A 57671-nucleotide genomic window follows, 5' to 3' on the forward strand; every position below is an offset into this window, starting at 1 on the left:
AACAATCTGGTCGATCTCGCCACCGAAGGCCTCGACTTCGCGATTCGTTTCGGCGACGGCACCTGGCCAGGCTCGCTCGCCACCCGGTTGCTCGACGCACCGCTCGCCATTCTGTGTGCGCCCGAGATCGCCGAGCGTCTGTCCGAGCCAACGGATCTCGCCAACGAAACGTTGCTGCGTTCCTATCGCGTCGACGACTGGATGAGCTGGTTCACGGCCGCCGGCATCCCGCCGCGGCCGATTCGCGGCCCGGTGTTCGATTCATCGCGACTGATGGTGGAAGCGGCCATGCAGGGTGCGGGTATCGCGCTGGCGCCGGCGCTGATGTTCGATCACGAGATCAACACGGGCCGGCTGGTGCGGCCGTTCGAAGTGGAAGTTCACGCCGGCAGCTACTGGCTGACGTGGTTGAAGGGCAAGCCGATGACGTCGGCGATGCTGCTGTTCAGTCAGTGGATCGTCAAGGAAGCGGCCGCGCACACACAAAGCTAGCAAACCGCCGCGCGTCGATGGCCGTTCATGGCGGGCCGTTCGGCTTGCGGCGGGAACACGTTCCACGAGCCGTCGTCATGACGGAAGAAGAAGATCGACAACAACCCGCTCGGCCGCAGAGCTTCCACACAAACGTAACGCTGATGCTGCGACGCGCGGTGGCAAAACTGCACGACACGTGCGGGCATCGAGGGGGTCGGTGCAAGCCATTTATCGACGGCCCAGTGCAAAGTCTTTTCTGCGGCAACCATGATGCTCTCCTCGATCCTTGAATCCCTGAATTGCTGATAACTCGTTACTGCCCGCTCACGCGAGTTGGGCGGCAACCTGACCATTCTTCGCGGTGCGTTCGACAAACGCCTTCACCAGACACACCAGCGTGAGAACGCCGGCACGGGGATGCGTCAGGCAGCAATGCACCTGTTCGCTGCGGCTTTCGCCAAGCAGGCACCACGCACAGAAGTGCTCGCAGTTATTCGTCAGCAGGCGGTAATGGTTTTCGCCAAGGCGGGAGCGCGCACGGCGCACGGCTTCATCTCCGACGTAGCGGGCGCTCGGGGTTGGGCGGATCGTCAAGGGATGACCGGCGGCGAAGTTGGTTAATTCCACTTCTTCCACCGGACCGCGATGTGCCGAGCTCGCAAAACCGGCGTAATGAACCACCCGGCCATTGCCGACATAAATGCCGTGGTGTTCGTAGCCGCGCCGTTGCGTAACGAGATGCGCGCCGATCGGCAGGTCGATGGTCGACGTTTCATTGCAGCGTTCGTCTTGATCTTCGCTGCTCGTCGGGAGGTGGTTCGTGTTCATGGCTGGTCTCGCTTCAATATCCAACACTGTTGCGAGATCTTTTGCATCATCCGGGCCATGTGGCGAAAAGCCTTTATTTAAAGGGCTGGCAGGAATTGGGAGGCATTTTGAGTGCCGTATGTGTGCGCCGGGAGCCGACACAAATCGAGCCGATCTGTTGGCAGACGTCGATCATTTGGCGTGTTGTTTGAGCCTTAGCGAGCAGGTTCGCCAAGGGCCGGGAGTCCGGCCAATGTGTTGGGTCCTGCACCGGTGTGAGCGCCCGGATGTTGGCTGCATCCCGACCTCCTCGGCGCCGCACGACAAGGCGCTGGCAACCAGCCGCGCGGAATCGCCCACCAATCAACGCGCTACGAGAAAGCGCCTGCTCGAGCCGCAAATTGGCATGGCACTTGCACCATCACGTTCAATTCCTTTTCAACCGCGCGCCCGACGCACGCGGCCAACCGGAGAACGATATGGCTTCCATCACAGTAAACGACCTCTCGCTGAACCTGGCGCTCGACCGTAAAGCAATGGCGGCGATCCGCGGCGGCGGCGGTGCGCCGTGGGTGTACGGCTGGATTCAGCCCTATGTGCGGGAAACGCCGAGCATCGGTCCGGTCGTGAACCTGTACGACATCTCGAACAACTTCTATGCTAACCAGATGATCAACACGTTCCAGTCGGTTGACGTACGCAACACCGGTGCGAACTCGAACATCAACGTCTCCCCCGACGCACGCAGTAGAAACGATATGGTGTAGCTCTTGTGACCTGTCCGAGCCAATTTCGATGGACGTCGTCCGCGCGGTCCGACGCGGGACGCGTCCGTGAAATCAACGAAGATGCCTGCCTCGCCCAGCCCGAACCCGGACGCTGGGCCGTCGCCGATGGCATGGGCGGGCACGCGGTCGGCGATCTGGCGAGCCGGCTGGTGATCGATGCATTGAGCCGCCTCGCGCCGCCGCTCGCCATGAAAACCTGTATCGCCGACGCGCGAGCACGGCTGCAAAAGGCCAACCGCCAACTGCGGGACGAAGCCGCGCGCCGCCAGGTGCAGCGGATCGGCAGCACCGTCATCGTGCTGCTCGCGTGCGACCGCTTCTGCGGCTACCTATGGGCCGGCGACAGTCGGCTCTATCTGTATCGCGAAGGGCAATTGCGGCAACTCACGCGCGATCATAGTCAGGTGGAAGAACTCAAGTCGCTCGGCGTGATTACCGACGAAGAGGCGCGGCATCATCCGGCGCAGCACATGATCACGCGCGCGGTGGGCGCAACGGACGTGCTCGAACTCGACGACGATGCGATCGAGGTCGCGGACGGTGACGTCTTCCTGCTTTGCAGCGACGGCTTGAGCAATGAAATCAGTGACGAAGAAATACTGGGCGTGCTGACCACGGTGACGTGCGAGCGCGCGTCTGATGAACTGGTCGACCTGGCCATTGCGCGCGGCGGACGCGATAATGTCACCGCCGTAGTCGTGCATGCTGAAGATCCGTATGCGTCCGACAAAACCTTGCTGAATCCGGCACCTTGAAAACACAGGTTTGATTGCCGGCGAGTCCACCGGATGGCCTGGTCCAATCGCAGATTCTTGGCTCTATCGACCAGGCCGTGCGCCAGGTATCGTGAGCGTCGTTCCCTATGGAGACGCCCATGCCTGCCCCGCTTCGCTTCGTTCACCTCGACACGCCCGAATCGCTACTGCCCGCATTCGACGTTATGCGTCAGTTGCGCCCGCATCTGACGGACGCGCACTCGTTCGCCGCGCAGGTGGCAAAACAGCATGCTGAAGGCTATCGCCTGCTCGCTGCGTCAGACGCGGGCAGCATCGTCGGCCTCGCCGGTTATCGCACGCTGACTAATCTGCTGTATGGCCGCTTCGTCTATGTCGACGATCTGGTTGTAGATGACAGGTTGCAGCGTGGCGGCATCGGCGCGCAACTGCTCGACGCGGTACGGCAGATCGCACGCGAAGCCGGCTGCGTGCATTTCGTGCTCGACACGGGCCTGCACATGCCGCTTGCGCAACGCTTCTATTTCCGCAATGGGTTGCTCGCTCGCGGCATGCACTTCGTCGAACCCCTTGCTCCCCTTGCCCATTCCGCGACGGTTACGTCATGAAAATTCTACTGATCAACGCCAGCCCACAAGGCGAGGAAAGCCACGGCTACCGTTTTGCCGACGAGATCGTCGGCGTACTGCGCGAGCACACCGCACCCGATGCAGCGGACATCGAAGTTATCGAACGCGATCTGGCAGCTGCGCCACTACCGCCCGTCGCCCGCGACTATGCGCGCGCCGTCACATCGCGCACGCCGGATAAGGCTCTGTTCGATGTCTCCGAACAACTGATCGATGAAATCGAAACGACGGATGCGCTCATTATCAACACGCCGATGCACAACTTCACGGTGCCGGCAGCGCTCAAGCTGTGGATCGATTACACGTTGCGCATTCATCGGACGTTTGCCTCAACACCGGAAGGCAAGGTTGGACTGATGCGCGACCGGCCGACCATCGTGATCGTCGGTTCCGGCGGTGTCCATAGCGGCGAACGCGCGCGGCAGCCGGACTTTCTGACGCCGTATCTGCGCTATGCACTCGGAACGATCGGCATCCACAGCGTGCAGTTTCTTCTCCTGCAGGGGCTTGTGATGGGCGAAGCGGCCGTAGCCGAGGCACTCGATGCGGCACGTGCCCAACTTACCGGCGATGCGGTGTTCGCCTCGCTTGCCGCGCAGGCAACCCGAAGCGCGAGCATGGCGGCGAGTGAGGCTCAGCGGAGCGCATAAAGCGCGTCAACCGTCCAGACACGCGCGCAACGTTCGCGCGAGACGGCCTGCCTCACGCGCATCGGCGACGTTCGCAAAGCCCATCACGAGGCCGCGCGGCGTGCGCCGCGCGCGGCCATTCGCGTACCAGATCGAAAGCGCCAGCACCCCGAGCCCCGCCTCGCGGGCGCGCGCGGCGACGGCGACGTCGTCGACCGGGCCATCGGGGCCTTCGGCGAACCGCACCGCGAACTGAATTCCACCTGGCGGCAAATCGACAATCAGCCGGTCGCCAAACGCCTGCTCCAGCGCGTTCACAATCAGCACGCGCCGCTCGCCGTACAACGCACGCATGCGCTTCAGATGCCGCGCAAAATGCCCCTGTCCAATGAAATCCGCCACGGCCGCCTGCAATAGCGTCGGCGATCCGGCGTTCATGCTGTGCGCCACCCGCTCGACACGCTCGACGGCCCGCTCGGGCATCACCGCATACGCGAGCCGCAACCCGGGAAACATCACCTTGCTGAACGTGCCGGAATAGATCACGCGATCGCGCCGGTCGAGGCTCTTTAAAGCAGGCAATGGCCGGCCCAGATAACGGAACTCGCTGTCGTAGTCGTCTTCGATGATCCAGCGGGACGCTTTCTCTGCCGAGTCCAGCAGCGCCATGCGTCGTGCGAGCGACAGCGTCTGCCCGAGCGGACTCTGATGCGACGGTGTGACCACGGCGAAGCGCGCCTCTGCATCCAGCACTGTGCCGCGCTCAACATCGATTCCTTCACTATCCACCGGCACCGGCACGAGCTGCACGCCGGTTTCGGCCAGATAACCTCGCGCGAGAAGATAGCCGGGATCCTCGAACCACATGCGATCGTTCGGGCGGGCGAGACTGCGCAACACGAGTTCGAGCGTCGCACGGTAGCCGCCGGTCACGAACACCTGTTCCGGCAGGCAGGTCACACCACGCGAGAGCCCGAGATACGTGGCGATATGTTCGCGCAGCGACCGGTACCCGGACGGATCCGGGTACGCGAGCATCGCGCGGTCGTCGCTGCGTGCGCGGCGCGATACGAGCCGGTTCCATAGCTTGTTCGGGAATGCGTCAAGCGCGGGCAGCCCTGGTTGCAACGGCCGCGGCGCGCCGCTCATGGCGACGGCGAGGGCCTGCTGGCGTGGCGCCGCTTGACCACTGCGCGATTCGCCCGACGTCTGCGGCGTGCCCGCTCCTCCGTTACTCTGCTTGCCGCGTGCGTCCTGAACGCCTGGCGCACGCGACGAGCGCGTCACCGATGCCGGCAGCGACGACGATACGAACGTGCCCGCCGCGCCGCGCATCTGCAGGTAGCCCTCGTCGACGAGGATCGTGTAGGCCAGCTCGACCGTGCCACGCGCCGTGCTTAACTGCGTGGCGAGGCCGCGCAGCGCTGGTACGCGATCGCCGGGACGCAAATGCCCCGCGGCGATCGCGGTCCTGAAGCGTTCGCAGATCTGCAGATAGATCGGCAACTGCTGCTGCCGATCGATTTCGATGGTTAATGTGGGCGTTGCTACGGTCATGACGGTCTCGCGGGCAAGGGGAGCGGCAACTGACATGGACTAGTCGGATCGACAATTCTTGTCACTTTTCGATAGAGCATGATTCTTCCACAATAGCCTCACGCGATGCGAACGCGGCGAACACTTTCACGCAATACAACGCCCGCCCGCCGCCACCCGCGTCCATTTACTCTCATCTGGAGAATCTGCCATGATAATCGTCGTAATCGGTGGTTCCGGCCTGATCGGATCGCGTCTCGTCACGCTGCTCAATAACGCGGGTCATGAGGCGCTTGCCGCGTCGCCGCGCACCGGCGTGAACGCCGTTACGGGTGAAGGCCTGAGCAACGCGCTCGTGGGCGCGGACGTCGTCGTGGATGTGACGAACGCGCCGTCCTGGGAGCCGCAGGCGGTGCTCGATTTTTTCCGCACCTCGGCGCGTAACCTCGGCAAAGCCGAAGTAGCCGCAGGCGTGCGCCATCACGTCGCGCTATCAATCGTCGGCTGTGATCGCACACCGGAGAACGCGTATTTCGTTGCCAAGGTCGCGCAGGAAGAGGTGATCGAAGCAGCGGGCGTGCCGTACACGATCGTGCGCGCGACTCAGTTCATGGAGTTCATCGGCGGGATCGCGGATTACGGCACGGTCGACGGCGCGGTGCGCATCAGCGACGGCCTGTTTCAGCCGATCGCCGCCGACGATGTCGCGGCGAGCCTCGCGCAGGTCGCGCTCGCAGCCCCACTGAACGGCACGGTCGATATCGCCGGGCCAGACCGCGCGCCCTTCGCGGAGATCGTTACCCGTTATCTGAAATCGGTAGGTGACGCACGCCCAGTGGTGACGGATCGCGATGCGCCGTACTACGGCGGCCGTGTCGAGGAACAATCGCTCGTGCCGCTCGGCGACGCGCGGATCGGGCGCATCGGTCTCGACCAGTGGCTGGCGGAGGCCAAAAAGGGTTGATTGCAGTACGAACGCGGCAAGCCTCAACTATCGCTGTCTTCTTCGTCGTGCTCGTCAGCGCCATTTCTGCCCGTCGATGGCGCATTGCGATTGCGAAAATCTTTCGAATGCAGGCCATGCTTCTTCAGGAGCATTTGCAGATGTGAGCGGTTCATATCGATGCGCCGCGCCAGTTCCGCAACGGTGCCGCTCACTTCGCGCAGGCCGCGCTCAAGGAAGGCTTTTTCCGCATCATCGCTCGCGGCGCGCTTCGCGTCGCTCAGCGACATCAGATTCGCCACGCTGATTGGCTCCTGTCCCGTCGCAGTGGCTACATTCGACGCTGCCGCGGCTGATCCAGGCGCGGCTGGCCGCATATCCACGGGCAGATGATCGACATCCGCCATATCGCCGGCCAGGCACGACACGCGATACATCACGTTGCGCAGTTCACGAATATTGCCCGGGTACGCATAGTTCAGCAGAAAGTCCCGCAGACGCGGCGTCAATCTGACGGGCCTGCGTTTTAGCGTTCCGGCGGCTTCATCGCCGAACCAGGCAATCAGCAGCGGTATCTCATCGCGTCGCTCGCGCAGCGGCGGCAACGTGACATGAATCACGCTGAGACGGTAGAACAGGTCCTCGCGAAACTTGCCCTCTTCGCTGAGTTGCCGCAGATTGCGATTAGTCGCCGCAACAATGCGTGTATCGACAGCAATCGTTTCATCGGAGCCCACGCGTTGAATTTCGTGTGCTTCCAGCACCCGCAACAGCTTCACCTGGCCGGCCAGGGGCAACTCGCCGATTTCGTCGAGAAAGATCGTGCCGGTATGTGCGCTTTCGAATTTTCCCTTGCGGTCATTCGAAGCGCCCGTGAACGCGCCTTTGCGATGGCCGAACAATTCCGACTCCAGCAGATTGTCCGGAATCGCGCCGCAATTCACGGAGATAAACGGCTTGTCCGAGCGCGAACCATTCGCGTGAATCACCTTGGCCATCAGCTCCTTACCGGTGCCGCTTTCTCCGTCGATCAATACCGGTAAATCGGTTGGCGCCGCCTTCTCGGCGATTTCAAGCGATTCGAGCAAACGCGGATTGTCGCCGAATGTCCCTTCGAAAATGAAACTGCGCTCGATCAACGCCTTTCTACGCGCACCACGCGATTGATCCGCTGACGCAGCAGGCTCAGCGGCCGTTGCGGCCTGCACAAAGCGCTCCTTGTGCGAGAGCTGCATGACCTCGTCGCGCAACGAGGTGGCCTGCCGGAGCAGCTTGTCGATGTCGGCGCGCTCGAGCCGGGACGACCACCGCAGCGTCGAGCGCAATATCTCGATGCGCTCGATCAAACCCGCGTATGAAATCGCCGGGCTGACCTCTTCTACCTGGTCGAGTATCTTCATCACGCACTCAACTGTTTCTGGACCAGCTGGTAATACATACCGCCGCGCTGGATCAGTTCATCGTGACGGCCCTGTTCGACAATCGCCCCTTCATACAGCACCAGAATCTTGTCTGCACGCATGATGGTGCTGAGCCGGTGTGCAATGATCACCGCCGTTCGGCCCTTCAGAATGTCGTGCATATTGCCGAGGATATTGCTTTCCGATTGCGAGTCCAATGCTGAAGTCGCCTCGTCGAAAACCAGCAGACGAGGATCGTGATACAGCGCCCGCGCAATACAGAGCCGCTGGATCTGCCCACCGGATAGGCCAATGCCACGTTCGCCAACAACCTGCTCGTAGCCGAGTGGCATCTTGCTGATGAACGCGTGCGCGTCGGCCATCTTCGCGACTTCCTCGATACGGCGCCGTTCGGGCGCATCGTCGCCGCTGGCAATGTTCTCGGCAATCGTGCCGGAAAACAGCAGATTGCTCTGCATCACGTAGCCGATCTGCGCGCGGTAGTAGGCTTTATCGACCACACCGAGGTCGTAGCCGTCGATGGTCATCTTACCCTCGGTCGGCGCGTAGAAGCCGACCAGCAGCTTGGCGAGGGTTGTCTTGCCGGAACCGCTGCGGCCCACAATCGCCACCAGTTCGCCGGGCTTGATGTCGAAGCTGATATTTTCCAGTACATACGCCGAGTCGTCCTCGCCGTAGCGGAAGTAGACGCCGCTAAAACTGATTTCGCCTTGCAGCTCCGGCAGCATCACGCGCGAAGGCAAATCCTGCGGCTTCTGTTCCGGCTCGATATCGAGCACGTCGCCGAGGCGTTCCATCGCCACGCCCGCGTCGTTCAACATGCTCCATAAGCCGACCAGGCCCATCAGCGGACCCAACACGCTGCCCATGAACGCATTGAACGCAATCAACTGACCGATGGTCATTTCGCGCGCCAGCACCAGATTCGCGCCGACCCAAAGGATAGCGATCGTTGTCGCCGCGTTCAGCAACTGGCTGCCAAGCCCGATGAGAATGTTGAAGGCGTGCGCCCGGTATTGCACTTCGAGCGCCTTCGCATACTTCTTCTCCCAGCGCAAGCGCACCGGCCGTTCGATGCCCATGCCCTTGATGGTCTCGACACCGGCGAGCGCTTCCATCAGAAATGACTTCGACTCGGTCGAGGCCGTGAACACCTCGCGCGCATAATTCTTTATCTTCGGCGTGGCGAGCGCAGTCAACGCCATGATGGGTATCACGAACGCGATCAGTACCAGTGTCATCTTCACGTTGTAGACGAACATGATCGTGAAGTAGATGAACACCATCAGCAGATTCAACGCGGTGGTCACCGTGGATTCGGTGAGGAAGGCGCGGATCGTCTGGTTCTCCTGGAAGCGCGCGAAGATATCGCCGGTCTTCCGCTTGGCGAAAAACGAAAACGGCAGCGACATGGTGTGCTTGAAGAACTGCGACATCATCGCGAAGTCCATGTTGCGCACCATGAAATTCGCCAGATATGCGCGAATCGTCGACATCAATTGCGAAAACACATTGGCGATAATCAGGCCCCCGATCAGCAGATGCAACAGGCTGACGTTCTGATGCACGATCACGCCGTCGAGAATGTTCTGGATGATCAGCGGCGGAATCACGCCGAGTACCTGAATCACGAACGTGGCGAGAAACAGGTGACCGAGAATCTTCTTGTACGGCCTGAGGTAGCCGACAAAGCGTATCCACGGCGAACGCGCGGCCGACATCTGCATGAGATTCGGTCCACCGGTAAAGAGCAGACACGTGCCGCTCCAGCCGCGTTCGAAATCCTCAACCGTCATTTTCCGGAAGCCGAGTGCCGGGTCGGCGACCCACACGTAGTCCTTCGAGAGTCCGTACACCACTACATAGTGGTAGCCCTCCCAATGCACGATGAAGGGCAGGTCGAAACCGCGCAATGAATCGAACGTGCATTGCACGCCGCGTGCGGTGAAGCCGAGAGACTCGCCGGCGCGCGCGAGACTGTCGAGCGTCGCGCCTTGTGTCGTGACATTGGCGAGTTCGCGCAGTTTGCCGAGCGTCATCGGGATGCTGTAGTGGCGGCAGACCATGGCGAGGCACGCGGCGCCACAGTCCATTTCTTCGGCCTGTTCGACCAGCGCAAAGCGCTTGATGACCTTTTCGCCGAATTCGGGTTTAGTCTGCAGGTCGAGCATCAAGGGCAACTTGCGCCGCTGCTCGAGGCGCTTTTGCCGTTGCAATTCACGGTCACCGTAACGAATCCGCTCATCCAGGACTTCGCGCAGCTTCGGATTGCGCTCCAGAATGAAATGGACGGTGCGCTCCGGTATCACCAGCAGCCGCGTATCGGTCGTTGCTACCACCGACGCCATTTGCTCCTGCCGCATCAAACACGCTTTTTCACCGAAGATTTCGCCTTCGCCCAAGGTTGCAAGCGTGTAGTCGTGGCCTTCCTCATGACGGACGATGCGCACGCCGCCTTGCCGCACCACATAGAGCCGCCGGTCATCGCGCCCATCCTGCTTGAGAATTTCCTTGCCCTCGGCCACCCGCTTCACGCCGACGCTGCGCACATATTCTTCGAGTTCCGCCTTGTTGAGCTTGCCGCGCAGATCGAACAACTGCGCGACGAAACCGCCGGCCGAATTGATCGCCACATAGCTCGCGACAAATGCCAACGCGGCCTGATTGCCGGTGATCACCGGTTCGATCGCGGCGCGGGGAATGAACAGCAGTTCGGTTTTCGCGGACGCCCGTACCGACGCCTCATGCACGTACGCGCGCAACATCGCAATGTCGGCGAAAATCTCGCCGGTTTTGCGCACGCCCATGCTGGTTTCCTTGCCGTGCTCCTCGGTGAAGATACGTACCGAGCCCGAGCGAACCACGTAAAGACCGTCAGCCGTCTCACCCGCCGAGCACACCGTTTCGCCGAACGAATAGAAGCGTGCCTGCGCATATTCGGCAAGACGATCGATCTCGTCGCGCGAAAACGGCGAGAGAATTTCCACCGAGGTGAGAAACTCGGCGGCGGAGGGCGTGGTCTGGGGTGCATCCATGGGCTTGCGGACCTCGGTTCGGCTAGCGTGCTTCGATCACATGTTCCTGCGAGCGGGCAATCAGCCAGCTCTCGCGCAGCAGACGTCTCACTTCAGAGGCGACATCCGCATCGAGCACCGCCGGATATTTCGCCGTCACGGCGAAAATCTCGAAGCACGAGCGATCCGCCGACGGAAACGGTCCAAGCAGATCACCCACCGCCGCGTTGAAAATCTTCGCCTCGATGTCCGGCTTCAACGATCCGCGCAACACTTTGCCGATCACGCCGCCGGCTTCGCGCGTATCCGCAATCGAATGCTCGCGCGCCATGTCGGCGAAACTGTCGGGATCGTCGTGCAGATACGAAATCATTTCCTTCGCCTTGCCTTCGCTGTCGAGCACGATATGGCTCACCTCGATCGCGTCGAACTTCGGCGAATTCAGTGCGAAGTAGTCCTTGATCGCCGCCTCGTTGCCGACCACCTCAAGCATCTTCTCCTGATACAGACCGTCGGTAATGAAGGCCTCGAACTCGTCGAGACTCACGCCGAGCGCATCGAGGTACTGATTCATATCCGTCGCGCGATGCAAGCCGCGCACGCGGCGGAACTGATCGGCGCGCTGCTGGATGTCGTCGGCGCTAACGGTGATGCCCTGCTTCCTGGCCGCATGCACCGTGAGCTTGTCGCGCACGATCTGCTCGATCAGGCTATCGAACTGGCCGGTCAGTTTCAGAAGACGAATGAACTCGGAAACGTCCACGACTTCGTCATCGATTCGCACTATCGCGGTCATGTCATCCGCTCCTTTAATTGACGTGTGTTCGGCGCGCTCATCCCGCCACCTGTCTGAATGGATCGAGCCCCAGATCGATCAGGCGCCGTTCGCGCACCACGATCTCCGCGCTCGCCGTCATGCCGTAGCGCAGCGGATAGCGGGTGTCCGCGATCTGGTAGTAGTTCTTGTCTAGCGTGACGCGGCCTTCGTACACCGGCTGCTTGTCCTGCAAGGACGGCTTGGTGGCCGGCGAAATATAGGCAAGCGTGCCGTTGATCAGCCCGTAGCGCTGATACGGGAACGCGTTGAATTTCAGCTTCACCGGCTGGCCCTCGTGCAGAAAAGCACGATCGTGTTCGGCGATTTCGATCTTCAGCACGGGTTTCGCATCTTTTGGAGCGATGCCGCCCAGCGGCGCGTTCGCCTGGATCTTGTCGCCGCGCTGCGTGGAGGTCACGTCGGTGATGACGCCGGAGACCGGCGCGAGGATCAGCAGGAAGTTGTCTTTGTCGATGTTCTCGAAACGGATCCGCGCGGCGGCTTCGGATACGAGGCGCGCGGTCTGAAGTTGCAGACGCAGTTTGTCTTCGGCGTCGGTGATGTCGCGGACCGCCGAGTCGTACTGGAGCTGCAGGTCGGTGGTCTGCTGCCCGCTGGTTTCGAGTTGCGCATTGGCCTGCGCGTATTCATGGCTCAGGCGGAAATCCAGTTCCGCGAGTTTCGATTGTGCGACGCGGTAGGCGTTATCCGCTTCCATCGCGGCGGTTCGCTTCTGCTCAACCTGCAACTCGGCGATGCCGCCGCCACCCGGCTGCGCGAACAGCCGCGAGTAACGATCCAGCTCCTGACGCGCCGCCTCACGCGTGCGGCGCGCATTGTCGAGCACGCTGCGCGCTTCGTCGAGTTCGGCCTTCTGACCTTCGGCGAGCTTGGTTGTGCCCTCGGAGACGCGATTTTCGTGCAGGCGCGCTTCCACTTCCATCTGCGCCTTCAGCGCAGCCGCCTTGCGCTCCATTAGCGCCTTCTTCTCGGGGAACTGCTTCCAGTCGCGCTCGGCGTCTTCGAGTTTGAGCTGCGCCTGCAGCGCGTTACTCGCTGCCTCGATCGCGCCGCGGGCATTCAGCCGCGCCAGCACGTCGCCCTTCGATACCGGCTGACCCTCGGCGATGTACAGATCGGCGAGCTCGCCATCGATCGGCGCATAGATGCGGCGCACCTCGGATTCCGGCGAGAGCGTGCCTTGCGCGCTGACGATCACATCCGCGCGTCCCACGAACGACCACAGCAAGCCGGCCAGCACCAGCGCGACCATCGCCCAGATTAGCGCGCGCGCAAGCCGCACCGGCTCGGCGGTCAGAATCGCGATGCCTTCGACGCTGTGATCCTCCAGCGCCTCCGACAACGGTCTAGGGTGATTGTCGCGCTTCACTCTGCTCGCCTCCGATCAACGCCAGCTTCGCCTTCAGGAGTCCGGGGTCCAGCACCATGCGCAACTCGGTCAGCGAGCGGCGCTGCAAATCCGCTTCGGCCTGGATATCCGTGAGCAGGCGGTCGAAGTCGGCGGGATGATCCGCCTTCAGTTGCGTATAGATGCGCATGCCTTGTTGCGCGGAGGACTGTGCATCGGAAAGCAAACGCGCCTCGCTGCGAAAGCCGGGCGAAATTCCCGCTTCCAGCCGCTGCGTGCCGCCGATGGGGCCGCTCGCCCGATATTGTTTCCACAGGCTCTGCGCACGTAGCATCAAATCCTGGGCGCGCGCCAGCGCTTTGTCGTGCAGCGCGGCGACGTCTTTCTGGATCGATTGCACGAACCACACGTCCGCCACCGGATCGAGACTGGCGTAGAACGACAGCAGGCGCTCGTCATAATCCCTGCCGCCGCGGGTCTTCTGCAAGTCGGCGAACTGGTCAAGCTGCGCTTTCTTGTGCGCCAGTTCTGTGGCGATCACGTCGGACCACGGCCCTGCAGGCATGGCCTGCAAATCCGCCAGCGCCTGCTGGGTGTCGCCGCGCTGCCAGGCAGCGCTCGCCTCGTTATGACGCTGGATAACATCCGTGGACGGCAAACGGCTTGCCGACAACTGCTGAAACTGCGCCTGAAACGGCGGCGTGTTGAAACGCACCGTCTTCAGCAAGGCGAGCAATGGCGTCAATTGACGGCTGAGCGCCGCGTTCAGCACATCGGTGTAGTGGCGCAAATCTTCCCGTACACGATCGAGGCCGGCGAGGCGCGGATAGCGCTGCGCGTAATCGTCGAGCACGGCAGGCAGCGCGTCGGGTTTGTCGCGCCCGAGTTCAGTACGAATGGTGCCGTTCAGGCGATCGATGGCGGCGAGATAGACCGAGTCATCGCTTTCCAGTTTGCGCAGATGGCTCAGCGCCCGCGCGTACGGCTCCGCAAAAATCGGCACATACGAGGCGATGCGGTCGAGTGCCCGCTGATGGCTCCTGGCGTCGTCGTCCCAGCGTTGCAGCAGACCGCTGATGGTCGCCTCATCGGCGTACATGCGGATGGGTGCGTCCACTCCGCCGCGTCCCGCCACGAAGCGCTCCAGGTCGCCCACCCATTGCAATTCGCCGACCAGAGAAGTGGCGTCCGCATTGTTTGCACTCAACGCTCTCATCTCCTTGAGCAGCGTATCGGACTGGTCGAACTGCGCTTTTTGCAGCGTATTCAGCCAGTCGGGGAGCTTCGCCTTCAGTAGCGCCTCGCTCGCCAGCGCGCTCACTTTCGCGTCGGCGGGGTGCTTCTCCAGATAGCCGTTTGCCGCCGTCACCGCGCTGGTGTAGTCGCCGCTCGCCAGCAGGTTTCGCAATTCGCGCTCCGACGAGCCGCGCAAGTAGAGCGTCAGCGCAATGGCCACCAGAATGACGAAGGCCGCGCCACTCCACCACACCGCGCGACGCGACATGGTGTGATCGCCGCCCGCAAAGGCCTTGCTGAGTTCTCCCGCGAGCAGACGCCAACGCTGCGGCCGGCTCTTTGCTGCGTTCGTGCCATGAGCGCCGTTTGCGCTTTGCTTGTCATGCGTGCCGTTCGCTCTGTTTGTGCCGTTCGTGCCGTTCGTGCCACTCGTACCGTTCGGACCGCCTGTCAGCGTGTCGCGCTTCGCGTGCGCAGATGCGGCCTGCGCCGCTTCGTTGACTTCGTCTTCGCGTTGTAGCCCCGGGTCCACGCAAAAGATATCGAGGAACGAATGTGCGGCGCCGACGAACGTGGTCTTGTCGGCATCGACAGCCTCGTCGGCAGCGGGATTGAGGAATAGCTGGGTCACGGTCGGCTCGACTTCAGGGGGTTTCTGCAGCGTCACCCTGTAGACGAAGTGGTCGCCGCCAAATGCAAGGAGGTCCCCCTCCACAAGCGGCACCGCGGTTTCGTCGAGCCGTTTTCCGCCGACGAATGTGCCGTTGGTGCTGCCTAGATCTTCGAGGTAGAGCTCACCGCCCTTCAGAAAGATGTGGGCATGACGCCGTGAGATGTAGTTGACCTGATGCGGATAGCGATCCTTGTAGCGCGAGAAAACCTCGTCCGCCTTGCTGATGAGAAAGGGGAACGCCTGCACGTCGATCGGCTGAAGCTCGAGGTCGTCGCGCTGCGGCACCAGCAGCAGGCCGGGTGCGGGCGCCGTACGCGCAACGACGATCCGCGCGCGCGGTTCGATACTCACGCGATAGCAAAGCTCGCCGCCGAAGCACAATTCGTCGCCGGCACGCAGCCGCGCGGGGGCTTGCCGCACCGCATTACCGTTGAGCGTCGTGCCGTTCTTGCTGCCGAGATCGGCGACATAAACGGCGCCGTGCTCCGTGAAAACCCGCGCATGGCGGCGCGACAGGCGGGTAATGCGTTCGGCGGGATACTCGGAGAATGGTGCTTCGCTGCGGCCGATCGCGAACAGGTTGTCGACGATCCGGATTGCGTCGAGTGCGGGACGCTGCGCGGACGCAACCGGCGACAGCACCACGTCGAACGCGGTGTCCTGTGTCGCGCGCATCTCAGCAATCGGGGCTTCGCCGGCGGTCATTTTATCTGGATCACTAATCGTTTACCCGCTGCGGCGAGAGCGCAACGGGAACGGAAAGAAGAACTACGGCGAATTTCGAATGTTTTTAGTGAGCCGGGCAAAACCGGTCTCCTTACAAATTTTAAGTCACGCATGGCAAGTGTCAATTTTCTGATCGTCGGTTGAAAAGGCCATTCATGCGTCATATGCAGCCGAATTGCGCCACGCCACGCGTCATGCCTCGGATTAGCTCAGTGTTCCTTTACTTCCGCTTGCACATCCACGCTCGGCCAACCGCCGCCCAGCGCCTTATAAAGCAACACCGTGTCGGACAGAATCAGCTGGTGGTTAGCGAGCAGGTCCTGCTGCGCTTCCAGCAAGGTCCGTTCAGTTTCGAAGACTTCCAGCTGCGACACCACGCCGAGGCGCAATTGCGACTGAATCTGATCGGCGACGATCTGTAAACGCGATACCTGCTGCTGCAATTCCACCCGCTGTTCCTTGTGCGAATTCAGATTGACCAGCGCGTTCTCCACTTCCTCGAACGCGCCCATGACGGCCACGCGGTACTGTTGTTCAGCAACCGTCGATTGCGCTTTCGTGACCTTCACGTGAGCCCGCACGCCGGGATCGAGCAGCGGAATGTTGATGCTGGGCATGAATCCGTAGGTGAACGACTTCAGCAAATCGGTCAGCGCGAAACTCGCCGTGCCGCCGTGGCCAGTGAGACTGATGGTGGGCAATTGCGCGAGCTTGGCCTGGCCGACCAGATCGTAGGCTTCCAGCACTCTGAACTCGGCCGCCACCACGTCAGGCCGGCGCGCAAGGAGTTGCGCAGGCAAGCCGTCCGGCACCGCGGGCAGTTGTACGCGTTGCTGCAAATGTCCTTTAGGCAACTGGAACTCGCCCGCCGGCACGCCAAGCAGCGTGCACAACGCGTTGTTCGCGACAGCGCGCGAGCGGCGCAGTTCGAGTAACTGATTGGTTAGACGGTTGATCTCGGCCTGTTGGCGCAATACCTGAGTCTGCGGCACGAGACCGTTGCGGCGTTGGCCGTCGTAGATCGTGAGAATCTGCCGGTTCGTGACCAGCGTTTGTTGCTGCTGGTCGATCTGGTCGTCGAATTGCAGGATCTGAAAGTAGGTACTCGAGACGTTCGCCACCAGTTCCAGATAACCGGCGCGCCAATCCGCTTCGCTGGCGTGGAACTCGGCCTTTTGCGCCTGCACGCCCTTCTCCACTTTGCCCCAGATATCGATGTCCCAGTTCACCTGCGTCGCGACGTTGTACTGCTTGGCAAACGTCTGACCGGTACTCTTTTCGAAATCGGCGCCGGCGCCGAGATCCATGGTCGGCAATGCGCCGGCTTTGGCTTCGCCGATTTGCGTGGAGGCCACGTCGATACGTGCGGCCAGCACCTTGATATCGAAGTTGTTCGCGATCGCCTTAGCGATCAGCGTGTCCAGATACGGATCGTGGAAGCCTTTCCACCAGTCCGGCTCGATGGTCGCGGCCGCCGATACCGGCGAGCCTTTCTGATCGGACCACGAGGCCTTGGCGGGCGTATCCGGCCGCTTGTAGTCGGGCATGCTGACATCGACACACGCACTCAGCGACAGTGCGCAGACTGTCGCGGCGCAGAGTCCGCGCAGCGCCGTGGCCATGTGGCTCGCACTCGCCGGCCGGCGGCCGGGACGGCACCGCGCTGTGGCGTTGAAAAAGCGCTGACGAAGCATTGAATCAAGCAACGCTGACACGATTGTCTCCGATGACACCCGCTACGCTGCACGAGAAGAACGCGCTATTTAAGTAAAGCATGTCCTGCCCGGCTTCACCATTGAAGCAGTGCAAGAAGGTCGGCGCGGGGATCGAGCGGTGACGCTGGGGTCGTGTGGAAAGAACGATTGGATGCGAATTCTTTTTGACGCGCTAGGGTTGCCCGAGCTTGCGCGTCCCGCGGAGGCCTGAGAGCCTCCGCGGCGGCCTGCGCCGTTCAATACACGTTGATGTTGTTGCTCGAGGTCACGTGCGGGTCGATCGTGGTGGTGACACCGGCGACGAACGCTGCGTTGTTGCCGTTGGCGTTCTGGATGTTCATTTCGTTGCTGATCAACTGCGTGGCGCTGACGCTCTTGCTGTTGTTCGGCGCATACACGGGCGAGTAGTTGAAGAACGACGACGACGGATAGCCGTAGCCGAAGCCGCCACGCACGGCGCTCATGGCCTTGCTGTCGAGTTGAGCGGTGATGGACAGGTCTTTGATCATCAGCGTGTTCATGGTAAATCTCCTGGAAGGGAAAAGCACAGTGTTGCGGTTGGGTTCGAGCATCTTGTCTGCTCGAGTGTCACTAATGCATGGGCTGTGCCAGTTTTGCTTTCCGATCCTAAGAAATTTTTCGAATGGCCGTAGATAAAGGGTTTCGGGGATGGTATGCCGCTAGTGGCAGTGCAACGGTGGGGATGTGGCTGGTTGATGCTGGTGGATCACAACCAACAACGCCCGCAACTGTGTTGGCTGTGACGTGACACTGAAGCGAAGCGCCGTGTCAGCGCGCAATCACGGTGATCTTCTTCGAGTACACCGGCGGGTTGTGCGGTATATGCATGTCGTCACCCATCAGCAGTTGCAACGTATGCTTGCCGGGCGGGAGTTGAATCATCGTTTCTGTTTCGCCCGCGCCGAAATGCAGATGGTTGCGGTCCGATGGAATTTCCTGGTCCATCGGCGGCAGGTCCGTGTCGATCAGCAGATGGTGGTGCCCGGTGTTCGGATACTTGACGCCTTTTGGCGCCACGCCCATATAGCGCAAGCCGAACCACACCCGAAACGGTTTGTTGGCCTGCACCACCTGGCCATCGTTCGGATAGCCGATATAGGCATGCGCGCCGGCCGGCGACGGCGTCGTGCCGGCCGTGGCGAGATTCGGCGAGGCCAGTGACACCAATGTCGCAAGTGCCACGAACGCCGCGAGCGCGATGATCTTGTACATGTTGGTCTCTCCGTCCTGACGGACCCGCTTTGAATGAACGGGACGCGCTAGTCTTTTAGCACGGTGATGGTGATCTTCTTCGAGTACACGGGCGGCACATGCGGCACGTGGTTCTGGTCGCCGAGAATGAGCTGCAAGGTGTGCTTGCCCGGCGGCAATTCGATGCGCGCGTCCGTCTCACCTGCGCCGAAATGCAGGTGATTGCGGTCCGATGGAATTTCCTGGTCAAGCGCCGGCAGATCCGTATCGATCAGCAGATGGTGATGCCCGGTGTTCGGAACCGCCACACCCTTCGGGCACACACCCATGTTGCGCAGCCCCATGCGCACCCACAGCTTGCCGCCGTGAATCACGGTGCCGTCCGACGGCCAGATGATGTACTCCTCAGCGCCCGGCGGCGAAGGTGTTTGTTCAGCGCGCGCGGACTCGGACGTGAACGCGATACCAAGCATGAGGGACAAGGCGGCGCACGAAGCCGTGCAGAGCGTTAAAAGGCTCGCCTTCGTTCCACGACATATGTCGAGCACGCCAGGTGTGAGGGTTCTTCGCATTGCGCACTCTCCCGAAGAATAGTCGTCTCCGCTCAGGCTGCGCGAAGCGCAGGCCGGAGGCTCCGACTGAATGTCGCGGGCGCTCGCGTAGTTGCACGTGGGTTCACGTGACGGGTCGATGTCGACGTCGATGAGCAGCCGCTCTATTAAAACGGCCGTACAGCGCTACTTTGTGAATTAGCTTAGGACGTAACTTGCCAAAAAGATACGCCATACTCGTTAACCGTATAACGCACTAACGATGCGCGGACCATTGTCACGCGCAAACCGCGTGCTATCGTTGTTCATAGGTTGTCGATGGAGAGTCGATCACGGCATCGATGCTGCGATCTATTCGCGCCAAAGCCTGATGCGGGCGTCGCGGTCATCGGAACTCTATGTTCTGTCCGGAACAAACAGGATACGAATATGTGGCGAACATTCCTGCTGGTGTGCATGGTCGGGGCGACTCAGGCGTACGGGAGCAGTGTTTATGCCGCGGCGCAGCGTGACGGCACAGAGCACGACGCTGCCGCTATGCGTACGGCGACTACATCCAGCGCGCCGCTCACACCGCAACAGAACAATCCGCAAGCGGCACGTATCGCCTTGGTGATCGGCAACGGCGCGTACGGCGATCATGCAGACCCGCTTCGTGGCAATGCGCCGCGCGACGCTGAAGCCATGCGCGACACGCTGCGTGCGCACGGCTTCGACGTAATCGTACGCATCGATGCGACGCCGCAGCAAATGCAGCAAGCCATAGGCGAATTCCGCCAACGTCTGCATGATGGCGGAATTGGACTGTTCTATTTCGCGGGCCACGGCATGCAAATCGGACGGCAGACGCTGCTCGTGCCCGCCGGTCTCGACGCGCGCGCGCCGGCACGACTGGTTAGCGAAGGCGTCGATTTGAATACCGTATTGCAGGCTATGCGCGCACCGCGTTCCGACGCGCTCAATTTCGTGATTCTCGATACTTGCCTGAACAACCCGTTCTCCTCCGACGCGTCGGTCGATACAGCCTCGTTGCCCGTCAATACTCTGGTTGCCTACGCAACAACACCGGGCGGCTTTGCAGCAGACGGCATGCGGCACGGCGTCTATACGGGCGCATTGCTGCGCGAGTTAAACGAGGCTTCTTCGTCACAAGAACCTGCGGGCTTGTTTCAACGTATCGCGGCGAGAGTCAGCGAGGCTACCAGCGGCGAACAAACACCGTGGATCGCCTCTTCGCTTGCCAACAACGCGAGCGCTGCACTAGCGGCGATATCTCGCGGCACTAGTGCAGCGCCCCTCTCCACTGCCAGCGACGACGCCATTGTCGCACTGCACAGTAGAGGCATTCTGCCGAAGGACAGCAGCGAGCAGTACGAGATCACCTTCTGGAACTCCATCAAGGACAGTAACTACCCGAGCGATTACGAGGCCTATTTGAAGGCCTATCCGAACGGCCGCTTCGCTGCGCTCGCCCACGCGCGTATCGACCGGCTACGCGCTGCTGGAGCGGCGAGCGCGCCGTCTGCTGCAGCGCCGGCTGCACCATCGCCACAAGCCGCGCGGCCTGCCGCACCGGCCAGCGCCGCGCCGCAAGACCACCCGCACGCCGCCACGCCGACGCCAACTACGCCACCTGCAACGACCTCCCCACCCGCGGCACCTGCCGCGCAAGCAGCGGCACAAAAGCCCGCGACGCATCCGCCAAGCGCCGGCGAAAGCCGTGACTGCGCCACCTGCCCGATCATGATCGCCTTGCCTGCGGGCTCGTTTTCGATGGGCAGCAGCACCGACGACCCCTCCGAAAAACCCGTCCATCACGTGACCATCGGCGCGCCGTTCGCGATCGGCAAATACGAAGTGACCGTCGAGCAATGGAATGCGTGCGTCGCAGCAAACGCCTGTCAGAAGCTGACGCCCGAGAGCAATACAAACAAAGCTGCGCCGGCACGCGATCTCAGTTGGGAGGACGCACAACAGTACGTGAAGTGGTTGAGCAAAACGACCGGCAAACCGTACCGCTTGCCCTCGGAGGCCGAATGGGAATACGCGGACCGCGGCGGCACCACGACGGCGTACTGGTGGGGTGATCAGATGCGCAAGGGCAACGCCAATTGCAAGGACTGCGGCGATCCGTGGCATAAGGAAGGACCCGAAGCCGCTGGTTCGTTCGCGCCGAATCCGGTGGGCCTGTATGACATGAACGGCAGCGTTTGGGAGTGGGTCGCCGATTGCTGGCACAACTCCTACCAGGGTGCGCCCGCCGACGGCCATGCATGGGACAGCCCCACCTGCGACATGCGGGTGATTCGCGGCGGTTCGTGGCGTGAAGGCGGGGGCTACATGCTGAGCGCGACACGCTTCAAATACAGCGCGAGTGTGCGCCAGTCGCAGGATGGTTTCAGGGTGGTGAAGGATCTTAAGTAAAGCTTGTGGGCGATCCTAACGCATTACCTAAGGCGTACGCGGCTTCGTCGTGATCGGCGCGAAGTCCGCGACGATATGATCCTGACCGTACTTGCCGGCGATCTGCGCGAGTCGCGTCTCCAGGGCGCGCAGATAATCCGCACGTGATTCGCTTTCTGGCCGCGGCTTGTCGAATAGCTGCGTCGGCGTAATCAACAGCACCACCATCTCCGATCCAAACGGCTTCGAAATGATCCAGTCACCCGCGCTGCCGATCGTGGCTGCATAGTGCGGGGGCGCCTGATTGTCCTTCGCACGCGGACTCGGCACCATGTGCACGACGCTACCGTCGAGCTGGTAGTAATCGAGGTTCACGTACGAATCGTAAGCGGGCGTAGTGACGTCCACCACCAGCGGATCGCCTTCGCTCAACAGGCCACCGGGCGGCCGCACATGCAGCGACGCAACGTGGCCCGCTTGCCAGTTGCGGGTCCAGTAGGGTGCGAGCGCTTTGATGGTGTCGCATTTGTCGTCGGCGATTGGCTCGACCTGGAGCGCGAGCGTATCGACGCCCGGCAACGCTGTCAGCGTGTCCTTCAGATGCGCTGCGCCGTAGTGTTGCGAGACGTAGCCGCGCACCGTCAACGAATGGTCTTGTGTCGATGCAGACAGCGCCGAGCACGGCACTTGCGCCAAAACCGGTGTGACGGCCGCTAAGGTCAAAGCGGGTTTGGGCGCGGGCGGCGCAGGAGGCTGCACTGGCGGTGGTGCCGCAGACGCAGCGGCCGTCGGCGCTGTGGTTATCACGGCAGATGAGCCGGCAGATGAGCCCGCGGCCGACTTTGCGGTGCCTCCGGCGACTGATCCGGCAGTTGCGGATGACTCAGACGCATTCGTCGCCGCCGAAGCCGTTTGATCCGCAGACGCCTCCGAAACCGCCGCGGCCGGCTGCTGGTCATCGTGACGATCCGGCGCCGAGCGGAAAGCAAACACACCGACAGCCGCGGCACACACCACCGCGAAACCCGCGAATCCCGCCTTGACCAACGTCCCTGACTTCTCCGCGCGCGCTTCGTTATCGAACTCCGCAATGAAGCGCACGACACTCGGCATGCGCGTGTTTCTATCGAACGACAGCGCGGCCCGCAACGCGCGCCACTGCTTCGCATCGAGATTGGGCGGACGCTGCGGCTTGAAGTCCGAATTGCGAGCCTGCGTCGCCGACAATCGGTCGAACGGATGGTGGCCCGTCAACAGTTCGTAGGTGATGCAGCCGAGCGCGTAGATGTCGTCGCGTGGGTCTGGCTCGCGATGCTCGATCATCTCCGGACTCGCATACGCGGGCGTCAACGCACCGAGACTGCCGGGATCGAAGACGGTTGCGTCGCTCTCCTCCTCCGGCCGCTGGAACACGCGGGCAATGCCGAAGTCGATGACCTTCACTTCGGCATTCGTCGTGAGAAAGACGTTGGCGGGTTTGAAATCGCAATGGACGAAGCCGTGCTCATGCGCATAGGCGAGCGCATTGCACATGCCGCGCACAATCGGCAGCGCGGCGCGAACCGGCATGCCCTTATAGCCCGGCGTGCGCAATAGTTGGCTCAGCGGCTTGCCGGTCAGGTACTCCATCGTCAGGTAGACGATCGGTCCGTCCCGGTCGAAGTCGTACACCGTGATGATGTTGCGGTGCGCGAGCACCTGCGCCTTGCGCGCCTCACGTTGCAGCGCGACGAGCGAATTCGGATTGCCGCGGAACTGAACGTTGAGCACCTTGATCGCGAGATACGGTTTGCGATCCGACGCCTCGAGCTTGCGCAAATCGAGCGCCTTATACACTGTGCCCATCCCACCGACGCCCAGACATTCCTCGAGGACGAAGCGGTTATTCAGCGTGTCGCCGGTACCCTTGATCTGATCATGTCCCGGCGCACCAGCTGCGCTCGGTGCGCCTGTCGAGCTTGCGGCGTTGGCCGCACTGGCAGAGCGTACAGACGGTATCTCGACGGTGGTCCGCATGCCAGTTTCGTCGCCGCCCGCCGCCACGTTCGAGACGCGCAGCTGTTCGATGCGCCGCCGCACTTCGGCGTAGAGATCCTCGGGGAGAGCGGCTTTGCGATGCGCTGCGCCGAGCATTTCCAGCAGCTGCGTGCGATCGAGTCCATCGGTCGTCAACGTGCTGTCGAGCTGAGCCACGAACTCGTCGCGTGACAGCTCGCCGCTCTGATAGTCGCGAATCACATGCGCAAGGCTAGCCATTTGTGCGAAGCGCCCCCGCTGCCGTTGGGCCGGATCGCATGCGACCGGAGCCTTTCGGGCTGATAGAAAACCTGTCGTAATCAGTTACATGTGCCGCTTCGATACTAGCTCCCGACCCGGTCTTTCGCAAACCAGGATTGCCCCGCTGCGTGCGCAGCCGGCGAGTGTCTTGCGACATCCAACAGAATCCGCTGCGTTGTTGGGTACGCGCCATCAGCCGCGAGTCGTCCTCTAGCGAGCTGGTTGCCGCTTGGATGCGGCGACATGACGTGAAAGCCTTGTGCATCAGGCGTTCGTCAACTTTCTTAGGAGAGGGGAGTAAAACTGGCACAGCCCATGCGTTAGTGACACTCGAGCAGACAAGATGCTCGAACCCAACCGCAACACTGTGATGTTCCCTTCCAGGAGATTTACCATGAACACGCTGATGATCAAAGACCTGTCCGTCACCGAACAACTCGACAGCAAGGCCATGCGCGCCGTACGTGGTGGCCTCGGCTTCGGCTTTGGCTACCCCAGCACGTCGTACACCAACATCAGCCCGGTCTTCGCGCCGAACAACAGCAAGCAGGTTAGCGCTACGCAGTTGATCAGCAACGAAATGAACATCCAGAACGCCAACGGCAACAACGTCGCGTTCGCTGCCGGCCTCACTTCGTCGATCAACCCCTGCGTCACGTCGAGCAACAACATCCACGTCTGACGCCTGATTCGGCGAAGCGGAGAGGCCCTCGGCAATTTCCGCTTCGCTCCGATCACGCCCGTCTTCCGCGCACCTTTGGAGAATCACCATGTCATCCCTCATGATTCGCGATCTATCCCGCACCCGCGAGCTCGACCGCCGGGCAATGTCGGCGGTGGCCGGCGGCACCGGCAGCAGCGTGCCCGGCCTGCCCTCGATTGCCGGCCTTAGCGGCATCGCCAATGTCAACGTCTCGGTGAACCAGAATCTCAGCCAGATTCAAACCGTCAATGTTGCCGCTCTCAACAACATCGGCGTGATCGGCGCCGGTTTCGTGCCGTTGCATCTGAATGTCAGCCCGTCGCTGTGGGCCGCCAATTACGCCAACGTTTAACGGCATGCAGTAGCGAAGGACCGGGGGCTTCCCTACTGCTGCCTGCTCATATCGGGCAGGCGAGCTGCAAGCAGATTTCCTATACTGATAGTGCGACGAGACCTCAGCACACTTAAAGACAGTCCCGAGCGACGGCTGGCCAATCGCACCAGCCGCCAGCTCGATCGCTTCCCTGGAGCCACCATGGCAAAGCTCGCTATCAAAGACCTGACTGACAGCGTCGAACTCGACCGCCAGGCGATGGCCGCCATTGTTGGCGGCGCACGCATTGGTGCACGTGCGAGCATCGCCGTGCAGGTGGTGCCTAGATCCACACGCGTCGTCGACTATCCGCCGGGTTTTCCCGCAGCGCACCAGGCCATTGTCGATGTGTCCGCTGGTGCGATACCGCGCAATTTGTCGCGTAGCTAGGCCTCCAATCAGACACTCGCAGCAACGGCACGCGCCTGACGCGCGTGCCGTTTGCGTTTGATGCATCGGCGTTCGTTCGGCGCGCCACTCGCACGTGTGCCGGTGCTGCCAGCACACTGCATGGCCCGCTTCGAAACAGATCGATACCGACATCTTCGCCAGCCGCATTAAAAGGTCCTTCTTATAGGACGCACGAGAGGTCCGCAATTGGAAACGAGCGTGACTGCCAAGCTATTCCTGCGACGGATGAATTTGTTCGATTAACCTGGTGAATGTCCGCACGCGGCGACGTTAGCGATCGTGCACTCACCTATGATGCTTAGGATGCCACGTGGTTTTATGCCGTTCGCCAATAGCAAGCGCTATCCGGACAGCATCCTGGCTCAGAAGCGTTGGGGGCGCGAGGCATGCGAAAGCGTCGCACAGCGCGAACGGCGATCACGACCTGCCACGAGCCGGCATCGCCAAACCATATTGGAGACACGCAATGAAATTCATCGTGCAATGGAATGGCCTGCCGACCGCGGAAAACTCCGTCATCGAGCGCTTCATGAAAACCGGCGGCCGGGCGCCTGAAGGTGTCAAATTGCTGGGACGCTGGCATGCGATCGGCGGATTGCATGGCTTTGCAGTCGTCGAGGCGGACGATTCGCGCGGACTGTCGGCGCTGGCGCTCGAATGGGGCGATTTGCTGACCATGAGCATCTTCCCCGCAGCGACGGACGAGGACCTCGGCGCGGCATTGGGTGCGCATCAGGCCACGCGAAAATAAGTGCGCAAGCAAGACCGTCATGACGCCCGACCTCGACACGCCCCTACCCACCGGACAACTGCTGCCGTTTCGCGAGTCGCTGCTGGCGATGCTTGGCGTTGCATTCGTCTCGATGCTGGTGGCGCTCGATCAAACCATTGTCGGCACGGCGCTGCCGCGCATCGTCGCCGATCTGAAGGGCTTCGATCTGTACGCATGGGTCGCGACTGCGTACATGCTGGCTTCAGTGATCACCATTCCGATCTTTGGGCGGCTAGGTGATCTGTTCGGCCGCAAGCCGTTTCTGGTCGCCGCGATTCTGTTGTTCACCGGCGCGTCGGTATTGTGCGGGTTCGCTACCAGCATGCTGTTGCTGGTGATTTCGCGCGGTTTGCAGGGGATAGGCGGCGGCATTCTGATCGGCACGGTGTTCGCCACCGTTGCCGATCTGTTCCCCAATCCGAAACTACGGCTGCGCTGGCTAGTGTTCGTCACCTCTGCCTTCGGGGTTGCGAATATGGTCGGGCCGACGCTTGGAGGCATGCTCACACAATACGGCGGCTGGCGGCTAGTGTTTTTCGTTAACGTGCCGGTTGGCCTCGTGTCGCTGCTGTTCGTGCTGCGGTTTTTGCCACCCCTACGTCATCTGCGACACAAAGGCCCCGTGCGACTCGACTGGCTCGGCGCGTTCGTGGTCGCAGTCACGTTCGGTTCATTGCAATTGCTGATCGAACTGTTTCCAAGGTACGGCGTCGACACGATAACGATCGTGCTGGCCGTTGTTGCTGTGAGTTTTGCAATGACGCTGTGGCTATGGGAGCGGAGGATGAAGTATCCGATCATTCCGGTGGATATGCTGATGGACCGTAAGCTGTCGGCGCTCTTCGCGATGTCGGTGCTTGGCGGTTTCGCCCTGTTCTCGCTGGTGTTTTATGTGCCACTGCTGTTTCAGGGCGGCTATGCGATGTCCGCACACGACTCCGGCATGCTGATCACGCCGCTGCTGCTCGGCACGACGGTCGGCAGCGTGGTGAACAATCGTATCGTCACACGGATCCGTCGCGCGAACGGCATTATGTATGTCGGTTTCGCGCTGTCCGCGTTGGCATGTCTGGGCGTAATCGTACTCAGAGGTACCGAGCCGCATCTGGTGTGGATGTCGTGCATGGGCATCAGCGGTCTCGGGCTCGGTCTGGTGGCGACCAGTTTGACAGTCTGTTCGCAGCAGATTGTCGCGCGTGACCAACTCGGCGCGGCAACGGCGTTGCTGCAATCGTTGCGTACTTTCGGTGGGATGCTGGGCACGGTGATGACCGGTGCGTTGCTTGGGCATCTCTATACGCAGGGGGTGCATCGCTCGCTTGCTTCGTATCAGGCGACGCAGTGGTTCAAATCGTTTGCGAGTCCCGAACTGCTGGTGGATCGCGCGGAGCAGGCGGCGTTGATCAATCGTCTGGTGAGCGCCGGGCATGCGGGCGATGCGATGATGAATTCTGCGCGGGATGCGCTCGTGCAGTCGATTCATATCGGCATCCTGGTGGCGGGCGCGGCGGCGTTGATTGGGTTGTGTCTTGCGTGGTTTGTGCCGCCGGTGAGGATTAGCTATTCGGAGGCGGAGTTGGTGGTGGGTGGGCCGGCGCAAGCGGATACGATTCCGCCGCGCGGGAATGCGCTTTAGGTTGTGGTGGAGTTGGGCTCTGTGTCTGATTTCAGCAGCTTGCCTGCTTCTTGAGGTTTGGAGGCACTAACTTTTGCCGTTTGACTGTGTCACGCCGAAGCGAAACCGCGAGTAAAAGCCTCCATATTTGAGGCACGGCATGTACCTCTTGAAATTCATCCGTAATCGAAATAGCCCTCAAATCAAGGGACATTCGACGCATTTCTCGAACGAATGATCGTAGGAGAGCTTGACCGAACGATTGCGATTTCTTAACATGGACGTCGCCGCTTGCACACTTAAGACCAACTCGTTTCCGACCAGGCGCGCGCATAGAACAAGGCCAAAACTAAACAACGAGGTCTTCCGGGGTTCTTGCATGACAATGGATGAAGACATCGCGCACGTAGCGCGAGTGATGGCGCCGTCGTTGCGCGCCTTTCGTGGTGAACCTGTGCTGCCACCAGCCTATTGGCGAAAACGACTACAACGCATACAGGATGAATTCCCTCTGACCGAGTTGCAAACGTTTCAGATTGAACGGTTGCTGGGGGAGTTGGATCGGTTTGAGGCGGAGCGGAGGGCTTAATTAGTCGGCCAATGGTTTTCGCGCAACTGCGCCGATAGGGTCGACGCAACAAGTTAGTGTAGTGTACGCAATACTTGTATTCAGGAGCGCGCGTTCTCGCGAGATAATTCCAATCGAAGCGAGAACAACGCACCATACTTGAAGCGCTACAACTACCCTTCCAATCAATGCACATTCCCCATGCCTAGCTCGCGCTCGACTGTCTTCCAAAGAACTCCTGACGCAGTTCTTTGGAAAGACAACGGAAGCGCTTTAATTCGGAAAGAAACCTACCCGGGCGCAGCAATAAACTCCGTCTAAACAAAACTCTCCATAGTGGCGGCGATTTGCTGTGTGCGCCGCTATGTCCCACGCGATATACGGCACCTCGAAATGGTAGCTTCTCCAAGGGCACACCGCGGTCGGCCAAGATCGCACCGATGCGCACATGACTCCCCAGCATCGACTTGACATAGTCGTCGCCAGCATCTGAAAACTGCTCAGGAAGGCCGTAATGAGTTGCCCTGATAATGAGCGACGTACCGCAATAATTGGAAAAATCGTCATGTTGAAGCATCAGCTTTCCACCCTCACTCCAAAGATACCCGCGATCAATTTTCCAGCCATTCGCCTGCGAATGCCTGGAAACATGCTCGACAATTTTTGAGCTGACGAAATCATCGTCATCGACGATCATAAAAAAACGGGCTTCCCGCGCAGCGAGCATACCTTTGAGAACGCGACGACCTTTGTCGAGTCGAAACGACTCATACACCGCTTCGCTATCCGCGTTATCGATGTCATGAAGCTGATTAGGAGCAAAGCTGACGCGTTCGACCGAAAACCGCGGCGGAAGCTCAGGCAGGTCAGCACCCTCATTGGCAACAATCACCCCGCGCCAATTGTCGTTCGACTGGGCGGCGATCGAAGCAACGGTTTGAGAAAGCCGCGTTTTCAGTGCACCCCAATCATTAGCATTGGCCTGATGCCGTACGGGAATAACGAATGTGACAAGTGCCATATGGATTCCTGCATGACATTGGAAACGTTGCCGTCTGTGTGACATGACGGCTATCTAGGTAGCTCGCGGCTCGCGGCGCTTCAAAATAGTTCGCACAAAAAATAGAACTTGATTTCTGCATAACGCGACAATCAGACCACTGTAGATAATCGCCCCCACCGCAATTTCCGCAACAAGGCGCCAGACCGGCGACCAATCGCGTAACATCGCGGAAGATGCGAGGACCGCCGCGAGCAGTCCCAGGTAAGCCAGTCCAGGGCGCAGAAAGTGACGCAGGTAATTCAGAACACTTAGCGCAATCAGCCGCGACACCATCCACAAGGTAACCGGCCACAAAATCAGTACCTGTACCATCAACGCAAATGCGATCATCGCAACACCGCGCTTGTATAGCAGGAATATTGTCGCAATGGTCACGACATTCCGGAAAAGCTGATAGCAAAACCACCAGTCGGATTTTCCCTGACTTGTAATAAGTGACGCCTGGATTACGCCGATACCGCTCATCAGGCCGATGACACAGAAAAATCGCACCGGCCAGACAGCGGATACCCAATGCGATCCGAAAATCAATGGTATGGCGTCGTTGGCCACCGCGGCCAGCCCCATGAAGGCGGGGAAGGAGACGAGTGAGCAACCGAAAGTCGCCATCAAAAACGCGTCTCGAACCTTCTCCTGATCGTGCTGTAGAGACGAAAGAAGCACATGCGTGACCGATGTGAACCCGCCCGCAACGATATCGCTAATCATCTGGAAAAGACGCCGGGCGAAATTGTAGATACCGAGCCCGGTCGGGCTTATCAACGTTCCGATGATCAATTGGTCCAGATTCATCGTTTGAAGAAAACGGTTTCCGGACGCGTAAATTCCATAATGAGAGAGTTCCCGCAGACTACTGACCTTGATCCTGAAACCCGGGAGCCATTTCGCTCCCCAAAAAGCTGCTACACACGCAGCGGCAGACCCCGCTATCTGCGCGATCGCTAGTGCCCATAGTCCGAACCCAGCTACGACTAAAGATAGGCAAACGATGGACGAGAAGAATGTCGCGATCGCCACACGGACAGCGGCTAAATGAAAAGACATCGTTCGGCCGATCAGTGCGTTGGGTACGACGGCCATCATGTCGAAGAAAATTTTCAACGCAACGATCAGAAGGATGTTGACCAGCGACTCCTGGCCCACCGTCCGTGCGATCATCGAGGATACGAAGAACAATATTCCATAAAGAACAACTGAAGATAAGAACGTGAGCCAGAAGACCGAATCGACATGGCTTTGCCGGATTGTTTTCTGCTGAATCAGCGCTTCGCCAAAGGCCGTAGGTCCAACTCCGGCAGCGAAACTCACGATGCTGAAAGCTAGTGCCACGATGCCGAAATCGCGCGGCAGCAAATAGCGGGACGTGACGATAAAGACCAGCCCGTTGAGAACGGTCGGTATTAGCGTAGTGAGTGCCGACCAGAACGCACCATGGATTGCCGCTGTGGATCGACTCGCACCAAGATATTCAAACACGATCTCGTCCGGCCTCGAAGGCAATCCGCGGTCTGATAACAAAAAAATCTTCACGTGCAGGTCCAGTCAAGCGATGCGTGAGTTATGAATTGCCGCATCAACGATAAGATTCTCAATTTCGCCACTTTCAGATGCAAGGCATCTGCGAGTCCTATCGGGCGAAATCCAATCGGATTTTCCCCGCATCATCCTCGAGACGGTTCAATACTCGTTGCATCGAAGTATCTGAACTCAGCGACGGCTCAAGCATCGAAAGACGCCGTAGCGAAAGCGCCGCCGCTGCGGTGAACGCAGTATCGGCACTGTTCATGCCGAACTTCATAAAACCCTTTATTTTTCGCAGTCTCTGCGGATCGCGCCCAGTGCATGCTAGCCACGCTTCCCCTAGCGAAGACGGCAGTCCGATACGATGTACCAGATTAATGTCGAGCGATTCGGCCCAATCCGACCATTTCATGACATGCCGTTTGTCAAATGGCAGCATGGGTATCCAAGGCACTCTTAATGCATCCGCGACGATTGCTCCATGCATGGCTTCCGATATCAAGAGCCGGCTTGCCTGAATCTCATCAAGCACCTGACTTACCGGCTGCCGCGGATCGATGAAATGTATCCCCGCCAAGCGGCAGGCCGTTTCCCAATGGCCCCTGAAAATGCTTTGAAAATGCGGCATGAACGACACTGCAATCGGCGTTTCGACCGGCCGGGGACGATGGCGGTTGATCAGAATAGCTCCGTCGCCCGCCACATACTCAGGACCAAGACCGCAGGCGGCGGCGGTTCTGGGGCCGCGAACGCCGTAGACCTTCCAGTTATCGTCGATATTGGGTACAGACGTATAGCCACCGAAACCGGAGCCAAAAACTACTTTTCTTTTCTTTTTAGGATGGTAGTCAAACAGGATCGAACCAATCCCAAGAAAAATGACATCATCATCGTCGTCAAAGAAGTTATCAAAAACTTTCGGCAGCAGCCATTCATTCAGTTCATCGCCGAAATTGGGAGCCTCACCGCGATAGAAGTACATTTTCATACTAACTCTTTGGCGCGGAAATAAAAAGGAATGCGAAAAAGCCTCTCAAGAAGGAGGCAACCCTCAGGGGATTCTTCCCAATGACCAAAAACTCGCGAATGAAGCGACTGGTGACTAACGCGCCACGCTCGCCGAAAATATGTTTCGCGTACACTGCTCCGCCGCCATAGTCGTAAAAAAGGAGACGCCGGCGTGTTTCGCCTTTTCCACGCCGATGATCGTGTGCGACCACCGGGCCAGGAAAATAGCCGCCCTTCCAGCCTCTGAATCCCGCCCTCAAGGCCAAATCCCATTCCTCGCCAGCGAACGCAGTGCCTGAGCCGAATCTCCGGTCGAAGGGACCCGCGGCAGTCAGACATTCGCGCCGAAATGCCATATTCGAACCTTGAATGAATCCACGCGGCACGTAGTTCGATCCAAGTAGTTTCTGATATTGGTATTCGACGCAACCAAGATCAGACTGATGCTCTGTGTAGCGCAATATTCGCCCGGATCCGAATCCCACGCCGCTAGATCTGAAAACTTTTATCCATTCGTAGACGAAGCGCTTATCGACATAGCAATCGTCATCGATGAAAAGACAGATATCGCCGTCAGCCCTTTCAAGGCCCACGTTTCTTCCCGCAGCATTTCCTGGAATGAAAGTCTGCAAAACCTGACAGTCCCAGCGGCACAACTCTGCAAATTTCGTCATCAACGAATATGAGAATCCGTCAGTCGAACCGTTATCGACCAGAATCACTTGCATATCGTCAGGAGCATCAAGCTCGACAATGTGATTCAAGCAAGTCTCAAGCCGCTCTCCGCCATTTTTGCTGCATAGGATCAGGCTAACTTTCATCTGAAACACCCCGATATGACTTCTTCTTACATGCCGCATGCCGCTGCGCAGATTGTCCAAGGTCCGATCTCGCCCGCGCGTCGTTGGCACGGACCCCGGACAACCTTAACAAACCACCGCTGCTACAGCTTTATTGAGTGGTTGACGCACCAGTTCCTCCCGTAGCGCCCCCTCCTCCTGCACTCCCACCGGAGATCGGCGCCGCAGCGCCCGCCGCGACCGCAGCCGTCACAAGAGACGCTGCAGGTTGACCATTGCTGGTAATCGCGCCCGCCGCTAGCAATGCGTCGAGATCGGAATCCGGCCCGTTCGTCCCGGGTGTAAAGGCGAGTGTCAGGAATGAACCCGACGAAAGCGTGATGCCATAGGTATTCTTAAGAAGCGTCGTCACACCCGCGACCGCGTTGGCAATTACCGTACTGTTGGTCAAGGCGCTCTGAAACGACGCATTAGTCGAAATTCCCGCAAGCAAGGCGCTCTCTGTCGTACCCAATTGCCCGGCAAGATAGCTCAATAGCAGGTCGGTTAGCGGCGTCACATTGAACGTACCTGAGCTTGCAGCAAATGAGTGGATTGTCACCGCACCGCTAGACGCGGTAATTGCACACGGAGGGTCAAATTTAAACGTCGCGGAATATGCTCCGTTTGCACTGGACGTCGCGCTACCCGAACCGTTCTTGCACGTCAGTGAAACACTCGCGTTTGCCAGAGCCGCGCCAACCGCTGTGGTACCTTTAACCGTTGCGCCCGGGGAACTGCCACTATCATCACTTCCACCACATGCAACCAGTGCACTGGCCGCGATAACAATTGAGCCAAACTGCAGCGCACGAAGCACGCCAACGTTAAAAAGCCTCATTTCTTTTCTCCAAAGGAAGTCAATCACAATTGACAGGCACAATCGCCTGTCCGTCGCTCACACCCGGCGATGCGATTCCGCACGCACCATGCGCAAGCCCCGCCCCCGTTGAAACAGAGGGCATGTTCGCTTGCGACTTTGGTTTCGACACGTCGGCATCCGGTCTTGCGTAACGCAGATACGCATCGCGCATGCGATAAAGTTGTGTGGCAAAGTACTCGCCACTAAAGCGCCCTTGGTTCAGCAAATATTGCTGAGTGCTGTACGGAAAGCTCATGTTCTCCGCGGCGGTGGCAGACACGTAATTGGTCGCGCTCACTCGCGTTCGGAAATCAAGTCCGAATGCCCCGGTGCCATCGACCTGAGTAACGCCAGGCTTCATGCCCTGCCGCAACGTGAGTGGGAAACTGACCGCTGCGCCGACAAAAGTGCCCTGGCCACTATGCTCACCATGCACGCTCACGGAAACGTCGTCGAACCAGCGGGTCAAGGTCGCGACGGGCCCTTTGTCGCCACCCACAAAACGCGCAACACCCGCTTCAACCCAGAGTTTCCAGGCCGGCTGAACCCAGCGATACGTCAGCTCCGCGTTTTTTTCGCTGGGTAACGTGTCGTGACCCGGCTCGTGGTGCAGATAAGCAAGGCGCAATCGAATCAGATCGGGGCGCCCAGGTACGAACACCGTCGTTTCGTTTTGAACACCGACAAATGAATAGTCGAACTTGCCGACGGCGGCAACGTTAAGCACCTGTGGCATGATCCAGAAGCTTTGTGCAAGCGCGACAGCATTCAGCCCACCACGGAGTCGATAGTTGCTGAACACGCGACCGTCATCCATGTTCTTTGTGTTGTAGAGTGGCGCGATATAGCTCGCGTAAAATTCAGCACCGCGCCACAGTGGCACAAAGCCTTGAATATTCGCACCCAACGAAACGTCGAAGTTGCCGTATTCAGTCCCGTAGAGATAGCTGACAATCGGCTGAATTTGAATCCGCGTGAGCCCATGGCTATGTTCGTTGCCATGCCACGCGATTGTGTCCGAGTCGTAGGTTGGACGGCTTTGCATCGTCATCGACGCACTGGCGGTTGACGGTGCACCACCGGCAACAAATTGCGCAAAAGCCTGACGGTCGACGCTCACTTCGCCGAGCGGCTCGTTCGCCTTCTTGATCACCACGCGAATCTTGTCGATACCCTGCGGTGCATTCACGCTTGCTATGCCAAGCGCAATACCAAGCGCGTCAGCTTCGTTCTGGTTGTAGCGATGGTTCTCGTATTCGATAACCAGATCGTTTCCGCTATACCCTGCCCGCACACGCTCGAGTCCAGCAGCAAAGAGTTGCGTAGCAATGATGTCGAGCGCCGATGTATCGAGCGCATCGGCAAGCACCGGGGAGGGCCTATCTGGCGCGGCAGGCGACACTTCGCTCAGCATTACCGACGCATAAGTGCGCAGCGGCGGCACATAGACGACCGGTACCCCCGTGAGCGGATTGGCGCCGTTGGCCACCGCCTGGGTATCGATCGCCCGCAAGCTGCCAAGCTGGATCGGTTCGTCATGCCCCGTCCCGTCCGCTTCTTGCGCCAACGGCACCTGAGGTCCATCGCACAAACCCGTCTCGCAGAGCGGTGCACTAAACCGCTTGCCCAAAGGAATTTGAATTCCGACGGAAAAGGATGTACGTGGCGACACGCCATTCGTTGACCGAATCGAGCGCACGAAAGTACCGATCACGTTCGCGTCCGCCAGCCAACTGATTCTCGGAGACTGGTAGCGCACGCCGGCATAAGGGGTCTTCGAATCGTCTTCGGCGAGGAGCGAAAAGCCGGTTTTCCAAAGCGACAGTTGCGCGCCGCCAAACAAGCCGTCCAGGCGATCGCCCTGACCGTAACCGGCCGTCAACGTGAGCGGCCCGAACGCTTCCGACACAACACCATATTTCGACCGGAAGAAGTGCGTCTGGCCGCCGACGTCCGTCACGCCAAACGCAATACTGGGTTGATACTTAAAGAATTTCGGCACTTCGACTTTGATGTCAGCCATGAGGTGACGAAAGATGAAGTGGTCCGCGCCTGAAAACGGCGCGTGGACGTTCCCAGGATAATTGACCAGGCCACCGGCCAACTCAACATACGGCAGAAGTCCGACTGCCCCCCAATACATCTGGCCGGCGGTGGCCTGGCGTCCATACCGCGGGTCAATATAGTTGTTGTATTGAGCTTCAACCGTCCCAGGCGGCAACACGAAACCATAAGGAATGACTAAGCCACCGCTCTGCCCAAGCGAGTTCAGCGCAGGGTCCATGGCGTGAGCAGCGAGCGAGAAAGCCAGCATGGCGCAGAGTGCTATTGCTTTAGGTGCCAATGCTGCCGGTTGAGCGTGCGGTCTTTTGAGCATGGATCGAATCGAAGCGCTTTACTGCGCATTGTTATTAATCGAATTGCAGGCACTGAGGGACCCCGAGTTGATCCTGGATGGGGTTGCCAGTTGCGCTCCCCGACCGCCGACGCCACTCGCATTCACTCCGCCCACGTTTATCTTGCCCACCGCCCCGATATCCGGTGGGTCCTGTCCTTTCCACTAGCCTGCTTGAAGCATTCCCCGGTACAGACGCGTGCAATACACATCGCACTGACGATCGAAAAAAGATGTGCGGGCTATTTCAATTTTCCTGACACTGGCCCGCCGATGCCTTTATCGAGCGCTCTTGTGCATCGCACCGTAAAAGCAAGAAGTACGCCCACATGAATTGATTTTTATATTCGAAGCATCTGCGATCTTTCCGCTGAATGAGGAGCAAATCAACGATCGAATCGGGTAATTTGGCTCAATTCTCGCGGTGATCAGAACTTGTTACGCCGCCGCATTACGTAACGCCACGTTACGCAATGCGACACACCCTCACGAGCCGGCTCATTTCAGAGTTGAGCCGTGACGCACCACAAAAAAACGGTCGACCAATAGCTGATCATCGGCATCAAGTCGATCGGCCTGCACATAAGCGCCTTGGTCGTGATTTGTGCCGTAGGAAAATGGCCCCCCAGGCACAAGGACGACCTGGTACCTGGCGCCGCTGAGCGCTTCAGATGAGACTTCGGTAAAGCAGTCCATTGGCGGGAAAGAACCGACCCGGGCCCCGCCAGGGTGATCTGTCTTTCCGCTGGCGTGCACGCGCAGCACCACGTACAAATCCCAAGCTGCCGTGCGCGGCAGATTGTCGAATTTGAATTGCACGGCCCAGTTAAACGAATTCCCTTTTATCAGAACCGCCGCTCCATCACTGGCCGAAGCATCAGCGACAATATGTGCGCCGCCGTAAAGGTTCAAATCGACATCCTGAAAGTCTTGCCAGTCTGCCTGAGACAGATTCACGACCTCAGCAGGCGGCTTGGCAGGCCACCGCTCGATAGCGAGTAATTCCTCCAACGCAGCCATATCGGCGCCCTGGCGAAACATCCTGACATGCGCTGCCTTGAGAGACGCCTCGAATCGCTGCAGACGTGTGGCGTGATTGACTTGCCATGAACTTCCGGTAGGCAGCACGTTGTACTCGTTTCGACGCACCAGAATGACGTAATCAAGTGGAATTCTCGCTTGTCGTACACGTGCCGTAAGCACACTGTCCTCCGACACCGCGCGTTCAGCTTGCGCCAAAAGCTTGTCCGCTGATGCGACAAAATCGCGCGAATACATCGCCATTCCGACTGGAGTCTGCTCTCCCAACAGATCGCCGCTTCTCGCGAGCGTGGCGTGCATCAGGTTGATATAGGCGACGACGTACGGAGATGCCGCGCCGAAATAGTTATCACAGTATTCTGCGACTAGCGCGCGGACATCCTGATCCGGGTTCCAAAGGAGCCGCGCCATCATCCAGACGCGCAAACTGGCGAATTCGGCGCCGGGCGTATTCCAGCTTCCTTCTGCGAAGTAGCCGGATACGTGCTTCAAAGCCGCGAGCCACTGTATGCTCTCGCCGATTGGATAAATGTTCGGCGTAGGCTGAATGAAGCCGCCGAAGTTGGTGATGTGGTCCCAAACGAACATGTGCGGCGCAATGGCATTCCAACCTGCCAAAGCTTTTCCTAATGCCTCGTTACGACCCGTATCCAACGGTGTACTGTAGTCCACCTGAATGGTCATCGGGTACACCAGGACATAGTCCGGCATAGTCATCCCGACCGGCGGTGCAAACCCCCAGTGATAGGCATTGAAGGCCAATCTGGCGCCGGGCATGACTTCGCGTACTTGTGCCGCCACGTCCGTCACCATATCGAGCAGCGGCGCGGACGGACTTCCGCCGTGCTTTTCTGCAAAGGCACGGCTCGCCGCATCCATGTCCCAGCCCCAATCCATATCGTGGATGCCGAACCAGACCTTGGTGTAATCAGGCAGGCGCCGCAAGCGTGCAATGACGTTTCCGGCAAGGATGCGGCGCACCGCCGGATCCATCATCGCAATCTGCCCTCCCGCATACCATTCTGGATGATCCTTGGCATAGACCTGCCTGGGGAGCAGGTCCCAGAACGACGCGTCGCCGTCTTTTGCCAGCCAGCTATGGTCCCAGTTATCGAGAGCCGCTGGAGACGCCGAGAACGACGGACCGTGCGACTCCCCGTTCAACAGATTGTGGGCACGAAAAGCCCGGTCCTGTCCTTCGTTACTCAGAATTTCCCGGTAAGCAAACCGCGGCACATGGCGCTCGTTAAGCGCCGGAATGCTTAGCGTTGCACGCAAGGGTACGTATGTCGCGTCTGGTGCGAGCCATTTGACGCCGAGAACCCGATCAAGCAACCAGTTGACACCATACATCGTTCCACGCGACGTTAATCCCTCAACAACCAGATTTGGCCCTGACGTGCAGAATATGAACCCGTCCTGGCCGAGCGCATTCCGATCGGCATTCCGGCATAGTGCCGTTGCCAATCGATTGCCGCTGCCGACAACCAGCAATGGACCAGACTGCGGTGCATCGTCGGTCGATATCGGCGCAACGTCCGCACCGGTGATCTGTTTTAAATAGTCTGCAAGTTCAGTCGCGGCGTGTAGGGTCATAGCGTCGGCTGACGTGCCTACATGCACGTGATATCGGGCAATGCCATGCTCAGCCAGCAAAAGTCGCGCCGCGGGTGTACCTGCAGATTTGACTATTGCTGCCAGCCGGGAATTTCGCTCTGCCTCCGGCAACGCAGGCGGAAACAACGTCGCGTGCAGCCGTACACTCTGGAGATCATCAGCACCGGTGACAGGTTCATCGGTCGGCGTCACGCTCACGTCGCTAAATTCCGCTACGCCTGACGTCCCCTGCATCTTTCGCAAATAGATCAACATCTGACTCGCTTGCGACGGCGCAGCCAGAACAGCGTCATATGTCTGCCAGACACCTTCCCGGCCTTGGGCGACGACAGCCGCCGCCTCCGTTCCCCACGGTTGTACGATGCGCTCATTACCGCGCCAACGCTTGTCGACATTGTCTCCGCGAAAGCTAATCTGGACAAACGCGGCGCCAACCGGTGCGTTAACCGTACGGATAGCTAACCGAACATGGTAATGCCGCCCTGCCTCTATCGCGATTCGGTCCTGCGCAGCAAAACCTGAAGATAGCCGCAATGCCATACCGGTGCCGTGCGGAACGATGTTGGAGGTATCACCCCACCAACCAGAACGACCTGCAGAAAAATCTCCATTCACCAACAAAGACGGTACCGCCGCGTAGCCGACGACTGGAAATACGACAAACCATGTGCCAATCAGCAGCGTGACCGCTCGCCACAGCCCAGCTTCAATGAACGCGCAAGCGTGCCAATTCATCCCGGCTATCGACCTCTGACGACGTACGCTCGTTACCGTCATTTACCGAGACCGTTGACACCAGGAGGAAACGTCAAGGGCACGCGAAACTTGTTACGGAACCGAAGCAAGCTCTTCAGGTGACTGCGGCTCGCCCGATCGATCAATTTCCCGGCGGATTGCCGCTGATGTTCGTGTACAAGGCGAGCACCAGGCACGCACACCACCCGATAGCCGGCGTGCCAGATACGTGCGCACAGATCGACATCTTCCATGTACAGGAAGTATGCCTCGTCCATTCCACTCAACTCCTCGAAGATATGGCGCCGTACGACAAAGCCTGTTCCCATGACCCACTCTGCGTCGAAGGGAACACCGGGTGTCCACGCATCCATCATCAGATGTTGGGTAAGACGCTTGCGCAGCAGATTCGACCTACCCAGCGAAGTACGCCGCCCAACAATGTCGAGCAAGCTATAAAAACGTCTTGCCGAATATTGACGCGAGCCATCCGGATTGGTGAGATCGAGACCAACCAGTCCGATCGCCGGATCGGCTTCAAGCGTATCCAGCGCCTTCTCAAGGCTACAGTCAACAAAGTAGGTATCAGGATTTAGTACCAGCACACATTCGCGAGTTCCGGCTACCATTCCCAAATTGACGCCGGCCCCAAAACCGCGGTTCATCGACGCCCGGATGAGACGGACGCCGGACGGCAATTCAGCACGCAGTCGCAAATACGAATCGTCTGGTGAAGCATTTTCGACAACGACAATATCTTCTGGAAGCGCGACCTCGAGCGCGAGAATGGAACTCACGCAATTGATCGCCATATCAGGCGTTCTAAAGTTGACTATAACGACGTTGAGATCATTTTTGCGGTTCATATTTTCCCCGGAATTTCTAGTAATCGAACCTGTTCCAATCTGCAGTCTTCACGCTGCTAGACATACGTCTTCCACGACACTCCAATGATCGGCAGCCGCCCGGTCCCAGCTAAAACGCGCGGCCCGTTCAACGCCGGCTTCAATCAACTCCTGCCGGAGCGTGAAAGCTTCGGCAAGGCGGTTCATTCCTGTTCGAATATCGCTCACATTCCATGGATTGACGATAAGTGCCGCGCGGCCCGCTATTTCGGGCATGGCAGAGGTGCTAGAAGTCAATACCGGAACGCGAGAAGCCATTGCTTCCACGATCGGCAATCCGAATCCTTCGTAAAGCGACACGAACGCGACAAACAATGCCCCGCGGTACAGCCGTGGCATGTGTCCATCGGGCACTTCTCCGGCGAAACGCACGAGGTTTCCTACGCCTTGCTTCTCGGCTAGCGCGGCTAGTTTAGAATCCGGATTTCCAGTCAACAGCAAATGAATCCCTTTCCCTGGCAGAGTAGATTGCGCGTAAGCGGCGAGCAGTCGATCGATGTTCTTGTAACCGCGTCGGTTACCCGGATAAAGTACATATGGGTAATCGATATCTAAGGTCTCATCGTTGAGCGCATAAGCCGGATCTACACCGTTCAGGACGACGTGCACACGATCTGACTCGATACCAGACCAGGTGAGGAACTCACTGCGCGTATATTCGGAAACACAGACGATTGCCGTGCAGCGCCGATACATACCGCGGAAAAGAAGATCGTAATAAGCACGATGCAATTTCGAATAGAAGTGCAAATGCGTCAGATCGTGCACCGTGACAACCGAAGGATGACGGCCCCACGCGGGCGGCACGAATCCTGGGCTCCAGAACGCACCAGGCCGATCCTTTCCTGCGAGCGCCGCTGAAATCGACAGCGGAGACAATGGACTACCGATTTTGCCGTCGACACCCAGCCTCTCCACCCGCACGCTCCGTGGCGCACGTTGAAGACACGCCGTCATTACGTTGCCAATGCCGGTCTGTGCGGGCCAGCGAAGATCCGCGTACACGGTGTACTCGGTTCCTGAGGGTTGTCTCGTAGTCGCATCGGACACATTCATCCCCTGTCGGACCAGCCAAGCACGCGCTGACTAGTCGCTATCCAGTAATAGCGGGAACGGGCAAAATCTCCCTTGAGCAGGGACAGCACACATCCCAGCATCGGTCGAGCGAGTAGGTAGAGGACAAAATGCCACGGGTAGCCGTTGAGTCCCAGCACACGGCCAAAGCCCCGGTTATAGAGACGCCCCCGTGCAAATGCTCTTTCGTCAAACTGCTGTAACGGCTCCGGATGCGATATACGAAGCGCCGGGTCGTAACGAACCGCGGCGCCGACACGCAACGCCCCCAGAAGAAAATTGACTTCCTCCCCCGCGCCCCAACGAGAGCCCGAACCCACACCCAACTGCTCATCGAATCCGTCCGCAGCTCGCACAGCGGTAGTCCGCAAGAAGATCGTGTAGGAGGTTGCGCTGGTCCAAACGTTATAGCGATTGATCAAATGAGGATTGGTGGACCATCGCCCTTGCGACAACCGACCGTGGCCGTCCACGCTACAGCCCGTGAGTCCCGCGAGTGAGGGATCCCGGCTCAACTGCCCAGTCACGAATGACAGCACCTCTGGTGCGTACCAGCAGTCGTCGTCTGGGAAAGCGACCACGTCGCCGCGCACTGCACGTAGCCCCACGTTGCGCGCGCGCGACAATCCCTTCTCCGACCGCAAATAGACAATCTCCATCCGATTGCTATAGCGATTGACCACTGCTTTCACTCGATCGTCATCGTTCTGATCGACCACAATAAGTTCAAAGTCTTTGCAAACTTGCGACGCCAGCGACGCAAACAGTCGCTCGACTTCAGCACTTCTTCCGAGGGTGGCCATGATCAACGAGAATTTCATATCGCCTTCCTGTTGAAACGATACTGGCGTGCAGCGTGCACTCGCGCACGTGGTAACCGTTGCTGCTTCCGGGTGACCTTGGGGGGATTAGCTCCACGTCCCCAGGACACCAGATAGCCGCAAAACAAATAGACCATTTCGCTTTGATGCATGGGGTTGATCAGCGACCACGCGGCAATCGGAGATAAACACAACATGGTCCGCCAACCAAGTCCCACACCGCAAAAGAACACTAACCACACCATCACCCCGGGAACGCCTGCAATCAGCATTAAATCCAGTGGCGAACAAAAAACGGAGTTGGTTCCCGCACCAAGTCCTTTAACGCTAATCGCTGACGTAGCAAAGTAACCTTCAACGAAGCCGAAGCCATAGCCCAGCCAGTCCTTCGCAACCAGACCAATACTGATGACGAAAGCCAGGCCGCGCTCTTCCTCCAGCCTGACTCTCAGCATGTCGCCTGACAGTTCCTTCTTGAAGCGGTAGTAGTAAAGGGCAGCACCGGCGCACAACGCAATGATCTTCAAATAGGTGCGACCCTTGATTTGAGTCATTAAAACAATGCCGCACGGAATCAACACTGTCTTCGATTCGCTAAGCAGCGCCACCACTGCACCCAGCCCAAGAAACCAGGCAGCGTCGGACGCTTTCTTCTCAGACTGTAAGAACAGCACAAAACTTGTGCAAAAAAAGAAGGTTGCCAACCAGTTTCGTTCCTTAAACGACCCATGCAGTGCGTCCTGCATAAAATCCACTGCCTGATAAAGCACAGGTACGTTCAGCTTTTGGAGCGCTACCTGGAACAGCAAAAAACCGAACAATGTCCAATAACCTAAGGGCAAGCGGTGGCTCACGTAATGCCGTCCAAATGATCGGCCGATCAGATAGAAAGCCGGATAGATCACCACAAACTTGACTATTTGCTCGATCGGCTTGATGCGTTCATAACCGCTGAAACCTGTGAGCAACAGCGCCACTGCGATAAACAGTGCAAACGGCAGAACTTCACGCGCCCGCACATAGACGGACTTATTGATAAGCAGCAGCATCAGAACAGCGAGTGCCCACATCTGATTGATTCGGGCAGGCCCCACCTGGACAAACTCCATCGACAGAAACAGGAGTCCCGTGAGGAAATATAAATCGACCCACCGAGGCGAAGTGCGTATGGCGCCCCCTCGCGCCTCGCGCCTCTGGCCGTTGATTGCGCTAGCGGCTTTCATAAGCGTAGTAGCTCGCGTTGTAGCTGCCGTAACCCAAGCGGCTTTGGGGAACGTCCGTGAGCACAACGCCTCGTACCTGTACATCAGCGTTACGCATGCGCCGAGCCGTCTCCGCAATTTCGCTCGACGTTTGCTGCCCGTGACGTATCGCTAGCAATGTCGTTCCGGCGTGACGCGCGATGACGGCCGCATCCGTTACAGCAAGTACCGGAGGCGTGTCGATAATCACCGCGTCGTACTTCGACGCGAATTCATCAAGCAGCGACTTCAGCCGCGAGCCCATTAGCAATTCAGCTGGGTTCGGCAGGATCGATCCTCTAGCCAGAAAATCGAGGCCGGGCAGTACATCGTGATGAATCAACGCCTCACATGCACCGTTCGAGAGCGAATCGGAAAATCCAGGAACAACCCCGGTGCCCAAGCAAGTGTGAATACTTCCGCGCCTGAGATCCGCATCGATCAACAGAATTCGCTTGCCACCGGCCGCCAGAACTGCTGCGAGATTGGTCGCGAGAAATGATTTGCCGACGTTGGGGCGTGAGCCTGTAATAAGGATGATGTTGTTGACGGCATCGAACGCACCGAAGTACAAAGCGGTTTGCAAGCTGCGAATTGCTTCGATAGCGATGTCGTCCTGCGCAGACACGGCCAGTAGTAATTTCCCCGTGCGCCCCTTGCTAAGCTGCCGCTCAATTGCCATTTGCCGACTGCTGTGCGGGACAACCGAGTAAACCGGCGTGCCAAGGATCTGTTCTATCTGATCCGAGTGCTCGATACGTATCTGTAGCGACCGGCGGACGAAAGGCACCGCGATGCCCATTACGATGCCAAGAATCAGCGATATGCCCGCCACGATCAACTTCTTCGGCCTGACCGGTCGATCCGGATGCATTGCCCAGTCCACTACTCTGACGTTTCCAACCTCTCCGGCTTCGATCACGCTCAATTGCTGTGAGCTGTTGAGCAAATTGGTATAAAGCTCCGTATTCACCCGGACATCACGAAGTAACCTGAGTGCTTCCTGTTCTGTATTTGGTAGGCTCTCAACACGACCAGAAAGTGTTTTCTGTTCTGCGACGAGCGCCGCGATATTGCCAGTGAGCGCCACCACGGTAGGGTGATCGTCTGAAAAGCGCTGCTGCAGTTCGTTGCGCTTCTGCTCGAGTTCCATCTGCTTCGATTTCAGATCCACCAGTTGACCGAGCAACAACTTGCTCTCCTCGCTCAGGTCAACGGTGCCCTTCCGATTGCGAAATGCGTTGTATAGATCCTCGGACCCCTCAAGTTTTGACTTTAAGGCCGGAAGCTGTTTCCCAAGAAAATCCAGCGTCGCCTGAGCCTCGTCTCTTTTTCTTGTAACGTTCTGATCGACATAGTTAGACCCTATGCTATTGACGATGCGAGTAACCTTATCGCTGTCGTCACCGTCGAGAGTCACGCTGATAACGCCTGACTGCTTGGATTTTTCCTCTACGACAAGATCATTCTGCAGTCGGGAAATTGTTTCGAGCAACCTTGAGCGTTTGACAGTGAAGCGGGTTCCCGCATTTGCGATGAGGCTATCAACGAGTATGGTTGCCTGCTGGCCATCCACTAGCGCGACACTGGGCTGGCCTGACACCCCGCGTGCAATTACCTGCCCATCTTCGTCCTGCAACTCGAAGGCGTGACGGACGCCGACCACCAACGTGTAAGTCGTGTCATAAGGCAAGTCAAAACGGCTGATGTCAATATGTTCGCCTCCCCAGGCAAACCGGCTCAGTCCGAACCAAGGCACCACGAGTGTTCCGGGCTTTGCGAGACGCGAGATAAATTGCCCAATCACTGGAAAATAGTTCGGCTTGGCCGCGATATCCAAGTGCTGCGCCTGCACCGTCCTCTGAATCACAAGACGAGACATGACGAGTTCGATCTCCGCGGCCGCAGTTGCGGTCGTATCGAACAGCGATGCCAGTTCGCCCAGCGGCTCTTTTGCGCTGGCAGCCGGATCCTCTACCTGAATCATCGCGTCAGCTCGATACACCGGTGTTGCCAGAAACGCGTAGGTCAAACCGAGTGCAAAGATGATGGCAGCGATCTTGACGGTCAACTTCCAGTTCTGAAGCAAGACCGAGACATATTCGGACAAAGAGGGTTCGGCTTGCGAAGGCACATCGTCATACTGTTGACGATCGCGCAATCCGAACGCTGTGCCGCGAGCCTGATCGGGATTGAATAAATTGTTCATTTCGCGACAATCGCCCCGGTCAGACCTGCGTTAATGGCGGGCAATAGCAAACTAAGTACGCGATTGAGGCGCACGAGGCCATTGCCGTCGATGTAAACCACGTCCTTGGGCATCAACTGAAACTGATTGGCGAGCACCATCGCAATCGGAGATTCAGCGTCCAGGTGGTAGATCTCCGGCGTCTGCGGCGTCGAAGCGCGGATCACGAAGACCTGGTGTGCGTCTGCGCTGTTGTTGTTCAGGCTTCCCGCTTGTGATAAAGCGTCGCTCAGCGTCAGACTCCCGTCACGCAACGGCGTAGCGAAGATCGGCTTGTTCACTTCGCCCATTACGTAAACACCGTTCTGATCACGGGAGGTGACGCGCAGCACGTCGCCGTCTTTCAGCACGATCTGCGACCCACTGATTTTTTGATCCAGCATCGAGGTCATATCGATCGAGTAGGACTTCCCGCCGCGGATCAATACCAGCCGGCTTTGATCGGCCGTTGCCTGGAGGCCGCCAGCGCGATTAATCGCTTCGTAGAGCGTCATCGGCACGTCGTTGATCGGCTGTACGCCCGGAGTGCGCACTTCGCCCTCGATATACACTTGCTTGCTGCGGAATGAGGCAAGCCGGACAGTGATCTGTGGATTCTTGAAATAGGTCAGCGACGCGGCCAATTCCTTTTGCACCTGGTCCGCAGTCTTTCCCGCCACTTTCAATTGGCCCACGTAGGGAAACTGAACATCTCCGTTACTATTCACGACAAAACCCGCAGGCGGATCAGCGGGCCGCTGAGCCGAACCGTTCTGCCCGGAACCAGATTCGGCGGAGGCCAGCTCCGGATGGTCCCATACGGTAATTTGAAGGACGTCGCCCGGACCGATTGCGTAGGGTGCGGACTTGTTATCAAGCAGAGCAGCAATATCCTGACTTTCCGCTCGCGCAGGATTGTTGCGACGTTGCTGGAGTAACGAAAGGTTGATCTCCTGGATCGGTACGTTCAGTTCCAAAGGCACATTGCCCTTGCTGCCACCCGAAATAGGTAAGGCCGCGCTACTTGACATACGCATCCCAGGTGCAACCATGCATCCTGACAGGCCTGTCAGTAAAACTGCCGTCAAGATTGACCAGATAGTACGTTTCATACTTGAAGCCCTCGAATTTTCCGTTTTTGTGTTTTGGTCTCGTTCCTGCTGCCCTTCTCCGACGCTCAATGTCCTGCGTACTTTCAGGCCGTCAATGCTTGCGTCCCATCAAACCGCCAGTCAGTGCCGATAAACTTTGGTGACACTCGCCCCGCACACCTTTCGATCACCAGGGTGACCTATATACCGCCGCCCCTCCGGCCGGCGATATATAGGGATTCGTCACGACATCGTGTGATGCCAGATCTGTATTCGTTAGCGCCGTGCCGCTTGTCAACGGCAACGTGTGAACTACCGAAGTCCTGTTTGCTGCGCTCGACGTGACACCCCGCCCCGTTCCTTTCGCAAACAACACTTCAGTTGGCGTAGTGGGCTCTTCCGTCAGCGACAACGCTGGCGTCGCGGAATCGTCGGCCGGCCCGCCCAATTGCTCGAGATAGCCACTATCCAGATCCGATGGCGCACCCAGCAACTTCCTTTCCGCTGTGGGCACCTTCAACTTCGATCCGTTAACTCCACTGCTGCTTGCTGTCTTTTCATTGCGACCAGGAAAACTCGGCGACTTTGCATTGGCGGGCGGCACTGTGACTGCCGCGAGCAGTAGGATGGCCATGCACACATGCACGATCCCTGCGCTGCACCGGATTGCCGTTCCGCCTAGCCGCATTTGCGTATTCCTGGAATCCAGTTGTCGATCCCGACTTCGATTTGTGCGAACGACTCTTCATAAGCGGCCCGTGGATGAAGATATGGATCCGTAATATCGAAGTCATCGTGCTCGCCGAGCCGGTATACCTTGCCTCGTGTGAAGGGATAAGCACACTCGATCCTGCTGCGCTGATCCAGCGTCATAGTCAGAATCAGGTGTGCTGCTTTTGCGTGAGTCAACGTCAACAATGTCGTCAAATGCGCACTAAGGTCGTAGCCTCGTTCAAGCATCAACTGTGCAGTGGCGCGGTCGGCCGGACGCCCCGGCCGCGCGCGCAGACCCGCCGACATGATGGTTTTGTCGGGCAATCTGTTCGCCAGAATCATCTCCGCCATGGGGCTCCGGCACATGTTGGCTTCGCAAACGATCAGTATTGTTTCGAGCATCACGCGCTTACCCGACCCGTGTAGCTGTCATGTTTTCAATAAGCATTCGCATGACCTAATCCTTTTAAGACCGTCGCCGCGACAATCCGCATGTCGAGCCCGAACGACCAATTGCGCAGGTAATACAGATCGTGTTCGACGCGTCCTTGCATCTTCTCGATCTGGTCTGTCTCTCCCCTGAATCCGTTGATCTGCGCCCAACCTGTGATCCCCGGCTTTATCCGGTACCGGTGGATGTAGCCGTTCACCACTTTCTGATAAAGCTCGTCATGTTCAATCGCATGAGGCCGCGGCCCCACTACCGACATATCGCCACGCAGTACATTGAAGAACTGCGGCAACTCATCCAGGCTAGTACGCCTGAGAAATGCACCCACTCGCGTAATACGCGGATCCCCTCGCGTGGCCTGTTTCACCACCCCCGTTTCCACGGCATGAGGACGCATCGAACGAAACTTGTAGATCTTGAAGATGCGTCCATCCGCGCCCTTGCGTTTCTGCGTGAAGAACACCGGTCCACGCGAAGACAGCTTGACGGCGAACGCAATCGCAATCAGAAGAGGAGCAAGCGCAGCCAGCGCGCAAGCGGCGAATGCACGATCGAAAACCTCTTTCTTCACCAAAGCGCGAGCCGGCACCGGCGATGCAACCAGGTTGATCGCAGGCATACCGATCAAATCGATCATGCCGCTATCGAACAGCGCAACGCTGCGCATATCAGGTACAAAGCGCACGTTCACGAGGTCATCGCGAAACTCAGCCACAAAGCGCGACAGCGTGCGTTCTTCAGAAAGCGGCAACGCGAGCCACAACTCCTGCACATCGTGAGATCTCACGTAGGCGGCGAACTTGACGATGTCGTCATACACCGGCACGCCCGAACCTATCGTTCCCATCACCGGCCGCACATCAAAGGCCGCCACCGCACGAAACCCGCTAGTCGTCGAACCTTCGATATTGCGCACGACCTGGTGGCAATGCGACCCACACCCCACCACCGCAACCCGGCGGAGATTCATTCCTGCGTGGCGCACTCGTGCGAGCACGGCGTGCACAGCCAGACGCGACGCAATCAGCGCGCCGCCCGTTATTGCCATCCAATAGGCAAACCAGAGACGCGAGATGAAATCCGTGCGATGCAGTGAGAACATCAGCGCGAGACCGCAGCCTTGAACCACGAACCACGCCAGCGACACCTGACCGGCCATGCGCAGCATTGCCCGCCCACGCCATGAGCCGTACACACCGAATGCAGGGAATAGAACCAGCGTAAAAGCGGCTGCAAACGCAACGAAGGCGGTATCGATACGGCTTTGCGTGAGATCTTCAAATCGCACTTGCGAAGCGACCACCGCCCCGAGAACGACGAGCATCACATCGAGCAAACGTGCGATCAGGCTTTGCAACCCTGGTATCGTTCTTCTTTGCTGCGCAAAATTCGCCGTATCCATTCTTATCCCCCGCGCTGGTCTCTCGCGCCAAACGTTCTTGTCGAGCTGCTCAACTTGTGTTCGCTTCAACAGCTCATGTCTCTCGTACTTCCACCACCACGCTCTTCGCGACAACAACACCGCCCCGGCACGCGAAGAAGCGCGCAATACAACACAACCTGGATTTCATCCATCCAGCGCGAAGCAAAACGACTGGACGTTCCTGGAACAACGATGGGGGATTGACTACAAGCCGCTCGCACCCGCACAACCTGGGCACTCAGGCGAAACGCCGCCACGACGAATCCGAACAAAAGATCACACCGCTTGTGCGTTGAGGAGACTGACCTGATACCCCCGACCAGGCCAGTCGTTGATTCGAACTTCACCAACATGTACTGCTTGTCTTGTCTATCTTGTGCACCGCGCAACCTATAAAGCAGCAAGCATGCCAATCGTTAGATTTCTTTCACAATTGGTCGGCACGTGTCGGGCAAACCCTTGTTAGATATAAGTTTTTATCCGACGCGGTCTCTCAGGAAGCCCTCGAAAAAAGACGCGAAATCGTGTGCGGTAACGCGCCCGTTACGTAACACCGCCCGTAACGGTCTCGATCGATCGGGGGACGTCCGTGGGACATCACGAGGCGCGGTAAATGTCTGAAGAAAGGAGAGTGGAGAGAAGTTTTTGTGCAGCGCAAGCAGCGCTATAGATATGAACCGAATCGCTTCGACGATTGATTCATCAGATCAGCACGCGTCAATACGGACGCGAGTAAGCAACGATCGTTTCAAACAATTCGCGGCAGAACTTCTGCTTTGGGCACATGGCTTGCTGGACCCCAAGACATCGATACGGCCTTTTCGCAAGCTCGCCTAAACCGCGTGCTCCATGGCTGTCCTGACAGGCGGGTCCTGTGAACCTAAGCGGAGGTTATTAATATGTTGGGAACTATTCTTCTGATTGTGCTGATCCTTATCCTCATCGGGGCGTTTCCGACGTGGCCGCATAGCCGTTCATGGGGTTACGCGCCGACCGGTGGCATTGGCATCGTGTTGATCGTCGTGATCGTGCTGCTCGTCGCCGGCGTGATATAGCCGAATTGAGGTAATCAGATCAGCAGCTCAAACCAGGCCGGCCGCCGGATATCGATGCAGCAAACTGCATGGATATCCGGCGGCATTCTTATGTCGATTGTTGATACACGTTCGCGTTGTCACGCTAGCTTTACCGATAACGCTCAGACGTTAGCGCATTCATCTTTTGAATCGAACAGTTTGGAGTGCTGGGCATCCGGCCGGACGACGACGGCATCCGAATAGCAGGTCGGGCACGCCGGATGCTGAGTCACCATCGTATTCAAACGTTGATACGAAAGGAGATCACATCATGCCTTACCTTCTTGGCTGGCTTCTTGGCGTCCCGTTGATCGTACTGGTTATCCTGTACCTCATTTTCCACTAACCCCATGCAGCAGACGCTGTTCACCTGAAGGTCGTTCCGCGCGGCCCTGCCTACCCCGGCGGCCGCGCGCCCCAAGATCCTCGAACCCTCGGTATCCCCTCCTTCCGTCAGCGCAAAGTCACGCGTCGGCGCATCTGCCTTTTCACTTGCGCTGTACAAAAACTGTGCGTAAAACTAGGCCTATTAGCCCGCGCAAAATGCCATATCTGCACACGTACGCACAAACTGCGTACGAGCAAGGAGGGACCGATGGCACACGACGAATACACGCTGTCACACCAGGACGTGGTGAAGGCGGTGATCATTCATCAGAACATTCATGAGGGCTTCTGGACGCTGAACATCAATTTCAACGTCGCCGCCACGCATGGTCCGCTCGTGCCGGACCCCTGTCTCGCCGTCACGATCAAGGGCATCGGCATCATGCGAGCCTCGCCTACCGATCCACTTGCGGTCGACGCCGCCCTCATCAATCCGCCGATGCCTGAACCTGTTGTGAGCGCCGTACATATAGCGGCCGCCGTCAATGGCGCGCATGAAGGCGGCATGCAATTCTGTCGTGACGTGTATCGCAATGTCGCAGTACAAAGCGCGACCAAAGCGCCGACCAAGACAAGGTGAACGGTTGCTGCCGGCAAACATTCGGTTAAGAAAATGCACCATGCCCGGCGAGCGCGTCTTCCGGCGCGGGTAACACCGGAATACGCCTGCGATGCTGTCTTCCTGTGAAGGCAGCGAGACACCAGATGGCAGCTTGTGGCCGCGCAAGACCGCAGACCCGAGGCCGGCGGCCCGGACGGTTGTCCCGGGCATGAATGCACCCTGAAAATATACCCGGACGCCGGCTGGATATGCTTCCTAAAGCGATGCCCCCACCCGCCGACCGCAGGACATCCTTCCGCTAAACTTGAATTCTCATGAACAAAATTCCAAGAATGATCAGAACTTGTGACGGATACCCGTGACGGCAATAAATTGCGTGTGGCTACTAGACGGCCCGGATGCCCCCTCGATCTGCGCCACTGCGTTCGTTGCGCGCTGATACAGCAAATCGATGTAGACGTCAGTCGATTTGGAGAGGAAGTATTGAAGCCCTGCGGTCGTCTGCCAGTAGTGCCACGAGTCCACCTTCCCGTTCGTCGAAACATTGGTATAGGTCTCGCCGAGCGCCGCATGCACGGTGGGTGTGATGCGGTAGCGCAAGCTCGCTTCAGCGTTCTGATAGGTCTGGTACTGGCTCGCGGGTGTCAACTCGAAACGCGTGTTCGTGTACATCAACCCGACACTTGCATTGCCGATGTCGTACAGTCCGCCCGCGCCGTAAATGCGCTGCTTGCTGATGCCCTTGAGAAACGTGAAGTAGTTATCGGATGGAATCGCGCCGGTTGTGTCGGTGGCCGGATGATCCAGCATCACGTAGGCCGCACCCAGATGCCATGGACCATTCGCGTAGGTCGCGCCAACGCTGTATGAACGGTTCGTAGCGAAATTGCCCGCATTGCCCGACAGCGCATACATCGTGTTGATCTGCAGACCGTAGAAAGTCGGCGTCACGTATTTGATCGAGTTGTCAGTGCGAAACGTGTTGTTGATATCGTCGACATCGAATGGATGCGTGCCGTACTGAACGGTATCGGTGGCGACTTGCAGCGGCTCCAGCGAATCCTGCGAAGCGTTGTACTGACGGCCGAACGTCAACGTGCCGTAGCGATCGCTCGACAAACCGACCCATGCCTGGCGTCCGAAGATACGACCGTTCGCGCTGGCCGTGCCATTCATCACATTGAAGCCGTTCTCGAGGCGGAATACTGCGTGATTGCCGCCGCCGAGGTCTTCGCTGCCGAGCAGACCCCAGCGCGAGCCCTGTTCGTTGCCAGACGTCGCCTGATAATTCGACTTGCCGCCCTGATTGCTGGTGTAGGTGAAACCAGCGTCGACGATGCCGTACAGCGTGACGCTCGACTGTGCGTGTGCCGCGCCAGCCGATAGGCCGATGCCGCCGATGGCGAGCAGCGTCGCTGGAAGTGTCTGTTTGCGCATGGTGCTTTTTCCTCTTGGAGTGGGACTTGCTGTTGAAAATCGGCGTGCAACGAACGGAAAGCTGTCGTGCTGTTTCGGGTCGCGTCGGGGCGTTCGCAAAAAATTCGGGCAAAAAGGGGCCCCGGACGTCGCGCTGAACGCGACGCCTCAATGACCGGCAATGGAGTGATGCGGAAGTGCCGCTAGCTTCTTCTAGCTAGCGTTGCAGTTATCCGCCGGGATTCGGCGGCATTGCTTCGAGCGAAGCCGCCGGGACAAGCGGCAGCACAACATGGGACGCCTGACCGGCGCCGAAATGCACATGGTTCACCGCGACGCGTGGCGTGCGCGCCAGCGCGGGCGCCTCGCCGCTATTCGGATTGACATCGAAGTGCGGGAAGTTGCTGCTTGAAACATCGAGACGGATGCGATGGCCGCGTCTGAACAGATTCGCCGTGGCGAACGGTTCGATTTCGATCGCGTAGACGCGGCCCTTTTCGAGCATGTGCGGCTCGGTCCACGATTCGTGAAAGCGGCAACGAAAAATGCCGTCAGTCAGGTTCATCGCGTAGCCATGCGGATAATCTGCATTGGGCGGATAGACGTCGATCAGCTTCGCGGTGAAATCGGTATCGGGCGCGTCGGACGAAATCCAGAGCTTCACGACAATAGGTCCGACCACGGCGACGTCCTCTTCGAGCGCCTCCGTCTGGAACACGAGAACGTCGGAGCGAGCCGAGAGCGGCATGCCCGCGTACCGCGTGCCGAAGAAGCACGGGTCTTCGCGCTGGTCGAACGCGCCGCCCTCGAAAACCGGCGCGCCCGAGGTCAGCGCGCCGCCGATCGTCGGCACCGGATTCGACGGATCGAACGCATACGCGGTTGCAGCGGGCTCCCTATGCAATGCGTCGTCCGAGGCTGAAAGCGAGCCGTTCGCGCTCAGGTAAAACGGCGTGAAGCGCGTACCGGGCAGCGGCCATTGCGATGAACTAACCCAGCGTCCGCCGTGCTCCATGCGGCCCTGTTGGTTACGCGCCCCGCTACCGCCGCCCATCACGAAGATGCGCGCGACGGCATCGGCGGATTCATGCGACACCTCTTGCGGTTTCAGCCAGCGGTCGAACCAGTCGGCGCGGAACGCCAGCCAGTCTTTCGCAATCTGGCCTTCGATCACCGCGTCCGGTCCGAATTCAACGTCGCCGCTATATGACAGGTTGCGGTCGCCATGCAGCCACGGACCCATGATCAGATACGCAGGAGCACCCGGCGTGCCGGAGAGCGCGGCGAAGTTATCCAGCGTGCTGCGCACGTACGCGTCGTACCAGCTCGACATCAGCACCGTGGGCACACGCGTCATGGTGTCGTAGTAGCCCTCGGCATAGATGCCGGGCTGTTTCCAGTAGTCGTCGAATACGTCACGCGTCCATTGCTCGAACAGATAGCTCTCGTATTCCGGCACTGTCGCGAGCGGCGAATGACCGGGCCGCCACGGCATCCGTGCAAACCATTGGCGCAGATCGCTCGCGTCCAGCGCCGCCGCGACGAGCGGATTCTCAGCGGCCGCGGCACTGTTTTTCGCGCGGTTGAACGCCCACGTTGCCTGCTTAAGTTCGAAGGCGCCACCCTGGCGGATGCCGCAGCGATACCCGTTAGCGAAGCCACCCGAGTCGAGCACCATGCACGCGAGCCCCGGCGGATTCAGGCAGGCTGCCGCAAGCTGCGTGTGGGCCGCGTACGACAGTCCCATCGTGCCGACCTTGCCGTTTGACCACGGCTGTTGCGTGATCCATTCGATCGTGTCGAAGCCGTCCGGCCCTTCGGCGACGTATTTTGTGAACGTGCCCTCGGAGTTGTAGCGCCCGCGGCAGTCCTGCAGCACGACCGCGTAGCCGCGCGCGGCGAAATAGCGGGCAACGTCGGCGCGATTCGCAGGCGGCTCGCCGTGATGGATTTCCGAGCGCGAGATATCGGATTTGCCATACGGTGTGCGTTCGAGAATCGCAGGCAGCGGCGCGTCTATGCCGGCGCGGTAACCAGCGGGGAAGTAGACATCGGTAGCGAGGCGTACGCCATCACGCATTGGCACCATCGCGTCACAAAGCGGGTTGAACGTCGAATCGGCGGCAAGCGCTCCGCTACGGGAAAAAGCATCAGTCATGGTTGTGTCTCGATGAAGAGCAGCGAGGTGCGTTCAGATTTGTTCGGATGGAAGATCACGCCCTTGCGTGTCGCCCAATAGTCCACCGGGAAATAGAGCGGCACGATGCCGTAGTCGCCGAATCCCGCACGCGCCGCCTGTTGAAGCAACTCGTTGCGGCGCGCCGGATCGAAGCTTGCCGCGGCTTCGCGCAACAGCCGGTCGAGCGTCGGGTTCGAGTAGCGCGTGCGGTTGAAGGCGCCCGTGCCGCTCTCGCGTGAATAGCTTTCGAGCACGTTGGTCAGCGCAATTGCGGAATCGCTCGTCGTATTGCCGAAACTGAAGATGAATGCGCTGTAGCTGCGCCGTGCGGCCGCGCCTGCATACACGTTGTAGGGCTGCGTGACGACGTCGTTCACGGCAATGCCGCCGCGCGCCAGCATCTGGCCGAGCGCCTGACCGAGATCGCCGTCGCTGGCGAAGCGGTCGTTCGACGAATGGATCGTCAGCCGGAAACCGTCTGGATACCCAGCGGCAGTAAGCAGGCGTCGCGCGCCGACGGGGTCGTACCGGTCCGGTTGAAGCTGTGGGTCATAACCGCCCATGCCCGGCGGCACGATTTGCGCAGCCGGTAGTCCGGCACCGTTGAGCAGATGCTGGGTAATCGCATCGCGGTCGATCATCTTCGAGATGGCTTCGCGCACGCGCACGTCGCGCAGCGGATTGCGCGCGATCGTCGAGCCGTCGGCAGCCGCGACAAATGGCGAAGCGTCGCGCGACGAATCGAGCGCGAGATAGATGAGCCGTGCGGACGGACCGGAAAACAGCGTCACGTTAGGTTCGCGGCGCAGGCGGCCGATCGTGACAGGCGGTACGTTGTCGATCAGATCAACTGAGCCGGAGAGCAACGCCGACAGCCGTGCGGCATCGTTCGACACGAAGCGGATGGTGCACGTGTCGAAAATAGGCCGCTTGCCCCAGTAATGCTCGTTGCGCACGAGCTCAAGACGGTCGCCCGGAATCCAGCGCGCAAGACGATACGGACCGGTGCCGACCGCGACGGCGGGCAGGCGGTAGTCGTTGCTCGCGTGCCCCGTCGTCGCATGCTGCGAGACGATATAAACGAGCCCGATCTGTTCGACGAAGGCGGGTGACGGCGTCTTCGTCACAATGCGCAGCGTGAGCGGGTCGACGACCTCGATGCGCTCGATGTTCGCGACCGCGCCCGAATACGGCGCGGGGCTGTTCGGCACGGACCGCGCGCGGCGCAACGAATACGCGACGTCGTCGGCAGTCATCGGCGAGTTGTCCGAGAAGCGCACGTTCGGGCGAAAATGGAATTCCCATGTCAGCGGATCGACCGCGCGCCACGACACCGCAAGACCTGGCCGGACCTGCAGATTGTCGTCCTGTTCGATCAGCCGCTCGAACATGTTTTCGGCGGTCTGCATATTGTTCTGCGTCCGCGAGAACAGCGGATCGAGTGATTGCGGCTCGGAGGCGAGCGCCATCGTCAGCGAGCGCGCCTGCGCGCTGGTGGTCACGCCGGCAAAGCTCAACCCGCACGCGAGCGCGAGTGCCGCCGTGCGTTTGAGGCCGCGTTTGAGGCCACGTCGGCGCATGGATGAAATCACCACCGTCATTGCACCTCCACCAGATGACACGCGACTTGATGAGCGAGGCCGCTTGGATGCAACAGGGGGCGCTCGGTGCGGCAACGTTGCGTTGCGTGGGGACAGCGCGGATGGAAATGACAGCCGTCAGGGGGCGCGAGCGGCGACGGAATTTCGCCTCGAATCGATTCGAACTGCCGTTTGCGGTTCGACAGGCGCGGCACCTGCGCAAGGAGCGCAATCGTGTAAGGATGCTGCGGATTGGCAAACAACTCGACGGTCGGCGCGGTTTCGACAATACGGCCCAGATACATGATGGCGACGCGATCGCTGATGTGTTCGACCACGCCGAGATCGTGACTGATGAACAGATAGGTGAGACCGAGATCGCGGCGCAGTTGCATGAAGAGATTGATGATCTGCGCCTGGATCGATACGTCGAGCGCCGCAATCGATTCGTCGCAGATCAGGAAATCCGGCTTGACCGCCAGCGCGCGTCCAATGCCGACGCGCTGACGCTGGCCGCCGGAAAACTGATGTGGAAAGCGTGTGCGGAAATCAGGGTTCAGGCCAACGCGCTCCATCACGTCGACGACATAGGCATCCAGTTGTTTGCGCTCCACGATTCCGTGCACGAGCGGTGCCTCGCCAATGATGTCGCGCACCCGTTTGCGAGGATTCAGCGACGACAGCGGGTCCTGGAAGATCATCTGGGTGGCAAGCCGGTGGCGCGGCGTGCGCTGTGCACCGTGTTCACTGCCCGGCGATGGCTCAGCGGTCTTCTCGATGGTGCGGATCGAGCCGCTCGACGGCGCCACGATCCCGGCCAGCATCCGGCCGAGCGTCGACTTCCCACAGCCGGACTCGCCGACAAGGCCGACCACTTCGCCGCGATGAACGGTCAGGCTGACATCGTCCACTGCATGCACGATCTGTTCTTCTGCGCGCGCGCCGAGCCAGCCGGCGATCCGCTCGGCGTAGTTCAGGCGGCGAACGAAGCGGCGCGACACGTGATCGACTTCGACCAGCGGCGCCATGACATGGGGTGCGTTCATG

General features: G+C 59.1%; 47 protein-coding genes (2 of these 47 cut by a window edge). 14 read left to right on the forward strand and 33 right to left on the reverse strand.

Annotation, left to right across the window (positions count from 1 at the left end):
* Positions 1–492, forward strand: the 3' portion of a protein-coding gene (locus M0D68_RS00780) for a LysR family transcriptional regulator (RefSeq protein WP_200621462.1). Its footprint begins 387 nt before the window's first position; 492 of the gene's 879 nt are visible here — the last part of the coding sequence; its start codon lies off the left edge, out of view; its stop codon occupies positions 490–492.
* Here the strand turns inward: M0D68_RS00780 and M0D68_RS00785 are convergent.
* Positions 489–743, reverse strand: coding sequence for a hypothetical protein (locus M0D68_RS00785; protein WP_093637652.1), 255 nt, complete (start codon positions 741–743; stop codon positions 489–491). The genes M0D68_RS00780 and M0D68_RS00785 overlap by 4 nt on opposite strands.
* Before the next feature lie 55 nt (positions 744–798).
* A complete protein-coding gene (locus tag M0D68_RS00790) occupies positions 799–1302 on the reverse strand; it encodes a lecithin retinol acyltransferase family protein (protein WP_093637657.1) in 504 nt (167 codons plus the stop codon).
* Positions 1303–1760: 458 nt separating this feature from the next.
* Here M0D68_RS00790 and M0D68_RS00795 point away from each other — a divergent pair, with 458 nt between their 5' ends.
* From M0D68_RS00795 to M0D68_RS00810, 4 genes are all read left to right on the forward strand, one after another.
* Complete coding sequence (locus tag M0D68_RS00795; protein WP_093637794.1) at positions 1761–2048, forward strand: hypothetical protein; 288 nt, start codon at positions 1761–1763, stop codon at positions 2046–2048.
* A 5-nt stretch (positions 2049–2053) separates the two neighbouring features.
* The gene (locus M0D68_RS00800; RefSeq protein ID WP_175049064.1) at positions 2054–2824 is read left to right on the forward strand and encodes a PP2C family serine/threonine-protein phosphatase; all 771 of its coding nucleotides are present in this window, start codon (positions 2054–2056) and stop codon (positions 2822–2824) included.
* A gap of 119 nt (positions 2825–2943) precedes the next feature.
* Positions 2944–3411: a GNAT family N-acetyltransferase gene (locus tag M0D68_RS00805; protein WP_266223528.1), complete on the forward strand. Its 468-nt coding sequence runs from the start codon at positions 2944–2946 to the stop codon at positions 3409–3411.
* A complete protein-coding gene (locus tag M0D68_RS00810; protein WP_266223529.1) occupies positions 3408–4082 on the forward strand; it encodes an FMN-dependent NADH-azoreductase in 675 nt (224 codons plus the stop codon). The genes M0D68_RS00805 and M0D68_RS00810 overlap by 4 nt, the downstream gene beginning before the upstream one ends.
* Positions 4083–4088: 6 nt before the next feature.
* Here the strand turns inward: M0D68_RS00810 and M0D68_RS00815 are convergent, their stop codons facing one another.
* Positions 4089–5618 (reverse strand): PLP-dependent aminotransferase family protein, encoded by a 1530-nt coding sequence (locus M0D68_RS00815; RefSeq protein WP_266223530.1) that lies wholly within the window; start codon positions 5616–5618, stop codon positions 4089–4091.
* A 190-nt stretch (positions 5619–5808) separates the two neighbouring features.
* On the opposite strand from M0D68_RS00815, the gene M0D68_RS00820 reads away from it, so the two are divergent.
* On the forward strand, positions 5809–6561 hold the full coding sequence (locus tag M0D68_RS00820; RefSeq protein WP_266223531.1) for an SDR family oxidoreductase: 753 nt from the start codon (positions 5809–5811) through the stop codon (positions 6559–6561).
* Between the two features lie 23 nt (positions 6562–6584).
* On the opposite strand, the gene M0D68_RS00825 is transcribed toward M0D68_RS00820, so the two are convergent.
* From M0D68_RS00825 to M0D68_RS00865, 9 genes are all read right to left on the reverse strand, one after another.
* Positions 6585–7943 carry a sigma-54-dependent Fis family transcriptional regulator gene (locus tag M0D68_RS00825; RefSeq protein WP_266223532.1) on the reverse strand — a complete coding sequence of 453 codons (1359 nt, stop codon included), beginning with the start codon at positions 7941–7943 and terminating at the stop codon, positions 6585–6587.
* On the reverse strand, positions 7940–10996 hold the full coding sequence (locus M0D68_RS00830) for a peptidase domain-containing ABC transporter (protein ID WP_093637683.1): 3057 nt from the start codon (positions 10994–10996) through the stop codon (positions 7940–7942). Before M0D68_RS00830 ends, M0D68_RS00825 begins: the two co-directional genes overlap by 4 nt.
* A 22-nt stretch (positions 10997–11018) precedes the next feature.
* Complete coding sequence (locus M0D68_RS00835; RefSeq protein ID WP_093637686.1) at positions 11019–11771, reverse strand: peptidylprolyl isomerase; 753 nt, start codon at positions 11769–11771, stop codon at positions 11019–11021.
* A 37-nt stretch (positions 11772–11808) separates the two neighbouring features.
* Positions 11809–13182 carry an HlyD family efflux transporter periplasmic adaptor subunit gene (locus M0D68_RS00840; RefSeq protein WP_200621469.1) on the reverse strand — a complete coding sequence of 458 codons (1374 nt, stop codon included), beginning with the start codon at positions 13180–13182 and terminating at the stop codon, positions 11809–11811.
* On the reverse strand, positions 13160–15775 hold the full coding sequence (locus M0D68_RS00845; RefSeq protein ID WP_266223533.1) for an FHA domain-containing protein: 2616 nt from the start codon (positions 15773–15775) through the stop codon (positions 13160–13162). Before M0D68_RS00845 ends, M0D68_RS00840 begins: the two co-directional genes overlap by 23 nt.
* 230 nt (positions 15776–16005) lie before the next feature.
* The gene (locus tag M0D68_RS00850; RefSeq protein ID WP_200621474.1) at positions 16006–17418 is read right to left on the reverse strand and encodes an efflux transporter outer membrane subunit; all 1413 of its coding nucleotides are present in this window, start codon (positions 17416–17418) and stop codon (positions 16006–16008) included.
* 329 nt (positions 17419–17747) lie between these two features.
* The gene (locus M0D68_RS00855; protein ID WP_054035557.1) at positions 17748–18032 is read right to left on the reverse strand and encodes a hypothetical protein; all 285 of its coding nucleotides are present in this window, start codon (positions 18030–18032) and stop codon (positions 17748–17750) included.
* A 268-nt stretch (positions 18033–18300) separates the two neighbouring features.
* Positions 18301–18744 (reverse strand): DUF4399 domain-containing protein, encoded by a 444-nt coding sequence (locus M0D68_RS00860; protein WP_200621471.1) that lies wholly within the window; start codon positions 18742–18744, stop codon positions 18301–18303.
* A 47-nt stretch (positions 18745–18791) separates the two neighbouring features.
* Positions 18792–19196, reverse strand: a complete 405-nt coding sequence (locus M0D68_RS00865) for a DUF4399 domain-containing protein (protein WP_234487025.1) — start codon at positions 19194–19196, stop codon at positions 18792–18794.
* Positions 19197–19703: 507 nt separating this feature from the next.
* On the opposite strand from M0D68_RS00865, the gene M0D68_RS00870 reads away from it, so the two are divergent.
* On the forward strand, positions 19704–21698 hold the full coding sequence (locus M0D68_RS00870; RefSeq protein ID WP_266223534.1) for an SUMF1/EgtB/PvdO family nonheme iron enzyme: 1995 nt from the start codon (positions 19704–19706) through the stop codon (positions 21696–21698).
* 27 nt (positions 21699–21725) lie between these two features.
* Here M0D68_RS00870 and M0D68_RS00875 read toward each other — a convergent pair whose 3' ends face one another.
* Positions 21726–23933 (reverse strand): serine/threonine protein kinase, encoded by a 2208-nt coding sequence (locus M0D68_RS00875; RefSeq protein ID WP_266223535.1) that lies wholly within the window; start codon positions 23931–23933, stop codon positions 21726–21728.
* A gap of 415 nt (positions 23934–24348) precedes the next feature.
* Between M0D68_RS00875 and M0D68_RS00880 the strand changes: the two genes are divergently transcribed.
* From M0D68_RS00880 to M0D68_RS00900, 5 genes are all read left to right on the forward strand, one after another.
* Positions 24349–24636, forward strand: a complete 288-nt coding sequence (locus M0D68_RS00880; RefSeq protein WP_266223536.1) for a hypothetical protein — start codon at positions 24349–24351, stop codon at positions 24634–24636.
* 88 nt (positions 24637–24724) lie between these two features.
* Positions 24725–25009, forward strand: a complete 285-nt coding sequence (locus M0D68_RS00885) for a hypothetical protein (protein ID WP_093637715.1) — start codon at positions 24725–24727, stop codon at positions 25007–25009.
* Between the two features lie 183 nt (positions 25010–25192).
* Positions 25193–25420: a hypothetical protein gene (locus M0D68_RS00890; RefSeq protein WP_211700277.1), complete on the forward strand. Its 228-nt coding sequence runs from the start codon at positions 25193–25195 to the stop codon at positions 25418–25420.
* 487 nt (positions 25421–25907) lie between these two features.
* Entirely contained in the window at positions 25908–26192 is a 285-nt protein-coding gene (locus tag M0D68_RS00895; RefSeq protein WP_211700276.1) for a DUF3303 domain-containing protein, read from the forward strand.
* Positions 26193–26211: 19 nt separating this feature from the next.
* Complete coding sequence (locus M0D68_RS00900) at positions 26212–27849, forward strand: MFS transporter (protein ID WP_266223537.1); 1638 nt, start codon at positions 26212–26214, stop codon at positions 27847–27849.
* A 752-nt stretch (positions 27850–28601) separates the two neighbouring features.
* Here M0D68_RS00900 and M0D68_RS00905 read toward each other — a convergent pair.
* The 15 genes from M0D68_RS00905 to M0D68_RS00975 form a co-directional block, all read right to left on the reverse strand.
* Positions 28602–29417 carry a galactosyl transferase gene (locus M0D68_RS00905; RefSeq protein WP_211700274.1) on the reverse strand — a complete coding sequence of 272 codons (816 nt, stop codon included), beginning with the start codon at positions 29415–29417 and terminating at the stop codon, positions 28602–28604.
* A 54-nt stretch (positions 29418–29471) separates the two neighbouring features.
* Entirely contained in the window at positions 29472–30989 is a 1518-nt protein-coding gene (locus tag M0D68_RS00910; protein WP_266223538.1) for a lipopolysaccharide biosynthesis protein, read from the reverse strand.
* Positions 30990–31086: 97 nt separating this feature from the next.
* Entirely contained in the window at positions 31087–31968 is an 882-nt protein-coding gene (locus tag M0D68_RS00915; RefSeq protein ID WP_211700272.1) for a polysaccharide pyruvyl transferase family protein, read from the reverse strand.
* A gap of 1 nt (position 31969) precedes the next feature.
* Entirely contained in the window at positions 31970–32869 is a 900-nt protein-coding gene (locus M0D68_RS00920) for a glycosyltransferase family 2 protein (protein WP_266223539.1), read from the reverse strand.
* Between the two features lie 70 nt (positions 32870–32939).
* Positions 32940–33710 carry a carboxypeptidase regulatory-like domain-containing protein gene (locus M0D68_RS00925; protein ID WP_308187544.1) on the reverse strand — a complete coding sequence of 257 codons (771 nt, stop codon included), beginning with the start codon at positions 33708–33710 and terminating at the stop codon, positions 32940–32942.
* Complete coding sequence (locus M0D68_RS00930) at positions 33688–36003, reverse strand: YjbH domain-containing protein (protein WP_266223540.1); 2316 nt, start codon at positions 36001–36003, stop codon at positions 33688–33690. Before M0D68_RS00930 ends, M0D68_RS00925 begins: the two co-directional genes overlap by 23 nt.
* 579 nt (positions 36004–36582) lie before the next feature.
* Positions 36583–39477, reverse strand: a complete 2895-nt coding sequence (locus M0D68_RS00935; protein WP_266223541.1) for a DUF4838 domain-containing protein — start codon at positions 39475–39477, stop codon at positions 36583–36585.
* A 38-nt stretch (positions 39478–39515) separates the two neighbouring features.
* The gene (locus M0D68_RS00940) at positions 39516–40343 is read right to left on the reverse strand and encodes a glycosyltransferase family 2 protein (RefSeq protein ID WP_266223542.1); all 828 of its coding nucleotides are present in this window, start codon (positions 40341–40343) and stop codon (positions 39516–39518) included.
* Positions 40344–40391: 48 nt separating this feature from the next.
* Complete coding sequence (locus tag M0D68_RS00945; RefSeq protein WP_323137183.1) at positions 40392–41438, reverse strand: glycosyltransferase family 1 protein; 1047 nt, start codon at positions 41436–41438, stop codon at positions 40392–40394.
* A complete protein-coding gene (locus tag M0D68_RS00950) occupies positions 41435–42277 on the reverse strand; it encodes a glycosyltransferase family 2 protein (protein WP_211700265.1) in 843 nt (280 codons plus the stop codon). The genes M0D68_RS00945 and M0D68_RS00950 overlap by 4 nt, the downstream gene beginning before the upstream one ends.
* Positions 42274–43347: a hypothetical protein gene (locus M0D68_RS00955; protein ID WP_266223544.1), complete on the reverse strand. Its 1074-nt coding sequence runs from the start codon at positions 43345–43347 to the stop codon at positions 42274–42276. Before M0D68_RS00955 ends, M0D68_RS00950 begins: the two co-directional genes overlap by 4 nt.
* Positions 43348–43486: 139 nt before the next feature.
* Complete coding sequence (locus M0D68_RS00960) at positions 43487–45727, reverse strand: polysaccharide biosynthesis tyrosine autokinase (RefSeq protein ID WP_266223545.1); 2241 nt, start codon at positions 45725–45727, stop codon at positions 43487–43489.
* Positions 45724–46857 (reverse strand): polysaccharide biosynthesis/export family protein, encoded by a 1134-nt coding sequence (locus M0D68_RS00965; protein ID WP_211700262.1) that lies wholly within the window; start codon positions 46855–46857, stop codon positions 45724–45726. The genes M0D68_RS00960 and M0D68_RS00965 overlap by 4 nt, the downstream gene beginning before the upstream one ends.
* A gap of 657 nt (positions 46858–47514) precedes the next feature.
* Positions 47515–47952: a low molecular weight phosphotyrosine protein phosphatase gene (locus M0D68_RS00970; protein WP_266223946.1), complete on the reverse strand. Its 438-nt coding sequence runs from the start codon at positions 47950–47952 to the stop codon at positions 47515–47517.
* Positions 47953–47987: 35 nt separating this feature from the next.
* Positions 47988–49367: an undecaprenyl-phosphate glucose phosphotransferase gene (locus M0D68_RS00975; protein ID WP_266223947.1), complete on the reverse strand. Its 1380-nt coding sequence runs from the start codon at positions 49365–49367 to the stop codon at positions 47988–47990.
* A 956-nt stretch (positions 49368–50323) separates the two neighbouring features.
* Between M0D68_RS00975 and M0D68_RS00980 the strand changes: the two genes are divergently transcribed.
* Together M0D68_RS00980 and M0D68_RS00985 are read left to right on the forward strand one after the other, a co-directional pair.
* Positions 50324–50479: a DUF3309 family protein gene (locus M0D68_RS00980; protein WP_093642071.1), complete on the forward strand. Its 156-nt coding sequence runs from the start codon at positions 50324–50326 to the stop codon at positions 50477–50479.
* 616 nt (positions 50480–51095) lie between these two features.
* The gene (locus M0D68_RS00985; protein ID WP_200654544.1) at positions 51096–51467 is read left to right on the forward strand and encodes a hypothetical protein; all 372 of its coding nucleotides are present in this window, start codon (positions 51096–51098) and stop codon (positions 51465–51467) included.
* 318 nt (positions 51468–51785) lie between these two features.
* Here M0D68_RS00985 and M0D68_RS00990 read toward each other — a convergent pair whose 3' ends face one another.
* From M0D68_RS00990 to M0D68_RS01010, 5 genes are all read right to left on the reverse strand, one after another.
* Positions 51786–52886, reverse strand: a complete 1101-nt coding sequence (locus tag M0D68_RS00990) for a porin (RefSeq protein WP_256456886.1) — start codon at positions 52884–52886, stop codon at positions 51786–51788.
* A 208-nt stretch (positions 52887–53094) separates the two neighbouring features.
* Positions 53095–55023 (reverse strand): CocE/NonD family hydrolase, encoded by a 1929-nt coding sequence (locus M0D68_RS00995; RefSeq protein ID WP_200653897.1) that lies wholly within the window; start codon positions 55021–55023, stop codon positions 53095–53097.
* Positions 55020–56645, reverse strand: coding sequence for an ABC transporter substrate-binding protein (locus M0D68_RS01000; protein WP_256456888.1), 1626 nt, complete (start codon positions 56643–56645; stop codon positions 55020–55022). The genes M0D68_RS00995 and M0D68_RS01000 overlap by 4 nt, the downstream gene beginning before the upstream one ends.
* Positions 56642–57670 (reverse strand): ABC transporter ATP-binding protein, encoded by a 1029-nt coding sequence (locus M0D68_RS01005; RefSeq protein ID WP_256456889.1) that lies wholly within the window; start codon positions 57668–57670, stop codon positions 56642–56644. Before M0D68_RS01005 ends, M0D68_RS01000 begins: the two co-directional genes overlap by 4 nt.
* On the reverse strand, positions 57667–57671 hold the 3' portion of the coding sequence (locus M0D68_RS01010; protein WP_093642050.1) for an ABC transporter ATP-binding protein. The gene runs 973 nt beyond the window's last position; the window shows 5 of its 978 coding nt (coding positions 974–978); the start codon falls outside the window, past its right edge; its stop codon occupies positions 57667–57669. Before M0D68_RS01010 ends, M0D68_RS01005 begins: the two co-directional genes overlap by 4 nt.

It is taken from the genome of Paraburkholderia sp. SEWSISQ10-3 4, assembly GCF_030464785.1.
GTDB classification, from domain to species: Bacteria; Pseudomonadota; Gammaproteobacteria; order Burkholderiales; family Burkholderiaceae; genus Paraburkholderia; species Paraburkholderia aspalathi.

Excerpts from the sequence above, each read along its gene's own strand:
- M0D68_RS00785 (WP_093637652.1), bottom strand. The coding sequence starts at position 743 with ATGGTTGCCGCAGAAAAGACTTTGCACTGGGCCGTCGATAAATGGCTT.
- M0D68_RS00790 (WP_093637657.1), bottom strand. The coding sequence starts at position 1,302 with ATGAACACGAACCACCTCCCGACGAGCAGCGAAGATCAAGACGAACGC.
- M0D68_RS00795 (WP_093637794.1), top strand. The coding sequence starts at position 1,761 with ATGGCTTCCATCACAGTAAACGACCTCTCGCTGAACCTGGCGCTCGAC.
- M0D68_RS00805 (WP_266223528.1), top strand. The coding sequence starts at position 2,944 with ATGCCTGCCCCGCTTCGCTTCGTTCACCTCGACACGCCCGAATCGCTA.
- M0D68_RS00810 (WP_266223529.1), top strand. The coding sequence starts at position 3,408 with ATGAAAATTCTACTGATCAACGCCAGCCCACAAGGCGAGGAAAGCCAC.
- M0D68_RS00815 (WP_266223530.1), bottom strand. The coding sequence starts at position 5,618 with ATGACCGTAGCAACGCCCACATTAACCATCGAAATCGATCGGCAGCAG.
- M0D68_RS00820 (WP_266223531.1), top strand. The coding sequence starts at position 5,809 with ATGATAATCGTCGTAATCGGTGGTTCCGGCCTGATCGGATCGCGTCTC.
- M0D68_RS00830 (WP_093637683.1), bottom strand. The coding sequence starts at position 10,996 with ATGGATGCACCCCAGACCACGCCCTCCGCCGCCGAGTTTCTCACCTCG.
- M0D68_RS00835 (WP_093637686.1), bottom strand. The coding sequence starts at position 11,771 with ATGACCGCGATAGTGCGAATCGATGACGAAGTCGTGGACGTTTCCGAG.
- M0D68_RS00845 (WP_266223533.1), bottom strand. The coding sequence starts at position 15,775 with ATGACCGCCGGCGAAGCCCCGATTGCTGAGATGCGCGCGACACAGGAC.
- M0D68_RS00850 (WP_200621474.1), bottom strand. The coding sequence starts at position 17,418 with ATGGCCACGGCGCTGCGCGGACTCTGCGCCGCGACAGTCTGCGCACTG.
- M0D68_RS00855 (WP_054035557.1), bottom strand. The coding sequence starts at position 18,032 with ATGAACACGCTGATGATCAAAGACCTGTCCATCACCGCTCAACTCGAC.
- M0D68_RS00860 (WP_200621471.1), bottom strand. The coding sequence starts at position 18,744 with ATGTACAAGATCATCGCGCTCGCGGCGTTCGTGGCACTTGCGACATTG.
- M0D68_RS00865 (WP_234487025.1), bottom strand. The coding sequence starts at position 19,196 with ATGCTTGGTATCGCGTTCACGTCCGAGTCCGCGCGCGCTGAACAAACA.
- M0D68_RS00870 (WP_266223534.1), top strand. The coding sequence starts at position 19,704 with ATGTGGCGAACATTCCTGCTGGTGTGCATGGTCGGGGCGACTCAGGCG.
- M0D68_RS00875 (WP_266223535.1), bottom strand. The coding sequence starts at position 23,933 with ATGGCTAGCCTTGCGCATGTGATTCGCGACTATCAGAGCGGCGAGCTG.
- M0D68_RS00880 (WP_266223536.1), top strand. The coding sequence starts at position 24,349 with ATGAACACGCTGATGATCAAAGACCTGTCCGTCACCGAACAACTCGAC.
- M0D68_RS00885 (WP_093637715.1), top strand. The coding sequence starts at position 24,725 with ATGTCATCCCTCATGATTCGCGATCTATCCCGCACCCGCGAGCTCGAC.
- M0D68_RS00890 (WP_211700277.1), top strand. The coding sequence starts at position 25,193 with ATGGCAAAGCTCGCTATCAAAGACCTGACTGACAGCGTCGAACTCGAC.
- M0D68_RS00895 (WP_211700276.1), top strand. The coding sequence starts at position 25,908 with ATGAAATTCATCGTGCAATGGAATGGCCTGCCGACCGCGGAAAACTCC.
- M0D68_RS00900 (WP_266223537.1), top strand. The coding sequence starts at position 26,212 with ATGACGCCCGACCTCGACACGCCCCTACCCACCGGACAACTGCTGCCG.
- M0D68_RS00905 (WP_211700274.1), bottom strand. The coding sequence starts at position 29,417 with ATGGCACTTGTCACATTCGTTATTCCCGTACGGCATCAGGCCAATGCT.
- M0D68_RS00915 (WP_211700272.1), bottom strand. The coding sequence starts at position 31,968 with ATGAAAATGTACTTCTATCGCGGTGAGGCTCCCAATTTCGGCGATGAA.
- M0D68_RS00930 (WP_266223540.1), bottom strand. The coding sequence starts at position 36,003 with ATGCTGGCTTTCTCGCTCGCTGCTCACGCCATGGACCCTGCGCTGAAC.
- M0D68_RS00935 (WP_266223541.1), bottom strand. The coding sequence starts at position 39,477 with ATGAATTGGCACGCTTGCGCGTTCATTGAAGCTGGGCTGTGGCGAGCG.
- M0D68_RS00940 (WP_266223542.1), bottom strand. The coding sequence starts at position 40,343 with ATGAACCGCAAAAATGATCTCAACGTCGTTATAGTCAACTTTAGAACG.
- M0D68_RS00945 (WP_323137183.1), bottom strand. The coding sequence starts at position 41,438 with ATGAATGTGTCCGATGCGACTACGAGACAACCCTCAGGAACCGAGTAC.
- M0D68_RS00950 (WP_211700265.1), bottom strand. The coding sequence starts at position 42,277 with ATGAAATTCTCGTTGATCATGGCCACCCTCGGAAGAAGTGCTGAAGTC.
- M0D68_RS00955 (WP_266223544.1), bottom strand. The coding sequence starts at position 43,347 with ATGTGGGCACTCGCTGTTCTGATGCTGCTGCTTATCAATAAGTCCGTC.
- M0D68_RS00960 (WP_266223545.1), bottom strand. The coding sequence starts at position 45,727 with ATGAACAATTTATTCAATCCCGATCAGGCTCGCGGCACAGCGTTCGGA.
- M0D68_RS00965 (WP_211700262.1), bottom strand. The coding sequence starts at position 46,857 with ATGAAACGTACTATCTGGTCAATCTTGACGGCAGTTTTACTGACAGGC.
- M0D68_RS00970 (WP_266223946.1), bottom strand. The coding sequence starts at position 47,952 with ATGCTCGAAACAATACTGATCGTTTGCGAAGCCAACATGTGCCGGAGC.
- M0D68_RS00980 (WP_093642071.1), top strand. The coding sequence starts at position 50,324 with ATGTTGGGAACTATTCTTCTGATTGTGCTGATCCTTATCCTCATCGGG.
- M0D68_RS00985 (WP_200654544.1), top strand. The coding sequence starts at position 51,096 with ATGGCACACGACGAATACACGCTGTCACACCAGGACGTGGTGAAGGCG.
- M0D68_RS00990 (WP_256456886.1), bottom strand. The coding sequence starts at position 52,886 with ATGCGCAAACAGACACTTCCAGCGACGCTGCTCGCCATCGGCGGCATC.
- M0D68_RS00995 (WP_200653897.1), bottom strand. The coding sequence starts at position 55,023 with ATGACTGATGCTTTTTCCCGTAGCGGAGCGCTTGCCGCCGATTCGACG.
- M0D68_RS01000 (WP_256456888.1), bottom strand. The coding sequence starts at position 56,645 with ATGACGGTGGTGATTTCATCCATGCGCCGACGTGGCCTCAAACGCGGC.
- M0D68_RS01005 (WP_256456889.1), bottom strand. The coding sequence starts at position 57,670 with ATGAACGCACCCCATGTCATGGCGCCGCTGGTCGAAGTCGATCACGTG.